This window comes from Mesomycoplasma ovipneumoniae (assembly GCF_038095975.1).
In the GTDB taxonomy this organism is placed as follows: domain Bacteria; phylum Bacillota_I; class Bacilli_A; order Mycoplasmatales; family Metamycoplasmataceae; genus Mesomycoplasma; species Mesomycoplasma ovipneumoniae_C.
The window spans coordinates 634386-692056 of sequence record NZ_CP146003.1 but is presented as its reverse complement, the minus strand read 5'-3'; the positions used below and the strand labels follow the sequence as shown (position 1 = coordinate 692056).

Annotated in this window: 29 protein-coding genes, 2 tRNA genes and 2 pseudogenes (2 of these 33 cut by a window edge); 18 read left to right on the top strand and 15 right to left on the bottom strand. The window is 30.3% G+C overall.

Going from position 1 to position 57671, the window contains the following annotated elements; genetic code table 4:
• From V3255_RS02425 to V3255_RS02400, 6 genes are all read left to right on the top strand, one after another.
• Nucleotides 1–447, top strand: the 3' end of a protein-coding gene (locus tag V3255_RS02425) for a hypothetical protein (RefSeq protein WP_337905388.1). It extends 1182 nt beyond the left edge of the window; 447 of the gene's 1629 nt are visible here — the last part of the coding sequence; its start codon lies beyond the left edge, outside the window; its stop codon occupies nucleotides 445–447.
• Nucleotides 398–2167, top strand: a complete 1770-nt coding sequence (locus V3255_RS02420) for a hypothetical protein (RefSeq protein ID WP_333503500.1) — start codon at nucleotides 398–400, stop codon at nucleotides 2165–2167. Before V3255_RS02425 ends, V3255_RS02420 begins: the two co-directional genes overlap by 50 nt.
• A 251-nt stretch (nucleotides 2168–2418) precedes the next feature.
• Nucleotides 2419–3372, top strand: a complete 954-nt coding sequence (locus V3255_RS02415; RefSeq protein ID WP_010321441.1) for a phosphate acetyltransferase — start codon at nucleotides 2419–2421, stop codon at nucleotides 3370–3372.
• A complete protein-coding gene (locus tag V3255_RS02410) occupies nucleotides 3372–4577 on the top strand; it encodes an acetate/propionate family kinase (RefSeq protein WP_333503499.1) in 1206 nt (401 codons plus the stop codon). The genes V3255_RS02415 and V3255_RS02410 overlap by 1 nt, the downstream gene beginning before the upstream one ends.
• A gap of 1046 nt (nucleotides 4578–5623) precedes the next feature.
• The gene (locus V3255_RS02405) at nucleotides 5624–17644 is read left to right on the top strand and encodes a hypothetical protein (protein WP_341516224.1); all 12021 of its coding nucleotides are present in this window, start codon (nucleotides 5624–5626) and stop codon (nucleotides 17642–17644) included.
• A gap of 55 nt (nucleotides 17645–17699) precedes the next feature.
• Entirely contained in the window at nucleotides 17700–29357 is an 11658-nt protein-coding gene (locus tag V3255_RS02400; protein ID WP_341516223.1) for a DUF1410 domain-containing protein, read from the top strand.
• A 169-nt stretch (nucleotides 29358–29526) separates the two neighbouring features.
• Here V3255_RS02400 and V3255_RS02395 read toward each other — a convergent pair.
• From V3255_RS02395 to V3255_RS02380, 5 genes and pseudogenes are all read right to left on the bottom strand, one after another.
• Nucleotides 29527–29715, bottom strand: a pseudogene (locus tag V3255_RS02395) (IS1634 family transposase); the annotation flags it as partial.
• Entirely contained in the window at nucleotides 29688–29810 is a 123-nt protein-coding gene (locus V3255_RS03990; RefSeq protein WP_425355556.1) for a hypothetical protein, read from the bottom strand. The gene V3255_RS03990 and the pseudogene V3255_RS02395, both read right to left, overlap by 28 nt.
• A 124-nt stretch (nucleotides 29811–29934) precedes the next feature.
• Nucleotides 29935–31113 carry an IS3 family transposase gene (locus V3255_RS02390; protein ID WP_341516222.1) on the bottom strand — a complete coding sequence of 393 codons (1179 nt, stop codon included), beginning with the start codon at nucleotides 31111–31113 and terminating at the stop codon, nucleotides 29935–29937.
• Between the two features lie 244 nt (nucleotides 31114–31357).
• The gene (locus V3255_RS02385; RefSeq protein ID WP_341516221.1) at nucleotides 31358–31990 is read right to left on the bottom strand and encodes a restriction endonuclease subunit S; all 633 of its coding nucleotides are present in this window, start codon (nucleotides 31988–31990) and stop codon (nucleotides 31358–31360) included.
• Nucleotides 31991–32060: 70 nt separating this feature from the next.
• Entirely contained in the window at nucleotides 32061–32852 is a 792-nt protein-coding gene (locus tag V3255_RS02380) for a hypothetical protein (protein WP_341516220.1), read from the bottom strand.
• 34 nt (nucleotides 32853–32886) lie between these two features.
• On the opposite strand from V3255_RS02380, the pseudogene V3255_RS03985 reads away from it, so the two are divergent.
• The 6 genes and pseudogenes from V3255_RS03985 to V3255_RS02355 all read left to right on the top strand — a co-directional run.
• Nucleotides 32887–33145, top strand: a pseudogene (locus V3255_RS03985) (transposase); the annotation flags it as partial.
• Between the two features lie 341 nt (nucleotides 33146–33486).
• Nucleotides 33487–34200 (top strand): site-specific DNA-methyltransferase, encoded by a 714-nt coding sequence (locus V3255_RS02375; RefSeq protein ID WP_337896002.1) that lies wholly within the window; start codon nucleotides 33487–33489, stop codon nucleotides 34198–34200.
• A complete protein-coding gene (locus V3255_RS02370) occupies nucleotides 34193–35068 on the top strand; it encodes a Dam family site-specific DNA-(adenine-N6)-methyltransferase (RefSeq protein ID WP_341516219.1) in 876 nt (291 codons plus the stop codon). Before V3255_RS02375 ends, V3255_RS02370 begins: the two co-directional genes overlap by 8 nt.
• Complete coding sequence (locus tag V3255_RS02365; RefSeq protein WP_341516218.1) at nucleotides 35061–36899, top strand: hypothetical protein; 1839 nt, start codon at nucleotides 35061–35063, stop codon at nucleotides 36897–36899. Before V3255_RS02370 ends, V3255_RS02365 begins: the two co-directional genes overlap by 8 nt.
• 441 nt (nucleotides 36900–37340) lie before the next feature.
• Nucleotides 37341–37433: transfer RNA gene (locus tag V3255_RS02360), tRNA-Ser, on the top strand.
• A gap of 5 nt (nucleotides 37434–37438) precedes the next feature.
• Nucleotides 37439–37523, top strand: a tRNA-Leu gene (locus V3255_RS02355).
• Nucleotides 37524–37639: 116 nt separating this feature from the next.
• Here the strand turns inward: V3255_RS02355 and V3255_RS02350 are convergent.
• The 8 genes from V3255_RS02350 to V3255_RS02315 all read right to left on the bottom strand — a co-directional run bounded on the left by V3255_RS02350 (nucleotide 37640) and on the right by V3255_RS02315 (nucleotide 43729).
• Nucleotides 37640–38230, bottom strand: coding sequence for a hypothetical protein (locus V3255_RS02350; RefSeq protein ID WP_341516217.1), 591 nt, complete (start codon nucleotides 38228–38230; stop codon nucleotides 37640–37642).
• Nucleotides 38231–38421: 191 nt separating this feature from the next.
• The gene (locus V3255_RS02345) at nucleotides 38422–38655 is read right to left on the bottom strand and encodes a hypothetical protein (protein WP_341516216.1); all 234 of its coding nucleotides are present in this window, start codon (nucleotides 38653–38655) and stop codon (nucleotides 38422–38424) included.
• 204 nt (nucleotides 38656–38859) lie between these two features.
• Nucleotides 38860–40038: an IS3 family transposase gene (locus V3255_RS02340; RefSeq protein ID WP_341516215.1), complete on the bottom strand. Its 1179-nt coding sequence runs from the start codon at nucleotides 40036–40038 to the stop codon at nucleotides 38860–38862.
• An 851-nt stretch (nucleotides 40039–40889) separates the two neighbouring features.
• Nucleotides 40890–41804 carry an RluA family pseudouridine synthase gene (locus V3255_RS02335; RefSeq protein ID WP_332977193.1) on the bottom strand — a complete coding sequence of 305 codons (915 nt, stop codon included), beginning with the start codon at nucleotides 41802–41804 and terminating at the stop codon, nucleotides 40890–40892.
• Nucleotides 41782–42219, bottom strand: coding sequence for a Dps family protein (locus V3255_RS02330; RefSeq protein WP_044283876.1), 438 nt, complete (start codon nucleotides 42217–42219; stop codon nucleotides 41782–41784). The genes V3255_RS02335 and V3255_RS02330 overlap by 23 nt, the downstream gene beginning before the upstream one ends.
• Before the next feature lie 15 nt (nucleotides 42220–42234).
• The gene (gene rpmE, locus V3255_RS02325) at nucleotides 42235–42459 is read right to left on the bottom strand and encodes a 50S ribosomal protein L31 (RefSeq protein ID WP_044283875.1); all 225 of its coding nucleotides are present in this window, start codon (nucleotides 42457–42459) and stop codon (nucleotides 42235–42237) included.
• Nucleotides 42460–42516: 57 nt separating this feature from the next.
• Nucleotides 42517–43122: an FMN-dependent NADH-azoreductase gene (locus V3255_RS02320; RefSeq protein ID WP_341516214.1), complete on the bottom strand. Its 606-nt coding sequence runs from the start codon at nucleotides 43120–43122 to the stop codon at nucleotides 42517–42519.
• Between the two features lie 22 nt (nucleotides 43123–43144).
• On the bottom strand, nucleotides 43145–43729 hold the full coding sequence (locus V3255_RS02315) for an FMN-dependent NADH-azoreductase (RefSeq protein WP_069099625.1): 585 nt from the start codon (nucleotides 43727–43729) through the stop codon (nucleotides 43145–43147).
• A 345-nt stretch (nucleotides 43730–44074) separates the two neighbouring features.
• Here V3255_RS02315 and V3255_RS02310 point away from each other — a divergent pair, with 345 nt between their 5' ends.
• The 3 genes from V3255_RS02310 to V3255_RS02300 all read left to right on the top strand — a co-directional run bounded on the left by V3255_RS02310 (nucleotide 44075) and on the right by V3255_RS02300 (nucleotide 48501).
• A complete protein-coding gene (locus tag V3255_RS02310; protein WP_258824962.1) occupies nucleotides 44075–44971 on the top strand; it encodes an ABC transporter ATP-binding protein in 897 nt (298 codons plus the stop codon).
• Between the two features lie 35 nt (nucleotides 44972–45006).
• Complete coding sequence (gene metK / locus V3255_RS02305; RefSeq protein ID WP_341516213.1) at nucleotides 45007–46158, top strand: methionine adenosyltransferase; 1152 nt, start codon at nucleotides 45007–45009, stop codon at nucleotides 46156–46158.
• A 126-nt stretch (nucleotides 46159–46284) separates the two neighbouring features.
• Nucleotides 46285–48501, top strand: a complete 2217-nt coding sequence (locus tag V3255_RS02300; RefSeq protein WP_341516212.1) for a putative immunoglobulin-blocking virulence protein — start codon at nucleotides 46285–46287, stop codon at nucleotides 48499–48501.
• A gap of 186 nt (nucleotides 48502–48687) precedes the next feature.
• Here the strand turns inward: V3255_RS02300 and V3255_RS02295 are convergent, their stop codons facing one another.
• Together V3255_RS02295 and V3255_RS02290 are read right to left on the bottom strand one after the other, a co-directional pair.
• Nucleotides 48688–49866: an IS3 family transposase gene (locus V3255_RS02295; protein ID WP_341516211.1), complete on the bottom strand. Its 1179-nt coding sequence runs from the start codon at nucleotides 49864–49866 to the stop codon at nucleotides 48688–48690.
• Between the two features lie 273 nt (nucleotides 49867–50139).
• Nucleotides 50140–52389 carry a putative immunoglobulin-blocking virulence protein gene (locus V3255_RS02290; protein WP_341516210.1) on the bottom strand — a complete coding sequence of 750 codons (2250 nt, stop codon included), beginning with the start codon at nucleotides 52387–52389 and terminating at the stop codon, nucleotides 50140–50142.
• 974 nt (nucleotides 52390–53363) lie between these two features.
• On the opposite strand from V3255_RS02290, the gene V3255_RS02285 reads away from it, so the two are divergent.
• From V3255_RS02285 to V3255_RS02275, 3 genes are all read left to right on the top strand, one after another.
• Nucleotides 53364–54368 (top strand): IS3 family transposase, encoded by a 1005-nt coding sequence (locus tag V3255_RS02285; RefSeq protein ID WP_341516209.1) that lies wholly within the window; start codon nucleotides 53364–53366, stop codon nucleotides 54366–54368.
• A gap of 600 nt (nucleotides 54369–54968) precedes the next feature.
• A complete protein-coding gene (locus V3255_RS02280; RefSeq protein ID WP_318090053.1) occupies nucleotides 54969–55106 on the top strand; it encodes a hypothetical protein in 138 nt (45 codons plus the stop codon).
• A gap of 73 nt (nucleotides 55107–55179) precedes the next feature.
• On the top strand, nucleotides 55180–57671 hold the 5' portion of the coding sequence (locus V3255_RS02275; protein WP_337898912.1) for a P97 family adhesin. It continues 418 nt past the right edge of the window; the window shows 2492 of its 2910 coding nt (coding positions 1–2492); its start codon is at nucleotides 55180–55182; its stop codon lies off the right edge, out of view.

Below are 57671 nucleotides of genomic sequence, written 5' to 3'. Positions count from 1 at the left end.
ATGGATAAGAAACTAAATTCACCTATTGATTTTTATTCATATAATAGATCAGTTATGGAAAATTTGGCGATAAAAACAAAATATACAGCAAATTTGCTAGTAGGAAATAAAGGACCAAGAAACCCAAATTATAATTTAAATAATGATATCGGTTTTACTAATGATCGTTTTGTTGTTGGAAAAGGCCTAGCTAGTGATGCTATTAATTGAACTGACCCTAAAAATGCGTTTGATATTGATACAAGCAAAAATAGAAATATACCATCATACATAAAAATATATTTTCCCAGTTATCATGTAAGGAGAGTAAGAATGATAGGGAAAAAGCAAAAGGGCATAGAGAAGGAATTTATACCAAGAAAAGAAATGTTAAATGTTGAAAAGGTGCATTTTTTATATGGAGAAGCAATTAGATTTAGTAACCAAGTCAAAAAAACAATTAATTAAACTAAAATATATAGAAATTAATATTAAAAGTCGTTGTTCAATTCGAAACATGATTGAGGACGATGTTGATTTATCGCATGGTTGTAATTATAAGAATTATCCATTTCCAGTTTTTTTATCCAATTACCTTTATGAATACTTCAATCCTAATCCAATTGAAAGAATTATTAGTTTAAATTATAAACAAGAAGATTATGTTTATAATTTAAAACTAGAAGATATCCCAAAAAGTGTGTTTTTTTCCAAAAAACTCAATAAATTTGATTTTTATAATGATATTAGGTGTTTAATTGGCGGTTGAGCAAACAGTGAATATTGTGATAAAAATGGAAAAGAAAATCTTGGTCTTATCTCTGAACTTTATCCTGCATACACTTTACACGATGGTAAAGGTTTTGAAGAGGTTGTTGTTGTCTTTGAAAACTTTGATAATATTGAAAAATGCGAATTTTCAATCTCTTATCCGGCTATTTTTTGAAAAATATTTAAATCAAAAACCGAATTAAGAGAAATTGAAGCTTTAATTATTAAGGAAATTCAGGAAAGTGTTCCTTATGCAAAACCAAAAAATTTAGCAAATTACCACGAAAAAATCTTTGATTTTTTATCAAATAGATTTGAATATGATTCAAAGTTTGTAGATATAAATAAACCATATTTAGGACAAAATGTAGAAAATATTTACAATTTGTTATTAAAAGAGAATTATAATTTTGGTGAAAAAACCCGAATTGAACCAATTCAAAATGTATTTACTTTTGAAACTTATGAAAATTTGCTTAAAAAATTTGAAAAATACGGGATTAAAAAACTTAATCTAAACATTGAAAATCGCGATAAATTTATTCTTAGTTGATTTGATAAATTTGGCCCAGAATATCGAAAATATTGTAGCGAACTTTTTGGTGAAGAAGGCGAATATTATTATGATCATGCGAATAATTGGACAAATAAAATCGAATTAATTTATTTGTTGCAAACTTTATTTGGTCCCAAATATTGAGTTGAAGAACTAGATTTTTATCCTGATAAACCTGATTTTTATATTCTACCAAGCTGAGCAAAATTAAAACTTGAAAATTTCGAAATTTTTTACTTTGGTGGGCAAGAATATGGATTTTTTGATGAGATAATTTCCCAATTTGACTCAAAAAAGCCAGTTTTTTGATTTAAACCATATTACTACTCCGCCTATGGAGCTGGTGATGCATGAATTTTGCCAATTGCATTAAAAAATTTCATTTTATTGAATGTTGACGGTCAAAAAATTTATTACTGATTTTGCCATTCAAATTTATATAATAATATTTATCAAGGTAAATACGAAATTTTAAAATATTATTTCAAACAAAAATTAGTTAAACTTGAACAAGATATTTTTCTACGTGATGGTAATGATCCGGCGTTCTTTGTTTCTAGATCACCAAGGCAAAATAATTTAATTAAAAATGTGATTGGACCATCTATGGAAGAGTTAATTTTATATCGGGATGCCTTGAATAAATTTCTAAAAGGAACAGACCATGAATTTGAGTATTTTAGACGCTTTCTAGAAAATACTAATTTATATAGCCAGCAAGAAAAAGAATTAATTTTACAACCACACCTTCTCTTTTCTTGAGATTCTGATGATTGGACTGAATATTATGATGAAATTGCAAGAGTAGATTTTCGCGGTTATAAAAGCAAAAAATTTATTGAGATAGAAGGAGAATCGTAGATCTTTTTGTTAATTAATAAATTTAAAGACAAAAGATTTAAGTTTATTTTTAAAATTCTTCACTTAGATTTTTTACATTCTTATTTATTTGAAATATATATATTCTTGAAATATATTTTTTTGCCAAACTAACAAAAAATTCAAATAACTAGTTATTTTCCACTAATTTATTGATCTTTTTTTTAGTAAAATAAAAAAAATTTTGTAAAATTAAATCTAGTTGATCAAAACTGACCTTTGAAAGGAAAAAAATGACATACCAAAATTATCTTGAATTACGACTAAAACAACAAAATGAAACTAAGAGTCTACGTTCAGTTTTAATTATTGACGGACATGATGAACGGGCAATTCAAGCCGCTCAGCAATTAAAAGCTAAAAATTTAGTTAGACCAATTTTACTTGTTGACGAATTATATGAGAATCTTGAAATCGACCAGTATTTAGTTGACGAAGAAGAAAAACAAACTTTTATACAACAATTTTTAAAAATCCGTAAAAACAAAGAAACATTAGAATCAGCTGTCGCCCAATTTGATTCTAATGCATTTTACGGGACAATGCTTCTTCGGAACAAAAAAGTTGACGCTGTAATAGGCGGACTTAATTATCCAACTGCAGAAATTCTTCGTGCTGCATTCAAAATTATCGGACCAAAACCAGATATTAAAACAATTTCTTCCGTAATGATAATGCATCGAGGTGATGAAAAATACTTATTTAGTGATATTTCGGTAAATATTTTACCAAACGAAACTCAATTAGCTGATATCGCTAAAAACGCACTTGACTTTGCAATTCAACTTGGATTTGACCCTAAACCAGCCTTTTTATCATTTTCAACAAAAGGATCAGCCAAATCACCTCAATCTGATGCCGTATCTAGAGCTGTAAAAATGTTCAATGCAACCTCACCAATTGAAGCTTATGGTGAAATTCAACTAGATGCAGCCCTTGACTATAAAGTGCGTCGCCAAAAATATGGTGAAAATGTTGCTACAAATGCGAATGTTTTAATTTTTCCAAATCTTGATGCTGGAAATATTGGCTACAAAATCGCTCAAAGACTTGGTGGCTTTGGGGCGATAGGCCCAATAATCACCGGAATTGCTGCTCCTATTAATGACTTATCACGTGGAGCAACGGTTGAAGATGTTTTTTACACCGCACTAATTAGCGCACTTCAAGTTGAAAAGGACAAATAATGAAGAGTAAAATTTTAGTTATAAACGCTGGTTCATCCTCAATTAAATGACAAATTTTTGAAAAAGATACATTAGATTTGCTCGGAGCTGGACTAATCGAAAGAATTGGACTTCAAGAAGGCAAAATCAAAATGACATTTGACGAAAAAAGCTACAACTTGAGCAAAGATTTTCCAACTCATTCTGATGCCTTAGAGAGTCAAATTCAACTTTGAAAAGACAATAATTTAGTCCAAAACCTAGAAGAATTTGAGCTTGTTGGATTTCGAATTGTTCACGGGGGCGCAAGTTTTAATGCTCCAGCTCGCCTTGATGATTCAGCAATAGAAAAAATTGAAGAAGCAGCAAAATTTGCGCCTTTGCACAATCCAGGGGCGCTTGCAACTATTAGCGCTATCAAAAAATTACTTCCTTGAGCAAAATTATCAGCAAGTTTTGACACTGCTTTTCATGCAAGTATCCCTAAAGTTAATTACACATATCCAATTAATACCCAAATAGCAAACAAGTACGGAATAAGAAAATACGGATTTCACGGCATTTCTCACAAATATATAACAACACAAGTTGAAAAAATCTATAATTCTGATTCAGTTAATTTTGTAAACATGCACATTGGGAATGGGATTTCTTTGTGCGCTGTTAAAGATTCGGCTTCAGTTGATACTTCAATGGGAATGACGCCACTTGCAGGTGTTACCATGGGAACCCGAAGCGGTGATGTAGACCCCTCAATTTTAACCTACCTAGGCACAACAGCTCATTTTTCCTTCACTGATTTAGACGCACTTTTAAACAAACAATCAGGACTTTTAGGACTTTCAAACGTTTCTTCTGACCTTCGGGATGTCATTTCTGCCGCAGACAACGGTAATCAAGATGCAAGTTTTGCCCTTGAAGTTTATGTGCAAAAAATTGTCGACTATCTAATTAATTACATTAATAAGGTTGGTAAAAACATTAAAGCTTTAGTTTTTACCGGTGGAGTAGGCGAAAATTCAGCACTAATTCGCGCTTCGGTAATTGCAAAAATCCAATTACCGAAGTTGAATTTAGTTCTTAATCAAGAACTAAATTCAAGACCAATTCCAGAATTTGGTGCTATTGAAAAAATTTCAGCACCAGAATCAGATCTTGACATTTTCGTAATCAAAACAAACGAAGAACTGTTAATAGCAAAAAACGCGCTCAAAGTTTGAAACTAACCTTTATTAAGTTTTGAAAGAACCCATAATAAAACCAAAGTATTGACATCATACAATATTTTTATTTTGCTCCAAGCATTTTTTAAAAATTTTTGTGGGCATTAATTTTGGCTAGTTTCCCAGTTTGATGAGATAATCTTAAAAAGTGTCCGTTTTTTGGGCACTTTTTAACTTTTTTGGCAAACTCAGAAAAATAACTATCAAGGCAAAAACACTAAATTTTAAAACTATACACTCACGAATGCAAAATCTACTTATTAATAAAATAAAGCAAACTAAAAAAGCTAAAATTTTAACTTAAAAAGCAAAATTTGAAATTTTTAAACTACTTTTTTAGTTTAAAATACTGCAAAAAATCAATTTATGGATAAAATAACAAAACCATAAAAAAAATACAACTACTGTTTAAACTCAATGTAAATAGAAAACTCGTTTTTATCTAAATTGAGCCTAAAAAAATATATGAAGTTTTGAAAGAGCCATAATTAAAAGCCATAAATTTGTAGATTTCTAAACGGGTAAATTTATGGCATAGCATCATATTTAAAAATATGATGGAAAATTCGCGCTATCAAAGCACATTAGACAAAAAACATAACTCATTCCTCCCTAATTCAATATTAAAATTTATTAATTATTCTTAGTGAGGTTTATTATAACATAATTTTATTTTAGACCAAGCATTTTTTTAAAATTTTTTTTGCCTAGTAATTTTTGCCTAAAATCTTTGATTACTAAAAATATTTTTTTATTTACTTTTGATCTTAAAGTATTTTGCTACAATTAGGTCATACTTATCGAGATATTACTAAAATGTTTGATTGCTAAAAATATTTTAATATTTTCTTTGGATTTTAAAATATTTTAGTATAATTAAGGCATACTATTGAAATATCTAGTAAAGTCTAAAATTTATTTTACCTATCTATTTTTTATTTAAAGAAACAAAGTTGAAATAATTTCAAGCTTTGTTTTTTGTCATAAATAGACAAAAAAAATGGTAAAATTAAAACAAAATCTATATTATTATAAAAAGAGGAGTAATTATGGCTGAAAATCTAACGAAAAAAGAGAAAAAATTAATGAAAGCAACTAAAAAACGTGCAATCATACTTTCACTGCTTGCCTTTGGTGGTCTTAGTATTGGTTCACTTAGTTTTCTTCCTTTCCTTTTAAAGTCTTGAAATACACTTCAATATAATATTGTTGATTTTAAACATATTAATCGTGATAATATTGGTTATGAACTTGAATTTGCCCTAAGTGATTTAGATTCATACAAACTAAATTATCAAGATTTAAATGTTGACTTTACAGCTGATGAGCAAGGAAAAGACGTAATTGCTTCACACAAAGCTAGTTATGATGAATTTAGTCGAACTTGACGGCTATCTTCAAATTATAACGGTCTTAGTTTTGGAAAAAGATACTATCTAAAAGTTTATCTTGATGATAAAAAGCAAAAAAGATTTTCTGCCAAAAAAGTAATTGCCTTTGGTCAAAATGTTACCAATTTTGTCGATACTCCGCCAGCAGTTTCAACAATTAACTTTCAAACCAAAACTCCTTCTAGTGCTTCAGTTTCACTAAAATTTGCTGACGAGGCTGCTAATCTTGAGGGCAAAAAAGTTGCCCTAGAGTATTATTATGTCCTAAAAAATCAATCAGCACCCACTGATGTGCTCAGCAATTCCCAGGAAATTCACACTTCTTATGTTGATTCAGCGACCGTTAAAAACGGAGTAGCTGAATTTAGCCTCGAAAATCTTCACCCGGGAATGGATTATAAAATTAGTGCAATTCGTTATGTTGATAGTTCTGCCCCAGCTAGTGACATTCCGCTTGTGCCAATGCAAAAAATTGCCCTAGCTCCAGAGATTAACTACGAACAAGATGCCCAAAAAGAAAAACTCTTTGAAGCAACAACAGCTAAATATAATTATCGTGCTGAGTCTTTAGTCGACCAAAATTTAACTTTTGACTCAAAAAGACTTACAGTTAATTTTTCAACTCTGGACTCAAGCCCTAATTTGGAAAACAAGCCAATAAAACTAAACTATACAAATATTTTAACAGGCCAAAAATTCAGTGTCAGTTCATTTTTTGCCGCTAATTTAGCGAGCTTTGACCTAAACAATTTAGCTCCAGGTTCTTCTTACCAAATCGAGAGTTTTGAACTCGAGTCTTCAAAAGTTGAATTTGGCCAAACTTTCATTAAAAACTTTCATACCCCTGCGGCAATTGTTGAGTCAAAAATTGCAACCGGGGCAACTTTTTCCAAAGTTGACTTATCTGTTGTCTCAGTTGATAATTTAGAAGGAACAAAAGCGCATTTATATTTAGATGACAGTTCAATTCTGCCGGTTAGTGGTGTTTTTAGAAAAACTGGCGAGACAAATTCTTACCAAATTAGCTTTGAGCCAAAAGGGCTGACAAATAAAACAAAATACGGTCTTAGCAGAGTTGTGTTTGACGCTCTGAATCCAAATTCTGTTTTTGCCAAAAACAGAGATGGCTATGATTATTTAAATTTAGCTTGAGATAACAGCCTCGAGACTGGTTCTCAGAAGCGTAATTTTATTACTTCAATTTCAGATCTTAAGACTTTTATTAAATTAGAGCCAAAAATTCTTGCCTCAAAAGTTGAATACACTTTTGGCTTTGGTCTTGATTCATCTTTTTTAAACGACAAAGAGCTTTATTTATACTATCACAAAAAAGACGAACCACAAAAAGTTTATAAATCAAAAGGCAGCATTCCTCAGGGTTCAGAAATTAAATTTGAACTTGAAAACTTTGAGAGCTCAACAACATATAAACTTGAAAAAATTGTAATTTCTGACTATCCCGAGGTTGCGGTAGCAATCAATTTTGATCCTAACAAAAAAACACAGCAAAACTTACCTTTTGACGAGTTTTTTGTCAAATATTATGTTTCAGACATTAGTTTTGAAAACGTTGACCAGACAAGTGCACGTGCTAAGGTAACAATTGCTGGAGACTTTAAAAATATCCAAGAGGCAAATCTAGACTTAAATGCCAAAATAGTCTTTGGTCAGCCCGGCTTTACTAATTTAACAGAAACAATTAATTTAAATCTTGCAGATTTGGCAAAGCAAGTTCCTGTTAGCCAGGCAGGATCTGCTGGCGTTAGCCCGACTCGGCACGAGTTACAAGACGACAAGCTTGTGTTGTATTTTGATCTTAAAAATCTTGATCCTAAGACTCAATACCAAGTTGCTGATGTTGAAATACTCGGAAAAACTGATTTTTTCAGCTCAGAAGGAATTCTTGACTTAAATGCAAGATTTACAACTACCTTCCAAAAAGTTAAAATAATCGGGGCAAACTTTGAGTCAATCGATCTAAAAAGTGCTAAGGCTTCAATTTATATTGATCCAAATTTCAACCGTTATTTAAACGGCAAAAGATTTAATGCAATTTTTAAATCTGAAGACGGCCAAGAAATTAAATCTCAACCATTAGATACAAATTCAAGCTCTAATTATTCAGTCCTTACAAACAATATTCTTTCAGTTAAATTAGAAAATCTTAGTCCTGGGAAAAAATATACTTTTTTCAAATTAGATCCAGCCCCAAACCAAGATGAGGCTTTTAATAATTTAGAGTATAAATTTATTGACCTAAACCAACAAGAAACTGATAATTTACCTTATTTTTATACTCTTAGTGATATAGCTTCAATTTCAGCCCAGCCTACTCAAGATAGTGCAAAATTGACTGTTAATTTTACCACAAAAGATCCAGACTATAATAAAAGAGCAAATTCTTCACTAAAAAAAGCTGTTATTTTCCTTAAAAATAACGCAACCGGAACGGTTGCCTCAGCTCAGGCTGAAGAGATAAAATATGAAGACGGCCTTAACAAAGTTGAATTTAATGTTCAAAATCTTGACAAATTAAGCCACTATACAGTTAGTGAGATTTTGCTTGACGGTCAAAAAATTGAATTTAGTGAGTCACTAAAAGAAGAATCTGCCGCACAGCGTAATTTTGCTACCGTGGCAAGTACAGCAAAAATTATCAAAGTAGTCCAAACTCAGCAGACTCATAAAAATATCGCAGTCGAATTATCATTTGACCCAGTTAGTGATACTTTTTTGAGCGGGGACACAATCAAAGTTGTTCTTCAAAATTCAAAAGATAATAAAACTGTTGAGGCAAGTGGGACTGTTGATTCAAATTTAGTACTAAAATTAAATTTCGACAAAGAAGTTGAGGCTGGTTCAGAATATTCAATTTTAAGTATTACTAACGAGACAAAAAATAAAAATATTCAGACTTCTGTTGGCTTTTTATTCCAAAAAAGTGTTGATAATTACAGCCTAGATCTTGAAAAAACAAGTATCCAGTCCGAAAAATTCTACTCATCTCCTGAGCTAAAAACTTTTAGCGTAACTTCAAATAAAGAAGAGACTGTTGAAGTAAAGCTAACTTTTGCTGATGCCCAAAAATTATTGTTACAAAAAGTTTCAGGTCAGTCAAAACAGCTAACCCTTTTAATAAAAAACACCGAAACTAACGCAATTGTAGCCTCAAGTGCAACAGCATCTGAAGCAGATCAAACCGGTCAAGTTGAAGCAGAATTTACTTTTTCAAATCTTGACCGAGCAGTAAAATACGAACTGGTTTCAGTAAATGACTATTCTCGTCCTGATTATTTAATTTACAAAGACAACAATAATTTTAAAGAAGATAGTACTAAAAGTTTTGTTGTAAATGTTGACAGCATTGAAGTTAAAAATCTTGTCTATTCAGATATTAAACAAAACTCTGTTAAGGCCGAAATTTATTTTGACCCAATTAGAGACTCTTATTTAGCAGATAAGCAAATTGAAGTGGAAATAACTCCAGACGGTGATCCTGTTGCCCAACTGGTTACCGTTGATGCTCTGGCTCAAAGTCAAACAACCACTAAAAAAACAGTTCAAATTAAAAGACTAGACGACGGACGGCTAAGAGCTGAAATTACTTTTGACAATCTTGCTGAAGGTAGAGACTTTAAAATTGCCACTTTAACTTTAGCCAACAAATCTGATGTAAAAACAAATGCCGAAAATACTCAAAGCGGTCCTAAATTTAAAATAGTTAATGATTTTCTAGAAAGTGATGCTAAAGCAAAATCAGCTGAAATTACAGCTGAGTCAAACCAAAAAACTCTAAAATTTGCAACTGACGTTGTTGTCTCAAGTATTGTATTTAATCCAGCAGATTCTACAAACAGAATTGACAAACAACAGTCAGCAAAAATTAAAGTTGAATTTTCTAACTCAAATAATGAAATACTAAAACTAAAAAATGACCAACTTGCAACATTAACATTAATTAACAAACTAACTGGAAAAATAGTACTGGCTTCAGCAAAAATTAAAGCCGAAAATTCAGTTGCTGGCCAAACTCCTAAGACTTCTGCTTCAGTTGAATTTCAATTTAATAATAATCTAGAAAAACTAACAAAATATGAAGTTAGTTCAATTTCTGTTGTTCGGCCAAATGGTATTTATTCAATTCCTTTTGCAGCAAAAATAGCTAGTGATCCTAAGACATTTGTAACTCAATTAACCACTGTTAGTGTTAAAAATATTTCTTATGTTGATGTCTCAGAAACAAGTGTTGAACTTACAGTCTTTTTTGACTCAGTTAATGATGATATTTTAAATGATCAATTTAAAGCTGAACTTGAATATGTTCTAAAAACTAAAGACACCGAAGTCAAAAAATCAAGCAAAGTTACTGTTTCAAATAATCAGGCTGTATTTACAATCGAAAATCTTGATGAGGCAAGTACTTATGAAGTTAAAGGCTTAAAATTATCTAAAAAAGTACTAACTCGCAGTACTCGTTCACTTGGTCGGCGTACTCGCCGTCAAGCTCCTGATGCAAGTCCAGTTGCAAACAATATTAATGTAGTATTTGACAAAACTGAAGTTGAAGACAAACAGAAAAAATTCTTTTCAACAAAGTCTTTAATTTCTGAAATTAAAATTGACAAGACTTTACTTGAGCAAAAACTAACAACAACTCAGCCTCAATTAACCCTAGAGCAAACTAATTTAACTGACACTCAAGCTGGTATTGAGCTTAAAATTAAAGATCCAAAACAATTTTTCAAAGATTATGTTGGTAGTGGATCTAAAGCTGCCAGTGCAGAATCAGACATAAAATTAGTTGTAAAGTCAAATCGTACAGGTGCAATTTCTCAGGCAGGTGCCCAAATTAGTTTTGATGAAGCGGCAAATGAAGCTACTGTTAAATTTTTATTAGAAGACTTAGAAAAATATACAGTTTATTCAATTGTTGATATTTTTGTCAACGGCGTTCGCCTTGGATTTTTAAATAGTCTAACTGAAGACCAAAAAGAATTTGCAACAACTGCCCGGGACGTTACTCCTAATTATATTGCCCAAACTGAATTTAAACGCCATGGTGCGGTTCTAAGAATGGTTTTTGATATTAATAAAAACTGATTTTTAGTTAACAATAAAGTTAGACTAACATTTAAAAAATTCCAAGCCGCAGGTGCCGACGATCCTGATCTTAGTGTTGAGACAACTGTTGACCAAGATGGTCTTGCTGTCTTTCGAATTAATAAAGATAATTTAGCGGCTAAGGTTCCTGTAGGAAGTCGTTTTGAAATTTCAAAACTTGAATTTATTCCTGATGTTGATTCAAACCAAAAAGTAGTTAAATATTTCCCGCTAAACACAATAACTTCAACTGATTCAACAAGAACACACTCAGCAAGTCAGTCTTCAAATCTTGTTCCTTTGGCTCGTTCTCGTCGTAGTCTTAGTGTTTTTGACAGTTCTTCTTCTGGTGCTAGCCAATTCCAAGATAGTTCTCGAGCCCCAGTCCCTGCGGGTGCCGCGGCTTCTCCGGCTGCTCCTGCTGATTCTCCAGCAACTCTTGCTAATACTAACTTTTTAAATGTAAATATCTCAACAAGTCCGCTTCAAGATCCAACAACACCTGCTTCTGTCCCAGCTCCTGCAGTTAAGACTACTTTTGATACAGCTTCATTTATTAGTGCAGTAGAAAAAGTTAATCTTTCAGGAGCTAATGCTGAATTAAGAATTACATTAAATTCAACTTTATTATTAGATGCTCAATCACCAACAATTAAATTACATTATATTGATATTACCGATGGTCAAGGACATAAGGCAGACTTAATTGGTCGTCCTGCAGCAGGCTCAAGTACTTCGCAATATACTTTTAGGGCAAATAATTTAAAAACACTAAATTATTACCAAATTGTTTCAGTTAATTATGCAGATAATAACAATGCTGAACAAGTAATTGCCTTTGATGATCAGTCAGTTAAATACGAAGACAAACTATTTCGAACAACCCCAACAAGCTTTAGTGTTAAAAAAATTGAATCAAATTACAATTCAAGCAAAAAAACAGCTAATGTTAATATTACCCTTGATGATCAAGTTGCCCAATATTTAGAAAATTATACCGTTAGAGTTTCTTACCAACGGATTGATAAGACAAGCCCAAACACAACAGTCGCAAGTGTTAATGGAATAATTAATTCTGACTCAACTGTTAGCGTTGAGCTTACAGATAATTATACTGACGCAGCCCAAAAAAAACTTATCATTCCTGAGGCTAAAACAACACTGAGAGTTGATAACCAAACAAATACGCTTAATGCTAAAGTTAATAATCCCGAAAGTAATAGTAATATTTCTACTGATTTTAGGAGAATTGATCAAAACAAGTTATTTGAAACTTATAATTATAAAATCACAAAAGTTGAACTAGTTCAAAAGCCAAGCTCAACTTCTGGTCGGGCAAAACGAAGTGTTGCAACTTCAACCCCAAATCTTGTTGATTTTAACTCAAATTATAATTCTTTAGCGACTTTTGATACTGATAGAACACAAAACAATAAAAGAATTAACGAAACTTCAATCATTCAAACAAGTCCAATTGCCTTGTATGATCAGCTAATTTATGTTGAAGAAAAAGATAAGTTTTCAGGAATTGATACAACAATTTATGCATACTTTATTTCTTCAGAAGATCTATCAGATCGTGGCATTGATAAAAATAATTTTAGAGTACAACTATATAATGAATCTCTTAAAAAATATGAACAAATAAGAAAAGCTAGTTCAATTAAAAAATTAACAGATTCAGGAAATGGAATAGGCAACTCACATTTTTATGTTGCTACCTTTGAAACTAATTTAAATAAAGCTTCACTTTATAATATTGAATTTTTTGCTTATAAAGACCAAAAAATTGAACTCTCTGAGTATAAAACTACAAGAGTTGACAAAACTCAGTTTACAACTCCAGGTAAAAAAGCTTGACTTACTAATTTTTCTCAAGTTGGAGCCTATCAAGATACTGCAGCAAATGTTATTTTCCAATTTGACGAAAAAGATGAATATCTTTGAAGAAACAAACACAAAGTTGAACTTGAAATTACCGAAAAACTTGACCAAACAGCTGGAGGGTCAAGTAGAGCTGCAACTCCTTCAGTAACTAAATTTAGTTTTATTCCTGATGGTCCAATTTCACGTGTAACAATTGATAATACTAGTTCAAAAGACACTAGAGCCCAAGCTAGTTTAGCCCCAAATAAAACTTACGAAATTACTAAATTTACAATTAAAGAACCTACCTCACCAGCTCCAGGGCCGGGTAGACTATCAACTTCAAATCGTAATTTAAGAATTAAAACAGTTGATACCCAAAACACAGTTAATCCAACAACTTTAGGTGCAGGCCAAATGGAAGTTGCCAAATTTGACTCAGTTGAGGTCGAAAATGCCCCTAGAGATCAAAAAATTCCATTTTTTGAAACTAAAGCTCAGTTTGAGTATGAAGAGAGAACTAATTTTTCTCAAGATGATAATACAGATGCTGACGGAAGATCAGCAACGCTAGAATTTAATTTTAATAAACATTTTTTACAAATTCCAAGAAGCTTTGCAACAATTACTATTATCCGTTCAGATGCTGCGCCAGCAGGTACTGCTCCTGGAACTTCAACAGATAATGAAATTAGTTTTATTTCCCAAAAACAATATGACCCAGCAGTTGGAAGAGTTACTTTTAAATTAAATAATCTCGATAGATTCCATACTTACGATATTAAAAATTTTGAAATTGGTGGAGTTAAAATTGATAATTTAGCTAGTTCAAGAACACTAAAATTTACTCCAACAGTTCAAAAAATTTTCCTTGCTGACTTAGAAGTTACTGACTTAAAAACTGGAACTACTGGAACTACTGGAACTACAACCCCGGGAAATACTGGAAGTGCAGCTTCTGCTCAAATTTCAGCGGGACTTAACCCTACAAAAGAGGATGGTTCAAAAGTTTTTGGAAATGTAAGTCTTTATTTTGATAATGATAATTCATTTTTAGACGGTGCAACATTTGAAGTTAAAATTAAAAACAAAAATGATAATACTGATGTAGCCACAATTCCTAGTCTACAAGTACAAAAAGATACGACAAAAACAGCAACACCTTATAAAGTTGATATTGACTTAGCTCAAAATGCTCCACAAATCCAACCAGGAACCAAAATTGGCTTTGAATTTACACTCAAAAGTGTTTCAAGAGATACTGATCTTAAAGGTAGAAGACCTGAGGATATTGTAGTTGCTGTTCCTGAAAGGCAATATAATTTAGATTATGCTCCTAAATTGGAATCAGAAGTTATTATTCCAACCGTTATTGAATCTCTGGTTGTTTCTGAACTTAAAGATACAAGTGCAAAATTAACAATTAGATTAAAAGGTGATCCAGCAAACTTTGAGCGAGTTGTTAATAATCTAATTGTTTTATCTATCCAACCTGATCCAAACCAACAAACAGCAAGTAAAATTCCAATTACTTTAATTACTCAATCACAAGTTACAAGATTTCAAGATAAATCAAGATTTGAAATCGAATATGATTTAGATAATTTAGTTCCAAATGTTGAGTACAAAATTTTAAAACTTCAAGGTCAAGATCTTGAAATTCCTTTTGGTGAGCAAAATTACAGACTTAAATTGGAGCAACCTGGATCAGCTCAACAAGATGCTAGTACAAGTGAAAAAATATTCAAAACTCCTTTTACCGAGCTTTCACCTGAAAGAATTATTTTAACCCAAGCCCCTAGAAATTATGGTACCATAGGTACTAGTCCTAAGCCTGAATATGCTCCTGAAAATTTAACTCTAAATTTAGATCCAGTTCAAATGTGATCACTAAATAATAAAAGAATTAAAGTTAAATTTAAAGCACTTGACCCTGCAGGTAAGCCATTAACATCAGGCGACAATGCAGCCGAAAAAGAATACGAATTTAATGTTACATACAATAGCAGCAAAAAAGCGCTTGTTGCAAATCTAAGTAATAAAGAAGTAACCGATGCTAATGACCAAAATCTTTATCCTTCAACAACTTATAAAATTAGTCAAATTAAAACAGTTGATGCTGATGTTTCAAGTCAAATTACTTTAAATCTTGATGATACCCAAACTACTACTCCTAACAAAAATAATCTTGAGTTTACAACTCAGTTAGCTCAACCTCCATTAGTAAAGGCCGGAATTACTAATTTCTACAATCATTCAGGAAAAGAAGACACTTTTGAACAAACCATTTACTTTGCCTTTGATGATCCTTATCGAGCAATTGATGAGGCATCAATGAAGGATTGAAAATTAATTCTTGAGGGGAGCGAGGATAAAGATCTACAGAATAATAATATTGACGCTAGTAGATGAGAACAAGTTGCAAGATACGAACCAAATAATACAGGTTCTTTAGTTGAATTATATAATCCACGTGAGCTAGCTGGTCCACCAACTGAATATGAAGAAGGGCCTGAGCTACAACGACTTTTAATTCAACAAGCTGAAACTGACAAACAAATTCAAATAATTGAAAACGATATAGCAAACTTTCAAAAACAAGATGAAATTCGGATTAAGTTGATCAAAGAACTTGCAACCGCCCAAAATAAATCGAATTATGAAGCTGAGCTTCGAAGTCAGGGTGCCGCGATAAGACAAGCTATTACTCAACGTTTAGAAAGCCTAGGAAATCACAGAGCACAACTCGACACAATTCAAGTTTTACAAAAATATAATTCAGACGTATTTAAAACATCCAACACAACCCCACCAGCTTATCGTCGTTATTTTGCTTTTACTCTTAAAGGTGATGCATCTTGGCTAAGATATTACAAAATGCGTATTGCTATTCAGTATAAATACTTCAAAGACAATGAAAGCCGAGAAGCATCAGAATTTTCTAAACTTATAACTAATATTAATACCAATCAAACAACCAATAGTAATAGAAATAGAGAAGCCTATTCTTCTTCTTCTTCTTTGCAAAACCAAGAAGTATCAAGAATTCAAACAATCGAACTTGATGATTTTGCCAAATATACAAACAGAATTTTGCTCAAAAAATCTGAAATTAAGCCACTAAATCAAATTGGTGCTTATGTTGAAATGGAATTTGAAGATCCAAAAAAACTTTTAGCACCATTAAAAGATCGATTTACTAGAGCTCAAATTAGAGGGGTAAGTGATTTAGATAAATGAGTCGAATTATCGGCTAATATTTTCTTTGAAACTCAAAAAACCTTAATTAGAGATTCAACAACGCCAACTCGACAAGCTTTATATAAAGTTGATGGATCGAATGATGCTGGAATAAGTCGTGCCACCAATTATAATAGTTTTAGGCAAGATTTAAGTGATATTTATAATCTTGATTTTGATGTAAAAGGTTATGACTATGATCTTTCCAATCCATTTGGCAATCTCTTAACTAATCCAAATAAAGAATATATTGAATTAACCCAGCAGATCCCTAAAACTTTAGAACCAAGACAACAACCAAAAGTCAACACGATTAATGATAAATTTTATGCCATTAGGCTAGCAAAAGTTGATGTTTCAGATACAAAAACAACAATTGGTTTAATAATCACTTATCACTGGACAGATCCTCAAGCCTTTGCTAAAAAAATTATTAGCATTTATCCAAAATTATTGAACCCAAATTCAACATGAAAATCAGAAAATCAACACAATGATTACGAACCATTAATACCTGTTTTTTCGGCCAATGTAAATCTTACATTTATGACCTCGCCAATAATTCAAAAAGAAGATCCATATTGAGGTAACTTTTGGGCAAATCCATCCGGAAATGTTTGGCATGGATCAGAAGTTAGACAATATAATAAAGACACTCAACGCGGATTAGTAATTGGTGCTTTTGAAAGATCACTTTTCCAAAAAATGTTTAATGATTTTCACGACAAAGCTGCTCACAAAGTAGACCATAGTAAAACTTTTTTTATCGGACCAACCGGACCTGTTAGAACTCTTATTCCTCGAAATCAAAATAATCCAGCTATAGCTCTTAATAATATAGCCGGTCAAATTTACAGTGTGCCTTATGCTAACAAGAATATAGATAATTGACTTGATGATCTTTTTAAAAAACAAACTCGCCACCCTTTTGGTATAAAATTCGCTGAATATGACCCAGCTGCAAAATGACTAAAAATTCAATTCAACAATCCAGAAAATAAAATTCAACGAGGTGTAAAACTCCAAGAAATCTTGCCAACTGTTTCTTATGCAGCTTTTGTTGATCAGGCAGGTAAAATCTATTTGTTTGGAAATAAAAATGGGGTTCCTATCAAATTACAAGATGATATTAACGTTAATGACCAAACTCTTTGAATAAATTTAGCTCCACCTAATTGATCCGAATGAGAACTTCCGAAGCCTGGTACAAATTTAAATTTTATGGGTCTACTAGTTTTCCCTTATTTACCGCCAAACTTTACCCAAAATCCCGCTTTAAGGAATGATGTTGGTGCTAATCATTATGTTGAAAATCAACAATATAAAGTCTTTAGACCTAATGGTGGAACTGAACCAGGCCACAAATACCTCTTCCCAGTAAAAGGCTATGATGGACTCCAAGTTGATGCAGAAAACCCTTATTTTGTCCCATGGGTATCACATGATAAAGCCTGACTTAGAATTACTTATTAATTATTATTTTTAACGTAAGTAAAAAGCTTATTTTAACCAATTAAAGGAGATAATTATGAAAAAAGCAAATCAAGAATACCAAAACAATAAAACAATTAACAACCATCTTAGTAAAAAATTACTTGCAAGCAGCGGTTTTTTAACCGGTGCTATTGTTTCGCTCTCGCCTTATCTTGCCAAAGTAATTACTCCAAAAACAATTTATGTCCAAAATTTTGTTGCTGACAATGTAAGTCCTAATTCAGGTGATTTTAGCTTTAAACTCCAAGGTAAAACAAAACAAGATACTGACTGGGCAAAAAAAGCTGATTTAGAACTTGTTTATATTAGTCAAAAATCGCGTTATAGTGTTAAAACTAAAGTCGAGTATGACCCAAAAACTGACACTTTCCATACTTATGCCGATAATTTGCTTGGTGGTTCAATTTATGAATTACAACTTGTAGCCCCAAATAATCCGCGTTATTATTTTAGTTTTTCAAAAACTTCGCAGTTTTTTTCAACAAAAAATCAAGTTGAAAAATTTAGTCATTATGATATTGAAAATGATACAATTTTAGATCTTGATTTATTTGACTCACAAAATTTACTTGATTCAGCTAATTTAATTTTGTACTATAAAGAAATTGGTTCAAATAAAATTCAAGAAGCAAAAGGACAACTTGTTGCCAAAAATGACCAAAAACAAGCTAGTTTTGTGCTCAGAAATTTAGATCGCAACCAAAAATACGAAATTGTTGGCACAAAATATTACTTTGATGATCCTGATCAGCTTTTTGATTTGGCAATTTCGCCTTTGGCTAATCGTTATTTTGCCCCAAGTCCAATTGCTGGTAAAATTTTAAATCTTAGCCAAAAAGCCTACGGTCTAAATTCAGCTTTGCTTGAGATTTCTTTGGCTTTTGAAAACAAAAATATTAAAATTAATCCAAATGAAAAAATTAATTTAGAATATTATTACAAAGACGAACTAGATAATTTCCAGTTTGGAGTTGCAAATGATGTTAGCTTAGTAGTCCAAAACAATAAAGTTTTTGCTAATTTAGATTTAAAACAAATTCCTGGGGGAACCAAATTCTGAATTTCACGAATTTGGAATAACTCTGGCTCTTTGGCAATTTCAACAAATAATAATCTTTCATTTATTTCAGCACCCGAAATTGCTCGAATTAGAACTTTTGTTGATGCAAATAATACCTCAAGTTTTGATATTAAATTTAATGACCAATCATTAATGTTAAACGGTAAAGAAGTAAAAATTAATTTCTTTGCTGATGACCAGCCAACAAAAATGCTGTCAAGTTCAGCCCATGTTGTTGGAAACAAACTATTTTCCTTGGCAAAAAATTTACCAAAAGAAAAACACTTTACAATTTCATCACTTGAAATTGTTGAAAATGCCACAAATTTTGACGAAAACGGTCAGCCCCAGACTAGTCAAATTTTCTTTGCTCAGAATTTTGACCAAAAACAGAAAAAATTCTTTACTAATGCAACAAGTGCAATGGTTGAATCAGTTGTTGTTGACCGAATTAGCGAAGATCAAAGTCGCATTAGCATGATTCTTGATTCAGTTGATGATTTTATTAAAGATAAAATTGCAACTCTATACTTTAAAGTGGCTGGATCAAGTAATTTAATTAAATCTCAGGCACAAGCTTTTAGTATTAATGGTAATAAATTGGTTCTTAGTTGGGATTTAATTAACCTTGAACCCGGAACTAATTATTTAATTGACTCAGTCGGAATTGCTGATTCAACAAACGAATTTGTTAATAAATTATTTTTGAATTTTGGTCCTAATATTAGTACAAATAAACTAACCTGAACTACTCGTCCGGCTGTTAGTTCAATTACCTATACAACCAAATCTGACACTGCAGTTGAACTTAATATTGCCTTTAAAAATATCCTAGAGTCACTAAAAAAAGCAAAAATAACTTATAAAGAACTAATACCTGGCGGGACTTCCAAAACTATTGATGCAATTATTGAAAATAATTCAATAATTGCTAATTTAGAGATAAATTCACTAGCAAAAGGACAAAACTATTTAATTGAAAAAATTGAAGTTGAAGACTATAAGTCATCAAAAGGTGATCCAGATATTCTAGCAGTTTCAAAAACAATAACTCCGGCTCAGAAAATATTTGGTGTTCATGCTCCTTTGGTTTTAACTAAAATTGAAAATACTACAGAAGAACAAACAACTGCCAAACTAAAAGTAACTTTTAGCCCTGAGACAATTAAGGCAATTGGAAATGACAAAGTAAAAATTTACTATTCTCTTGCAGGCTCATCAAAACTCTTGTCCGCTTTTGCAAATCAGACTAATACTAACGGCCAAAATAATGATAATTCTTTAACTTTTGAGCTAAAAAATCTTGAAATTGGTTCAAAATACAATATTAATTCGATTGTTCTTACAAAAGAAGTTGAACTAAATCAAGATACAAACAAAGTACTTACTGAAAGAAATATTTTATTTGGGGATGCTGACAACAAATTTGACTCAAGTCAGTCTTCATTTTTCACTCAGAGTGCAATTATTGAAGTTGGCTATGATAATTCTTACGAGCAACGTGTAATTGCTACTTTCATTTTAGCTGATGCAAAAGGTGTTTATAATGGTAAGACCGCAACACTTAAATACCGTCTAAAAGCAAAAAATGGTGACGTTACACAAGCTACAAATGCTAACTTTAAAGAAGGAAAAATTAGTGCTAAAGTAAATAGTGCCCGTATTTTATTTGATATTACCGACCTATACAAACAAGGTCTTTATGAAATAGATAAAAACTCGCTTGAAATTGAAGGTGCAACAAATTCTCAGGCTGTTGCTGTTCAGACAAGCACCCGTACAAAAAGATCAGTTTCACTATTTGATGCAAGTCAAACTACAAACACAATTCCATTTAAAGACAAGTTACTTGATTCACCAGAAAAATCACAATTTTCTACAATTCCAAAAACGGCTAATGTTACAAAAATTCAGCTAACAGATCGAACTAAAAACACTGCTAAATTTGAAGTTGAATTTGGTAAAGAATTTAACCATACCCAAAACCAACCTGACCAGCTTGAAAGACTTGATGATTTTCTTGATAATAAGAAACTCAAAGTTCGCTATAAAAAATATGGTGGCCAAGAAGAAGAACAAATCGTTGAAGCAAAAACTAATGTACATACCCAAAAAACATCTTTTGAACTCGAAAATCTAGAAAACGGTCAACAATATGTAATTCTTGGCTTTGAACAAGTCCAAGTTGAAAGTGATGACAACAAAACACCAAAAGTTGATATTTATTTAGATGATCTTGATTTTTATAAAGACCAAATAATAGCTACTGCAGCTGTAATTTCAAAAATCGAAATTGACACAGAAGTTGAAACTCAAGCTCGGCTCAGACTTGAACTCAAGGATGGTGGAAGATATACAGCAGGTAAAAAATTAATTGTTGAGCTAGAAAAGATTGATGGAACCGGTGGAGTTCAAGGTCAAACTCAAGGTAATAATTTAATCTTAAGTGGTACAAGTCTTAATGGAATTTACGACTTTACATTCCTAAACTTAGAAAAAGCAACAAAATATAAAATTAAATCAGTAAAATTTGAAAAAGAAGCTACTCCAACTGTTGCTTCTGCCCCAGGCGTTGCTACTTTATCTGCTCGACGTTCAAAACGAAGTTTAGATCCAGTTTTAGTTAATGTTGATGCTTCAAGTACAATTCAACAAGAAGAAATTGAACTTCTTGAAACTGATGCAACTCTTGAGTCTAAAACATCATTTGTTACAACAGCCAAAACTGCAAAAATTGTCAAAATTGAAACTGAGGGAGTCAAAACAACATCACTAAAAGTTAAACTTACTCTTGATAATATTGATGATTATTTAGATCAAAAACAAATTGAGCTTAGCTATAAAAATTTATCAACCCAAACTAGCCAAACTAAACAAGTTCAAGCATCTGTTGATAAGGGAACCAAAACAATTAGTTTTGATTTAACCGATTTGACTCCTGGAGACAAATACGAAATTGAAAGTGTTAAACTCGGAGAAGAAACTACCCAAGTTCGTAATCAACTTGATCTAAAAAAACAAGAATTTAAATTCGAATTTGACAGATCACCTGATACTAAGGCCGGTTTTGAAAAACAATTTTTCTCACCAAGACCAAGTTTAGCCCAAATTCTGCCAGTTTCAACTTCTGAGACTTCTGTTCAAATTAATGTCAAATTAAATGACAACGCCGCTAATTGAAATAATAAATTTTTACAAATTAAAATTAAATCAAAAACTGGCCAACCAGTTCAGCCTCAAATTCCAACTGTTTATAGTGCTGAAATAATCAACGGAAATGCTGTTTTTGACATTAGCGGTCTAGAAAAAGCTGGCCAATACGAAATTGAAGAGCTAAAAGTTCTTGATAGCTTGCCAGCCCAACCTCAGACTGACCAAATCCAAGGCGGGGATACTGTTGATGGCTTTGATGGTGCTGCTACTGGTCAACAAACTACCCAACCAGATCAAAAAGTAACTAAAGAATTTGTACTTGATGCTGAATCAGCAACAATTACTGATATTAGTTATAAATCTGATAATACAAGTGCTAATGTTAGAGTTAGTTTTGCCCAAAATGAGCAATTTTTATACCAAAGTAGTGCTAATACAAAAAGAAAACTTCAATTTACTTTCCAAGATGCCCAAAGCGGTCAGCAAGTAACTACTCAAAAAGAATTTGAAACCAATAATCAAGGTCAAGGCACAAAACCAACAATTGATCTTAGCCTTGATTCAGTTAGCCCTGGAAATTTATATGTTCTTACAAAAGTAGAAGATATTACTCCTGAAGTTGAAGGTGGACCAAAAAGACTAAAAACTTTCAAATTTAGTGATCCTCAGCAAGCCCAAGGAGCCCAACAAACTACAACTCCTGAAGTTTTATCAAAACTTTATTTTGCAACTAAACCTGAAGTAATTGCTTATTCAATTGATAAAATTTCTGAAACAAAATATCTTGCTAGCTTTACAATTAAAGACCCACTTGCCGGAAGAAATATCACAAATGGTGGATTTGAAGGTCGTGATGTTGAAGCAACTTTACAAAAAGTTGTTGATGCAAAAGGAGAAGACCTTCAACAGCAAACAATTTATAACGTTACAAAAAAAGGAAAAATTAAAAACTCTAAATTTAGTTTTGAATTTGAAGACTTAGAAAAAAATGCTATTTATAAACTCTTTAGTCTAACTTGAGCTGATACAGAAAAAACAGAACAACAAATTTCTGGTACTAAAGCAACTCTGGTCGAAGTTGACCCAACTACAAAAACTATTCCAGGCACAAATCAACAATTTTCAGATTTTGCAATTAAAGTTAGCGATCCCGGGACAGATTCAAAAATAGAAGGAAATGTTGCTGGAAATGGTCAAATTCAATTTGGTGATCAATTTACAATTAGACCTGAATCAGCAAAAGTTGTAAAAATTGAAATTGATGACAAAAAAGTTGATAGCGCAACAATTACTTTAACTTTTGATAAAACTGATGAGTATTTAAAACACGTTGACTATAAAGACAAATTAGAGCTAGTTTATTACCAAACAGGTTCAACTACTGAAAAAACTGCCAAATTGACTCTTGAAACTGCCGATCAAGCCAATGTCAAATTTAAAGCTGAACTAACAGACCTTGAAAAAGGTACCGGATTTCGTGTTTTAGGGATTAAACAAGCAGGGGGAACTGAATCTTCAAGACGTCGTCGTAGCACAACTTCAGCCAAAGCACTAAATTTTGTTTTTGATACAAGTCTAACTGAGGACACCAAAAAATTTGCTACCTTGCCAATTGTTAATTCAATTTTGCAGTTCCGTAATGATGCAAACCCTGAAAATTATGACTTTATTTTAAATCTTAAAGATACAGGGGATGTATTTAAACAACTTCAGGCCGGTCAAAGCAAATCAATAAAAGCAAAAATCCAGTTTAAAAAAGTTGCTGATGGTAATGAGGCAAAAGATACAATTGAGGAAGTTCAAGCTGAACTTACAAGAGCTAATCAAATTACCAGTGGCGTTAATGATGCTAAAAAATCAGACGATCAGCCAATTCAAGACAGTACAACATTTAAATTTACTCTTAGTGGTCTTGATCCTTTTGCTCAATATTACATAACAAAAATTGCTTATGATACAAATGGCGATACTGATAATGCTTTAAACACTAAGACTGAAAATAATGGTGATCAAAATTCAGGACTCTTTAATTTCTCACCTCAAGCTGAAGAAAAACGAGCATTTTTAACTTATCCTGCCAAAGTTGATGTAAAGTCAATTGAAATTCAACCTAATTTTAGTCAGAATAATGCAAAACTAACAATTAAATTTGATCCAAAATTCAAAGCCTTTCTTGAGACACACCAAAAAATCAAAGTCAACTATAAAAATCCAAAAGGTTTAGGCCAAAGTGTTGAAATTAACAAAGACGATTTTAAATCAACAGTAAATACAAGCGCTCCAGAGCCAACTGTTGAAGTGACAATTAATAATATTAATGAACCAGGAAAATATGTTGTTGAATCACTCGATTTTCTTGATGAAGAGCTAAAATCTTCTCCTTTGTTATCAAATTTAGAAGTTCCACCAATTGCAATTAAAGAATCAGTTACTATTGCAAAACGTAGTTTTTATACAAATACAAAAGTAATTGCAATCCGTAAAAAAGCAATTTCAGAAACAAGTGCAACAATTGAATTAGTAATTGAAGACCCAAATGGTTCATTTATTGGTAAAGCTGTAAAAGGAACTTTTACATATAATACAAACCAAACAAGAGAAGAAGAAGGCACAATTATTGCTGATGAAATTGAAAAAACTTCAAAAGTTGTCTTCCAATTAAAAGGTCTTGATAAAAATACTGACTATAGTATTACTTCATTAGTTTTTGATCAAGCCCAAAATCAAAATCCAGCAACCCTTGGCGGTGCTCAGACTCAATTCCAAAATCAGCAAAATATTGAATTTGACGACCAAAAAATCCAAGAAAATGCTCAGCAAGACTCAACAGGTCAGCCAACTGCCGGGCAGGAAAAACAATTTAAAACAACTTTCGAATCTGCAACCGCTCTTGGAATTACTTATCAATTAGATAATAAGCAAACTGGTAAGCCTTGGCAAAAAGCAAAAGTTAGAGTATTTTTCGCAAGTCAAGACAAACCACTTGAAGAAAAATCAACAAGACTAAAATTAGTTTATAAATCTTCAAAACAAGGGATTTCTAATACAACAACAACTTCTGTTGAGTCTAGGTTAGCACAAACTCAAGCTCAATCTACTCAGGGTTGACTAAATAACCAACCAGACCGTGCTCATTATTATTATGAATTTGATCTTGATAATTTAGATGCAGGAGCACAATATACAATAATTGGTCTTGAAGATGAAGCCCAACAAATTAAAATTATTGTTCCTGATCCTAATGCCCCAGTTGCCGTTAATTTCTCTTCTCAGCCAAGTATTCAGTCTTCATTTAGTTTTAATACTGCCCCACTGATTACAAAAATGACTTATGTTCCAAGTGAAACAAGTATTAAACTAAATTTAGCTGTTGAAAACTCACAAAAATTAGACTTTACTAATCATCGAGCTATTATTAAGTTCAAAAAACTTCGTAGAAAGAACAATGCCTATGGTTGGTGAGATCAATCGACCTATAATGATCGATCTACAAACGCGGATATTGATTCAGTCACAGTTAGAGTACCTCAAAGACAACCAGATCCAGCAGTTCAAGCCCAACAAGACAGTGAAGAAAATTTTGGAATTACCTTTTTAGAATTTGAACTAGGAGGGCTTGAAAAAGGTAATTGGTACTTAATCGAAGAAATTAGTCTTGCGGCTAGAGGACAAAATCCTACACCATTAAGTCTTTATATTGACAAAGAAAAATTGCAACCTCTTGACAAAAGAACAGCAACTTCTGAAGCGGAAAAATGACAAACAATTGTCAATACAACAGTTGAAACAACAACAATTAGAAGTGTAACAAGTTCAACGACAAGAAATTCAAATATAACAGTAAACCACCAAAGAAAAAATGCTCCCGAACTTACAAGTGGTTATTTCCAAATTGAGCTTGATAATGGAGATTGAACCTTTCTAAAAGATAAATATAATATTCAACTAGAGCTTGAATCAGTTGAAAGAAGAGTTTTTTATACTGAATCAAAACAAATAGAAGAATCAAGTGCACCTCAAACTGGTCCTAGACTTGGTAATAAAAGACAAATTGTTCTTGAGGCCAAAGGTCTTATTCCAGGAGATAAATATACAATTAGAAATTATATATTTAATCTAAAAGAAGGTGTTCAGAATAGTTACGCCGTTCGCTTACCACAAAAATTAAAAGTAACTCCGCCAGCTAATGCAACTATTGATTTAAAAACTAAAAATGCAATTAAGGCAATTAAATACGAGGCTATCTCTGAAGGTAGAACTAATGTTGATGTTGAGTTTTACAACAATAATGGTGAGCTAAATAATCAAAATTTAACACTACAAGCCGAAATTGACGAAGAATTTGGAAATAAATATATTCCAACTTTTTGACGTGACAATGATAAAACAGTAACTAGCACAAAACAATTAACTGCAACAGCCGGACAAATTACTTCAACATTACAATTTCAAATTAACTCTAACCTTAAAAAAGCAAAACAATATATTATTGAATCAATTAAAAAAGGTGGAACCCCTATCGCTTTTGACACCCCAATTAGTAACAAAAGCGCACTGCAACGTAAGTTTTACTCAACAGCTGAAAATACTAAATTAATTAAAACCGAAATTAAAGAGGTAACAACCGATTCAGCAACAATTACGCTAGAATTTGACCAAAATGATGCTTTCTTAAAAGACGATCTTGTTACCTTGTATTTAGAAAAAGGTGATGATCAGTCCCAATCAATTGGTGCTACAACTACTATTACTAATTCAAGTAACGGTGGACAAGATAAACTACAAGCTACCTTTAGATTCTTAAATATCCTCGAGCCTGGAAGAAAATACAAAATTAATGCCTTGACATCAAAAACTGTCAATCTTAAAGTTGATGAGAGTCAAAAAGTTCAAAGCCCTAATTTAACTCAAGGTTGAAAATTTACTAATACTGGAGGTTCAAGCTCTACTTCAAGTAACACAACTAACCAAGTCATCCTCGATTTTATTACTCAACCTTTAATAACAAATATTGTTAAAACAGAAATTAATGATAATGATGCTACAATCGAACTCGAAGGTTGAACTAAAGATCTCCAAGATGCTGGCTTTGAACCTAAATTCAGTGTTACTGATAAGAATCCTACTACTCAACAAATTCAACCCCCACAACAGCAAACCCAATCACCAAAAGAGGGAACTAAACAAAGTTCTGACGCATCTCAAAATAAAATTACCTTTAAAGTTTCTTCTCTAGAACAATTTACTGAGTATAATAATATAACTTTAACATTACCAGGAAAAAGTAGTGGCGGCGGTGGAGGCGCTGGAGGATCCGGAGGTACCGGACAATCTATCTCAACCCAAAACCCCCTTGCCCAAGATTTAACTGTTGCATTTGCTCCCGAAATTGCCTCAGGGGCAAAAAAAGATTTACGAGAGTTTCGAACAACAGCTAAAAAATTGAATTTAGCTGATTCAAATGCACTGACTCTTAAGCCAATTTCAACCACAACTGTAAATCTTAGTGTAAAACTAAAAAATCAAAAACAAGCTGATTCGATTGCTGATGTTCCTTTTATAGTATTATACAAAAAAGTCTTTCCCCCTATTGGTAATGATTTAACAATTGATCTAAATTCAAATCCAGTTTTAATTGATCCAAAAACGCAAACTTTAACTTTTAATATTTCAAATCTTGAACCAGGAGCAATTTATGAAGTAACCCAAATTGGCCCTACTGATCAAGTACATAAAAAAGATGATCATAAAATTGAAAGTCTTAGTTATATTGGTGATCAACTATTGCAATACCTTAAAACAGTTCAAGGTCTACCGGTTGAGCAGCATTCTAGAAGTGGAAGCGGATCAAAAACTGACAAAATTTATTTTGCCCCACTTAATGTGCCAGTTAGTCTTGAGTCAGCTTGATCTCACCCACTAAGATATGACTATTATGAAGGTGAGCAAATCTATGTTAGATTTAATAAAGAAGCTGGAACAGCGATAAATCTTGAATGATTAAAGCAAAATCTTAAAGTTAAATTAATTCCTAATACAACTCATAGCGGAAACCAAGGACAAAATCAACGGCCAGTTGAAAAAGAATTAACTAATTCAGGTAGTTACACACCAAAACCAGCAAGACAATTTAATGGTGATCTTACCTTATCTGACCTACAGTGAGACCCCCTAAAGACAACGGCAACATTTAAGTTGCAGCCAAAGTCTTTAAAATCAATTGTTGGCGCCCAAATTCAAATCACAATTAAGGATATAAATAAATATCATCTTGATCCTAGCAAGGATGGCAATGGTGCTCAAAGTACTCAGACTGGTCAGGGTGGTCAACCTAAATCCCAATCAATAACATTTAGACTTCAATCAAGTGCTGCTATTGTAACCCCAACTAATGTTGACTATATGAATCCAGGGCTAATTGGCTTTAGCTATGCAATTTATGATCCACTTGATTTAATCCAAAAAACTGGAAAAGACTACAATCCTTTTGGGGAATTCCCCCATTTAACGCCTTATGATGAGCAAGACTGACTAAAAGTTGTTATTAATAAAAAACCTAGCAATTTAAGGATCAATGATCGTCTTAATACGCCTAACAATAATATTTTTAACAACAGAAATTGAGGAACAACTCATCTTCGAGAACTTGATGTTCCCGAAGAGCCAGTTGCAATTAGAACAAAAACTGATGTCGGGTTTGGAATAAAATATGTGACTCTTTATTGAAGAATTAATTCTCATTTAGGAACTTTCCAACTGCCTGAAAAGTTTAGAAATGCTAAACCACTTTGATATCCAGCTGGGGAAGTTGTTCATTTACCAATATCATTACAATTCAAAAATCCAAATATATCTAGTTTATCCTCGACTTATTCATTTGTTTTAAATTCACCTTATGGACTCACAGGCCACGTAATGCCATATGCAAGTGTCCCTACACCTCATGATGCTGCATCGATAGTAAGAGAAGGTTCGAATTATTATGGGCAATGAAATTTAAGATGAGGTCAACCTTGAGATTCTGATAACTTAATTCCTCGAATTAATAAATTTCCAAAAAATATTTCAAAAGTATTTTGATCTGCGCCTTCATTTGAATGAACAACAAATGATAGCGTCCTTAACCATGTTTTCTATTTAAATAGAGCAATACCAAAACTAACAAATAATAACAATACCCAAAACCTTTCAATACAAACTGGACTTCCGGCTCCGGGAACTACATATAATAGTGATAGTTGAAACATCTTATATATAAAAAATAAACAAGGAGATGATTCATTTCCAAATTTATCGCGAGAGACTCTTAACTGAGATTGAGGTCAACAAAAATTTAATGCCCCAAACTTTGAAAATCAACAACACAGATCTTCGTGAATAATATCCATTACTAATCAACAAGGCTCCCCATTATTATACGACCCAATTAATTACTATGATATGTTAGGCCCGTTTAAACCTCCTGAATTACCTGAATAATTCTAATAATATAAAGACAAAAAAGAACAGCAGACATGCTGTTCTTTTAGTAATTTTAAATTATTTTTGTTTTTATCCTGAGTTTCCCAGTTTGATAAGGTAATTTCAAAAAAGCATCTGGTTTTAGGGACTTTTTTAAGTTTTTTGGTAAAAGTTAATTACAATTTTATTAGTAATTTATTAAGATATCAAAGTAGAAATCATATCTATTCCAAATATTTGGATCACTAGGGACACCATCGCGATTTTTAAATATCATTTGCTGATCTAAAGTGTTGAATTCAACCCTTTGTCTTAATTTTTGCAACATCGTTGCTAAACCAACTTCAGTTAATTGATTGTTTGTAAATAACTTGTTTCAAATTTCATGATTGAAATTTCCTTAAAATATTTAGGTTTTTTGCCAAACAATTTGTTTACTTCAATAAAACCATCTTTATTTTGTTTTTTCATAATTTATAATTATACCATAAAATTACTTAAAATGTAATTAAATGCCATTAATAAAAATTAAGGTTTTACGTTCAAAAAACACTGATTTTAAACTAGGGCAAAGAAAATTAACAGTTTAATATTATTATAACATCATAGCATATTGCTGTGGTGTTTTTCAATTTAAAATTGATTGAATTCTATAGTTGTTGTATCAAAATATATAATCTGCAATTATTTTTTTCAGATCTTCTAAAGTTATTTTACTGTAGTTTAACTCGTTTAAGCATTCACTTTTTATAATTGAAAATCAATATTCAACCTCCCTATTATCCAAAGAATTTCCTATGCGAGACAACGAAACAGTTCCTCCCATTTTATTTATTTTGTCAATATAGACTTTTGAAGTGTATTGAAATCCATGGTCCGAATGAATAACAAAATCTTTATCAATAGACCTAAATGTCTTTATATTATCCATAACTAAATTAAGATCATTGCTTAGTGATAATTTAAAATCTCTGATTTTTTTAGTTTTATGCTCAATTATTACAGACAAAAATACATGGTTTTCCTTAACATCTCTGGGAGCTTTTATATATGTAACATCAGTAGCAAAAATATTTCTATTTAATTTATCATTGTAGTCGCGTTTAACAATATCCGGCAGTGCGAATTTGGTGTTCTTAATTTCGCTCTTTCTTCTTCGTTTTCTAATTTTGCATACTAAATTCAATCTTTTTAAATGTCTTCCAAGAGTTCGAGGGTGAATGTCAATATTATATTTCATAGAAATATAAGCACTTAACCTTAGGCGGCCATATCTACCTTTGTTGTCAAGAAAGGATTTTTTAATTATTGCGTCATTTTTGTGCTGCTTTACTTTTATAACTCTAGTTTTAGATTTTGCCACTGATTGTCTACATACATTAAAAATTCTTGCAGATTTGCTGTAGGGAATATTTAGTGTTTTGGCTTCACTAAGTTTTCCTGATTTTGATTTATCTTTGTTGGTTTCGTAATATCTCTTAGCTATTTCTATTAATTCTTCTTTTGTAAATTCGTTTCAATCGGGTTCAATTTGTTTTTTAGGTTTGCCACTCCCTGGCTTTCTCCTTGCACCCTTTTTATCTAATAATTGGTCTTGCATACCATTATTATAATATCTAATAATTTTTTTGATTCTTCGAACTAGTTGATCTCTGGTTATAAAATTTGTATCTGGCGAAATATCATTTATATAATTTATTGTTTTTTTTAATCCAAATTCATTGTAAATTTTATAAATCATATCAAACTCGTCTTTTTTAAAGTGTCTTGACATTAGTATTCTCCTTTTTGTTGCATTTGAAAATTTAAAAAAGCTAACACTTTGGGTGTTAGCTTTCTCCTTAAACTTGGACAAAAAAGCCAACTCCTTAGTGTTAACTTTCTCTGTCCTAGTTTATTTACGGGTGTTTTTTCATATTTATATTCACTAAAAAGTGAATTTTTGCCTTAAAACTGGGAAACTCGGGATACTTTTCAATAAATTATCTTATCAAACTGGGAAACTCGGTATAATTTTTTTAATTGATATATGTTTGAACTATTTTATTTATTTCTTCATTTAAGTTTATCTGTTGTTCTTTTAAAATTTCAATTTCTCTTTCTATATTTTTAACCTTATTAACTATTTTTTCTTGGTATTCTAAAGTTGGAACATAAATTTTTAAGCCTTGTATCATAGGTACAGTTAATTGTGGAATTACCGAACCACTAGAAACTTTGTTTTTTATATCAATATTTTTCAATGTATAATTAAGAAAATCTATATTTACATTATTATTGGGTACTGCAACAATCAATCTAACAGCGGGATAAAAAGGGGCTTCTCTTTTTTCCGAAAATCCTATTGTTCCTCTTGCTGATATTGTAATTGCGGTTTCAATTGTTCTAGCTTTATTTGTGTATCCATATAATGCATTTTCATTAGTTCCATTTGTGAAAATAGGAACATTGTATTTTGGTGTCTTAATTTTTGAAAAATCTTCTTTAGGTATATCACCACCTACATAAATCTCTTTACAAACTTCAACTAGTGTTTTATACCCCCTTCAGATTTTAACACTTCAAGGTCTTCAAATATTTTTTGAATTTGTGCCTGATATTCTTCTATTTTCATACCAGTTGTTTCATATTGTTTTTCAAGTTCTTCGCACTCTTTTATTATTTTTTCTTGAATTTCAATAGGTGGTACTGGGATATCTAAATTTCTAAATCTTTCTATATCTAAGTTTTTTGTGCCGAACCTCGACCTAATGCAAAAATCTTATTTTGAATAAAATATAAATATAGATCCAAGTATTTTTGTTTAATTTCTTCAGTATTTTTGTTTACAGTTAACCCAGAATCATTTAGAAAAAACTTTCCTTTAACATATCTAACGCATTGTTGTGACATTCCAAATCTAGATATAATATATTGATTTTCTCTATTATAAGTTTGATATTTAAAAGTTTCACCCCCACCTCCATAAACAGGGAAAATTTCTTCTTCAATGTCAACTTTTCTAATTCTAACTCCATAATTAATATCACTAATCATTTGTAATTTCTTTATAGGATATTTAGTAATTATATTTATTACAGTTTTTTCAACCAAACTAATTACCCTATCAAATTTTTCCCTTGAAAAATCAAGCATATTTTTTGTTTCTATGATATTGGCATAGGTTTTTAATTCCTCATTTATTTCCACAGTTTTATCACTAAAAGATTTCTTGATAAGTGGCGCTATGTGTTTTTCGCTGTTTTTATCATTAGGATTATATAATAGTCCACCCTCATTTTTTATTTGAATACCCTCGTTTCCTTTCTGATTAGACCATTCATAACCTAAAAATTGAGTTTGTTCTTTATTTTCACTTGGTGCTTTTATAACTAGTGTTTTTTGTTCTCTAACTAAAGCAAAGTAAAAAAGCTTTTCTCTTTCTATCTCTTTTACTTTTGAATAAAAGGCTATGTTTTTCTTTTTATTTTTTTCGTCTTCACTTAAATTTTTAAATGTTTTTTTGGAAATCATATTTTTAAAATCTGTAGACTTAATAAACTCATCAACGTACATTTTTAAATATCCATATGAATTGAGACAAGCAATTTATACGACAAATTCAATTGAATCAGTAAATAGATTAATTAGGAAAATACAAAAACAGAAGCGGAATTCACAGTGTAAATTACCTTTCAAAAATAACTTATTTAACGCTCCAAAACGCATCTATAAACTGACAAATACAGGTAAGAAATTGAGACATAATTAAAAAAGAATTAGAAATTATTTTCCCTAATCGATTAAATAATGTAAAATTAAATTAGATTTCTATCAGAAAAAAATCCATAAAATTTAAAACACAAAATTATGAACACTCCCCAATTAGAATCGATTTCCTTACTTTGTATGTATACTAGTTATATATTGGTACAAACTTGATATATAATTTAATGATAAATAGTTTAGTCTTAATTTTAGCTAGCTTTTTGGTCTATTTAAAAAGCATTTTTTAAAATTTGTTATCATTAGAATATACTCGCAAATACAAAACATTTTGCATAAGAGTTTATATTTTTTATAAAAAGTAAAAATATTAGTTCTAGGTTGTTTATAAAATAGAATTTACATTTTTTATTTAATAAATTTTGTTTATTTTTGGAGGATTATGTCAGAAAAAATTGATTTTGTATTAAATGGTGACTATAAAATTCTTTTACAATATTTGCGAGATAATAAAATAAAAGTTGATGCAGTTATAACCGACCCTCCTTACAATATAAGCAGAAAAAATAATTTCAAATCTATTGGTAGAAGCGGAATCGATTTTGGAGAGTGAGACAAAAATTTTGACCAATCAGAATGAATAAATTTAACATCCCCATTTATTAAGAATGGCGGTTCAATAATTATTTTCAATGATTGAAAAAATTTAGGTGAAATCGCACGAACACTTGAGCTGAATGGTTTCCTTGTTAAGGACCTTATTAGATGGGTTAAAAAAAATCCAATGCCAAGAAATACAAAAAGACGATACGTTTCAGATTTTGAATTTGCTTTATGAGCTGTCAAACCAGGAAAAAAATGAACTTTTAACTTTGAGTTAAAAAAAGATAAGGCTTATATAAAACCAGAATATGTTTATTCAAGTGAACTTGGAAGTGCTAAGAGATTACACCCTACCCAAAAACCGCTTAATTTGATTATTGATTTAATCAAATTACATACCAACCCCAATGATTTAGTTTTGGATCTGTTTATGGGCAGCGGAACTACAGCAATAGCTGCTTTGAAAACAAAAAGAAGATTTATCGGGTCTGAAATAGATGAAGGTTATTATAAAAAAATAATGGAAAGGCTTAAAAATTTTAAAAATGAGTAATTTAGTTAGGTCACCTTTAAATCACATAGGCAATAAGTTTAGAATATTGCCCGAATTATTAGATATTATCCCAAGTCCAGAAGTATGCGATGATCATTTCTTTATCGATGTTTTTGGCGGAAGTTTTAATGTTGGAATTAACTCGGGTTTTAAAAATATTATTTTTAATGAAAAAGACAAACAATTATTCAACATAATAAATTTTTTTATAAAAAATGAATTTAATCATATAGATAATTTAATTAAAGAAAAAGTTAATAAATATTCCTTGATTACACAAAAAGACTATAAAAAAAATAATATTGGATATAAAAAACTTCGTGATGATTACAATCACTATAACAGAGACATTGTTTCCTTAATAGTATTAGTTTTCTTTAGCTTTAACTCTGAGATAAGATTTAATTCAAAAGGACAATTTAATGTTCCGATTGGTAAAAGTGGTTATTCGAACTATCGCCGAAAAAATTTGGAACTATTTAGTCAAATAGCTAAAGATAGAAATATAAAACTTTATAATGAGGATTTTGAGGATTTTGTTTTAAAAATAATAAAAAAACTTGACCCCGATAAAATTATTTTTTATTTTGACCCCCCTTACCTTGTATCTCAAGCACCATATAATTCAACATGATCAATAACTGACGAAAATAGACTTATTTCAATTTTCAAAATTTTAGATGATAAAGGAATTAAATTTGTTGCGTCTAATTTTTTAAAAAATGGAAATAATATAAATACCGTATTAAAGAAATTTATAGAAGACCGGTCAATTAATGTCAAAAAGTTAAACATTAGTTATAAAAATTCTAATTACCATAGAAAAAACAAAGAAGTAGAGGAAATTATTTTTTGGAATTATGAATAATAATAAAACAAATTGAAAACTTGGAGACACTGCCTGAAGAGTTAATAATCAATTAGCTCTTTACACTTTTGCTATGAAATTTATTGCAAATTATAATAGTGGTGAAATTAGTGAAAAGTCAGAAATAAGTGATTTTGAGTATTTTTGAGAAAAATGTGTCAAAGAAGGATATAAAAGAAACAAAAAACCAGGCAAGTACATTAAAAAAGACATAAATTTATTATTGAAAACATTAAAATGATTGGGATTAATTGAACATAAATCAACCAAATCATTTAAAGGTATTCTAACTGACGACGGATATTTTTTTAATCAACTAATCGATTCTGATAAATATGAAAAAATAGAAAAGATATTAAGAGAAAAATTTCAAACAACTATTTATGAAATTTTTTGATTGACTATCGTTCTTCGTTTTAATCTATCTAATACTGAGGTTAAAAGGGATATTCAACCATTTTTAGAGTTGATTAAAGCAATTTTGAATAATGGCTCAATGGACAAAAATGGTTGAAAAGAATGAAACATTCTTAATAATGGTATCAAGGGCGATAAAATTCAAAATCAATTATCTTCATTCAGAAAACCACCGAAAAATATAGAGATTTTAACTCAATTTGTTGATCTTTTTAAAAACTCAGATTACGAGGGAGTTAAAGAGTTTCTTCTTGCTTTTTCTTCTATTGTAAACGATCGTATGGCTGTTTCAAAAATCATTCTTAAATATTTATCGCAAGAGATAGAAAAATTTGACAAGGAAAAAATCACTACATATGTAGAAGAATTGTCATATTTAATAAAAACAACAAGAACTGATAAGTTTTTATCCTCAATTGAATTTATTAGAAAGTCGATAACCGCTGAGGATGAATATTCAAGCATAAATTTATATTGGTTACAGTCTTTAAATATCTTTAAAATTGATAAAAATTCTGAAACCTCATTTATTAAATTAAAGAATGAAAATATTGTCAATTTACTTGAAAAATTGCTAGAACAAGGGGATTTTTTCTCTCAAAAAACAAGTTTGAAGCAAACTATGGAAAATATTTTTAAATTAATTGAGTCATTTTCAACAAATGTTGACTCTATAAATGAAAATATTCCAATACCATTTACACTTGAAGAGGTAAACCTAATTTTAAGGAGCGATTGCAACCTTGATCTTGTTCTTAAAGAGCGCAATGTGATTAAAAATTTAGACAACATCAAATCATTAGAGGGTATACCAATATATCTATTATATGAGTACCTAATAAATTTACATGTTTGGTTATCTATTCAACATAAACAACCTTCTATTCACATAGATTCATTTATTAACATTTGCAAAACTAAACTAAACTCAAAACTAATGCCTACTTCACAAGCCCCGGGAGGCGGATCAGATGGTTTTATAGAGACAAACAACAAAAATATTCTGATTGAAACAACTACTTTAAAACATTTTTCTGCTTTAATCAAAAATGAAGTTGAGCCAATAAAAAGACATGCTTTTAGTGCGTGAGAAAAAAATAGCAAAGAAACAATTGTCTTATTTTTTACCAAATACCTGCACAAATCTTTATTGCAATATCTTTATTTTGCATTTGATAATTTAGAAGAATTTTCAAAAACGCAGAAAAAATGAATATCAACAGATGATTTAATTTTTTTGAATACAATATTAATCAAACCTTATATTAACAGTTGTGAATTTTTAGAAAGTTATAATCTAGATAAGAATTGAATAAATAAAAATAATGAAAAAATGAAAAAAAATATAATAAATGATGTTTTTTTCGATAGTAATATGTTTGATAATTTAGAAAAAATTGATGAATACTATTAAAACAATTGTATGCGGCAATATTAAGTATTTTGTGTTTTTAAGGTAAATCTGTTTTTATGAAATTTATCTAAACCAGGACAAAAAAAATTAACACTAAGGCGTTGGCTTTTTTGTCTTGGTTTATTTTTGGGATTTTTTAAGATTATCTCATCAAAGTGTCAAATTCGGGAAAATCAACACAAATCACAACTTTATTAGATTTCAAAAATTTTTTACTAAAAAATTTTTTTGTGTTATAATTATCTTGAATAACAAAAAATCATTAATGAATTTTTAGATATATTGTTCATTCAAAACTTAACCCTTTGCTAATCATTTATTCTTAGGAGCCATTCTTTTGAACTTTTATTTCCTTTAATTTAGAAGTTTAAAAATTTGAATCTAAATTAATAGCAATCCTTTTTTGTTGTATAATTATAGTGTTAAATCTTATGTTACTTTGGATCAGTACTCAAGAGGCTTAAGAGGATATGTTGGAAACGTATTAGGGGTTCAAAAAAACCCGCGCAGGTTCAAATCCTGTCTGATCCGCCATATAAGCTCTCGTGGTGAAATTGGTATACACGTTAGATTGAGGTTCTAATCCGGAAACGGGTGCAAGTTCAAGTCTTGTCGAGAGCACCATATAATTAACCCTGTATAAAAATTAAATTATTCAAACTTAAAAAAAGCCGCTTAAATAAGTGGCTTTTTTTAAGTTTATATAGATTTTTGACTTGCTATTTCCTAAAAATTTCAAATTAATTATCAATAATCACTAGACGGTCTATAAGTTCGCTAATGAGTCCTTGAGTTAGATCGATTAATGAAATAATAGCGCCAGCATTTGAAAGAACACTTGAAGCTAATAATGCTGGTCTAACAGTTGTTTGTATTTTTCTAACACTATTTGCAAGAGTTAAAACTCCTCGAAGTCATTTGTTAACGCTACCCGCAATACCAATTGCATTTGCATGGCTTGCCATTTGTCCTTTGATTTTATCGCTAATATCAAAAGGAGCTTTTTGTAGTTGATCATAAAGTTCTTTGTATTTTGCTGAAAGATAACTAAGCATTGAGCCTGCCGCACCGGCTGAAACAGCAGCGACAAAATTAAGAGCAAAACCATAAGCCACAGCAAGTCCAAAATTTATTGCTGCAAATGAAGCAGTTTTTACATGTGACCTTCATACTCCGGCCGAATATCTATTATAAGTATCATTGTTTTGTGGAACTCCGGAGGCTGGTACTCTGCGAAAGCTTATTTTTCTAGGATCTCAAGGGAATGGAACATTACCCATAGATCAACGGTTTTGTGGTTTGTATTTGTATGAAAATGTTACTGCTGGCATTTTGACTTTGTGTTGATATTGTTTTTTTAATTGGTCATAATTAATGCCTTTTGTAGCTAAAGTGTCTTTTGCAAGTTTTTCAAGATTTGCCCTTGGATTCGCTTTTACTTTATTAATAAAATTATTGAAATCTTTTTTAAATCTACCAAGATTGCCAATTTTTCGTGCTTCCTGGTCAACATCTTGAACATTTAAAAATTAACGCTAGAATTTTGCTCCAATTGGCTAATAACGTTATTAGCTTCTAAATCTAAAAAATTGTTAAATTCTTCATTATAAGCTAGACTTGTTGAATCTTTTTGATGCCAATTTTTCTGGGAAATAACAGTAATTAGTGGAACACTAATTAACAAGCTAGCAAATGTTAAATTGGTTAATGGACTTAGACCAATAATTTTTTTAATATTTTTGTTATTTATTTTCATAAATCACCCCATTTCTTTGAAATAAAAAAAATTTACTATATATCCTTATTATATAGTAAATTTTTGTTTTCAAATTTTTTTCTTTGTTTCTTTTTTTTCTGAGTTTGCCAGTTTGATGGCAAAAATTCACTTTTTAGTCAATACAAATATGAAAAAATACCGGTAAATTAAACTAGGGCAAAGAAAATTAACAGTTTAATATTATTATAACATCATAGCATATTGCTGTGGTGTTTTTCAATTTAAAATTGATTGAATTCTATAGTTGTTGTATCAAAATATATAATCTGCAATTATTTTTTTCAGATCTTCAAAAGTTATTTTACTGTAGTTTAACTCGTTTAAGCATTCACTTTTTATAATTGAAAATCAATATTCAGCCTCCCTATTATCCAAAGAATTTCCTATGCGAGACAACGAAACAGTTCCTCCCATTTTATTTATTTTGTCAATATAGACTTTTGAAGTGTATTGAAATCCATGGTCCGAATGAATAACAAAATCTTTATCTATAGACCTAAATGTCTTTATATTTTCCATAACTAAATTAAGATCATTGTTTACAGATAATTTAAAATCTCTGATTTTTTTAGTTTTATGCTCAATTATTACAGACAAAAATACATGGTTTTCCTTAACATCTCTGGGAGCTTTTATATATGTAACATCAGTAGCAAAAATATTTCTATTTAATTTATCATTGTAGTCGCGTTTAACAATATCCGGAAGTGCGAATTTGGTGTTCTTAATTTCGCTCTTTCTTCTTCGTTTTCTAATTTTGCATACTAAATTCAATCTTTTTAAATGTCTTCCAAGACTTCGAGGGTGAATGTCAATATTATATTTCATAGAAATATAAGCACTTAACCTTAGGCGGCCATATCTACCTTTGTTGTCAAGAAAGGATTTTTTAATTATTGCGTCATTTTTGTGCTGCTTTACTTTTATAACTCTAGTTTTAGATTTTGCCACTGATTGTCTACATACATTAAAAATTTTTGCAGATTTGCTGTAGGGAATATTTAGTGTTTTGGCTTCACTAAGTTTTCCTGATTTTGATTTATCTTTGTTGGTTTCGTAATATCTCTTAGCTATTTCTATTAATTCTTCTTTTGTAAATTCGTTTCAATCGGGTTCAATTTGTTTTTTAGGTTTGCCACTCCCTGGCTTTCTCCTTGCACCCTTTTTATCTAATAATTGGTCTTGCATACCATTATTATAATATCTAATAATTTTTTTGATTCTTCGAACTAGTTGATCTCTGGTTATAAAATTTGTATCTGGCGAAATATCATTTATATAATTTATTGTTTTTTTTAATCCAAATTCATTGTAAATTTTATAAATCATATCAAACTCGTCTTTTTTAAAGTGTCTTGACATTAGTATTCTCCTTTTTGTTGCATTTGAAAATTTAAAAAAGCTAACACTTTGGGTGTTAGCTTTCTCCTTAAACTTGGACAAAAAAGCCAACTCCTTAGTGTTAACTTTCTCTGTCCTAGTTTATAAATCCGTGTTTTTTGATCTAAAGTCTTAATTTTTATTATTTTAAAATTAACCTTTTGTAAAAAAAAAAAAAAAATGCTTGGTCTAAAATAAAATTATGTTATAATAAATCTCGCTTAAGAATAATTAATAAATCGATATTAGAATTAAGGGGGGATTAGTTATGTTTTTTGTCTAATGTGCTTTGATAGTGCGAATTTTCCATTATATTTTTAAATATGATGGTATGCCTTAAATTTCACCGTTTAGAAATCTAGAAATTTAGGGCTTTTGGTTATGGCTCTTTCAAAACTTCACATGTTTTTTAGGCTCGCTGCAAATAAAAACGAGTTTTCTTTTTGCATTGAGTTTAAATAGTAGTTGTATTTTTTTATTGTTTTTGTCAGCGTTTTAACTAAAAAAGGTAGTTTAAAAATTTCATAATTTTGCTTTTTAGCCTGCTTTTTTGGTTAATAAGTAGGTTTTTCTTTCGTGAGTGTTAGATTTAAAATTCAGTGTTTTTCGTTTGGTTGTTATTTGTCCTGAGTTTTCCAGTTATCTTAATAAATCGGTAAAAAATAGGTAATTAACTTTTGCCAAAAAAGTTAAAAAAGCGCCCAAAACCGGACACTCTTTTAAGATTATCTCATCAAACTGGGAAACTAGGGATATCCTTATTATATAGTAAATTTTTGCTTAAAATTTTTCTTTGTTTCTTTTTTAATGAAATACTCTAAGACACTAAAATTTTAGATTTTTTCATTAAAGGCGATCATAAATTCCTTTGGCAAATCAGTGCTAAATTCAAGTTCTTTTCCGTCAATATGTCTAAAAATTAATTTGTAAGCATGCAATCTTTGGCCTAAATTATCAACTTTGGTTCCATAAATTGGATCGCCATAAACTGGAAAACCTATATGAGCAAGATGTAAGCGAATTTGGTGAGTTCTACCAGTCTCAAGTTGGCATTTTATTAGGCTAAAATTTTGGTTTTTGTAAACAAAATGCTTAATTAATTCAACATTAGTTATTGCTTGTTTGGAATTAAAATAACTAACTGTCTTTTTTAAGGGATTTTTGGAATCACGAGCAATTGGCAAATTTATTTTAATAAATTTATGAGGTATTTTTCCAACTACTATTGCTTTATAAAATCTTTGAATTTCTCTTTTTGCCAATTGATCGGCAAAATATGAATGTGATTTTGCATTTTTAGCTACTAAAATAAGACCACTTGTATCTTTATCAAGTCGATGGATAATTCCTGGTCGAACTTTATCAAGATCACTGAGATTATTTTTTAAAAAATCAATGACTCCATTTACAAGTGTTCCGTCTCAATTGCCAACGCCAGGATGAACAACTAAATTTTTTGGTTTATTGATTAAAAGAATATCTTCATCTTCAAAAATAATTTCAAAATCAATTTTAGCAGCTTTTAATGATGGCTCTGGACTTGTATAATCATTTATGATCATAATACTTTGACCAGATTTTACAAGTAAATTTTTTTTAGAAGATAGAACATTATCAATCAAAACTTTTTTATTTAAAATTAAATTTTGAGCAATAGCCCGTGAAGAATTAGTTAATTTAGCAACCAAAATATCAATTCTTATCGGTTCTGAATCATAAATAAGATTAATTATTTGATTTTTGTGCATGAATTATTCAAAGTTCTTTATGATAGTAAAGAACAAGTTCATCAATTAATGGAAAAATTAAATGTTGAATTTCAAAATTTGACTCGTCTTGTTGGATATTTTTGCAAACTTCAAGAATTAGCTTGATTTGTTTGCCAATTTTTTCAAGAGCTACTTCAGAAGTTCAAATTTTTGAATTAAATATTTCTAAATCTGAATTTTGACTAATTTCATCAAAACTTGAAATTGCAACTTGTCCTAGTGAACGGATTTTTTCAGCGACTTCGTCAACAAATTCAATTGTTTTTTTTGCTAATTTGTCTGTATATTTATGAATAACTAAAAAATCTACATCTTGTAGGTTTCAATGAAAATTTTTCAAATTAGTATACAAAACAGTTAGATTTGCTTGTAATTTATTTAATTTTGTAATCATATTTAAAATTATTGACTATTTTTTTACAGGATTTTTTTGCGCTTTTGCTGCCATACGACGAAATCTTTCAATTCTTCCGGTAGTTCGACTAAGTGATCTATCACCAGTAAACTGAGGATGGCAACCAGAGCAAATATCAATTGTAAATTTATCAACTACTGTTTTGATAGTAAATTCTGAATTACAAGTTGAACAAGTTAGAGCTAAGTCGTGTTGAACAGGATGGATATTTTTTTTCATGTTAGTCCTTATAATTTTTTTAAATCAATTATAAAATTATACTTGTTTTTCGATATTTTAAAAATTTTGTGCTAATTTTTTAATTTCAGTCTGATGTTGCTCAACAAAATCGCTAATTGATAGCTGATTTGCTGGGGCTACTTTTGTTCCTGCAAGAACAAAAGGGCTTGAGACAATTTTAGCACCTAAAAATTCAAAAATTTGTTTAATTAAGGCAGTATGATTTCCAAATGGATATCAACCAATTGGAGCTCCTTGGGCTGTAAGAATTTGTACATTTTTTATGTTATCTAATAATCCGTGATACTTGCCAGTTTCTTTATTAAGACTAAAGGTTTGATTTGGGATTGTAATTGCATCAAAAAAGTTTTTAGTTGTGGCTGAATAATTAAAATTTGTCATTGAAGTTGAAAAAACAACCTTATCTACTTTTTTTAATTTATCAATTCAAAACTCTGCTTGTGCATTTTGGTAAAAACTACCATCTTGAAAATTTTTTTCTGTTAAATTAATGTTAGCAATCTCAAATTTATTTAGATCAAGAACTTCAATTTGATCCTCAGGATTAATCTCTCTATAAAATTTAACAAAAAGATCTGAAAGAGTTGAAGAATATGATCCTTTTTTCTCATTAACTGATGACTTTAAAACTAGAATATTCATAATTTTCCTATTTTTATTTTTTTTAAAAACTTTTGGCTGTCTCTTTGATTTGTTCTACAAGAGTCTCATCAAAGCCATTTTCTTTATATTTATAAGACTGTTCAATAATAAGCGGATTATTAATTTTTTTAGCACCAAGAAAATTAAAAGTACCAATGATTGTCTCAGCTGGATTTGGACTTGGTAGTTCTTCTTGTTTTGAATGTGAGCTTAATATAATTTGAACATTTTCAATATTATCAAGAAGACCAATTGCTCCACCTTTTTTTGAATATTTATAAGAAAATGTACGATCAGCAAGACAAACTGCATCAAAAAAATTTTTAATTTGGGCTGAATAGCCTCAATTTATTATCGGTGATGAAATAATTACTTTTTTGGCTTGTTTTAGCTTTTCAATTCAAAAATCAGCATCAACTTCTTTTCAAAAGCTTGAAAAATTTTCTGAATTTAGGGAAATTTGTCCGACTTTATAATCATTAAGATCAAATTCACTAATAATTGCATTAGGATTTTGCTCTTTATAATGTTCAATAAAAAGTTTTGCAACATTGTTAGAAGTTGAATTTTGGTTTAAATGTGACTTTATGTATAAAACCTCTGTCATTTTTACCTCCATTTGGTTTTTATTTGCTATTTAATTAATTAAATTTTACCTTAAAAAACAATTTAAAAAAATAAAAAAAAATTATTACCAAGTTTTAAATTTTCTGATATAATAAATATACTCAAAGAATAGAAAATTAAGAATTAAAATTAGTTTGTTTTATCCCTGACATGGCTTGTTTTTCACTCTTCTAAAATTCACTTTTTATTTTAGTTTAATAGCTTTTTTTGCATTAAATTTTAAAAAATATTTTAAAATTTAACTTTTGTATTATAATTTAGCCTTTAATGTAAAAGTTTAAATATATTATAAAAACTAGTTGAACTAGCAATTACAGGAGTAGATATGTCATTAAGTTTTTTTTCAAAGGCAAAAAAAGTTGAAAGACAAACACAAGCCTTAAAAATAATTAAAGAAACTGAGTCAGAAAATTTATCAGCAAAACAATTAAAATTAATTCGCTGAGCAAACGATACTCCACGAGTTAAAGTTGGTAAAATTCAAGACACTAACTTACCTGGTTCGATAATAGATTTTAAAAACGTGTCAAAATATTATCTTTTTGGGTCTGTCGTTACAAAAGTTTTTGCAGATATTAGTTTTAGTATCGCCGAGGGTGATTTTGCTATTTTAAATGGTAAATCCGGATCAGGAAAGTCAACAATATTGAATTTAATGTCAGGGCTTGATAGGGCAACTGAAGGTGATATTATTGTTGACTCGGTTAATTTAGCCTATCTTAAAAATTCAGAGCTTACAAAATTCCGTCGTCAAAAAGTTTCATTTATTTTTCAGTCATATAATCTTCTTGGAAATATAAATGGCTATGATAATGTTCAAGTTGGTGCTTATCTTCAAGGTGATAAAACAAAACTTTTAGATATCCAGGATTTATTTACTGAATTTGAACTAGATGATATAAAATTTAAATTCCCTTCACAAATGTCCGGTGGTCAACAACAGCGAATTTCAATACTAAGAGCTCTTGTTAAAAACGCAAAAATAATTTTTGCTGATGAGCCAACCGGTGCTCTTGATGAAAATAACACAAATATAGTTTTAAGAATTCTTAAATATATTAATAAAAAATATAAAACAACAATCGTCATGGTTTCTCATGATCCCCAAATGGAACCTCTCGCCGACTTAATTATCAAAATAAATAACGGAAAACTGACAACAAAACGCCAAAAATCACTCTCTTTTGAAGAATTTCTCCAAGCAAAACAAAAAACTGCCTAATTTTTAGCTATTAATTTTAGAACCAAAGGAAAAAAATGAAAATATCGAAAATTTCAGTCGCCGAATCTGTTGGAAAAGGTCATCCTGATAAAATTTGCGATCAGATTGCTGACTCAATTCTTGATAAACTTTTAGATCAAGATCGAAACTCAAGGGCGGCAATTGAAGTGATGGCTTCAAATCGACTTATTATTATCGGCGGTGAAATTTCGACTACTGGCTATGTTGATTTTATCAAAACTGCTTGGGAAATTTTGTTTGAAATTGGCTATACCGAAAATGATTTTACAATAATTTCGAATGTAAATAACCAGTCAAAAGAAATTTCTAGTCTTGTAAATCGTTCTCAAAATAGCCTTGGTGCTGGTGATCAGTCGATTGTTTATGGTTTTGCCACTAATGAGACTAAAAATTTTATGCCTCTTGCCCAAAGTCTGGCCCACTCTTTGGTTCAAAAAGCTGAATTTTACCGTAAAAATGGTCAGTTTTTAGAAGCCCTTGCTGACATGAAATCGCAAGTTGAAGTTGTCTATGATCAAAACAGCCAACCAAAAATAACTAAAATGTTAATGTCAATTCAGCATTTAAAAAATTATGACATAGCTCGCTTTCGCGACTTTGTACTAAATAAAATTATGATACCAACTGCCAAAGAATATGATCTAAATTCTGATTTTAAAACTTTCATTAATCAAGCTGGTGAATTTACAATCGGAGGGCCAATTGGTGATAGTGGTCTGACTGGGCGAAAAATAATTATGGATTCCTACGGAGATGCAGCTCATCATGGCGGTGGAGCTTTTAGTGGAAAGGACTATACAAAAGTTGATCGAAGTGGGGCTTATATTGCCCGTTATATTGCAAAAAATCTAGTTGCTGCTAATTTAGCAGATGAAATTGAAATTCAACTCTCATACCAAATTGGCTCTGAATTTCCTGATTTAGTTAATATTACTTATGTTAAAAACCCTAAATTCAGCACAGATCAAATTAGTCAAATTATTAGAGGTGTTTTTGATCTTCGACTTGCTAATTTAGTTAGTCAACTTGGACTATGAAAGCCAATTTATCAAAATCTTGCAGTTTATGGACATTTTGGCCGCGATGATCTTGATCTTAGCTTTGAAAAGACTGATTATGTTGAAAAAATTCACCAATATTTATCAAAGCAAAACTGAAAAAATTAGCCCAATTTTTTTAAGATTTTTTACTACAAATTTTTATAATTTATATTATAATTTAAGTGAATATGTAAAAACAAAGTAAAATAAGTTAAGCAAAGTTAAACAAAGTAATTTGCAAAAGGAGATATCATGGTACTGTATTTATCAAAAAGAAAAAAAATAATTGCCGTTTCATTGCTCGGACTTTCAGTTGCTAGTGCAGCTTATATTCCGAGTGTTTTTTCGGGTAGTATTTTTGATCCTTTAGAAGTTTCTTATTCAACATCAACTCCTTCAACAGTTTTAAAAAACACCCCAAATGATGTTAATTTTTCTCCTGTTGCAAATACAAATTTTATCAATCCACCTAAAAAACAAAATCTTCCTGAAGCACCAATTCCAAGTCCAGGCCCAAAAATAGTTGTCCCAAAACCAGTTGAAACTGTCGAGCCCCCAACTGTTAAGAAAATCGACAACCCAGTTCCCCAGTCAACACCAAAAGCAAAACCAAGACCAATCTCACCAATCGTTACCCCAATTCGAACTATTGCCCGCCCAACTCCACGCCCGGTTCAAAGAGTAAGAACAATTCAAACAGTTACTCCTCCAAGAACCCAAGCCCAACCGGTAACTCCTACTTTTACCCCGCCTGCTCCAACTCCCGCTGCTTCTTATCAGCAAGTTGATGCTGGTAAATATGGCCAAGCTCTCCAAAACCTTAGATTTCGGGCTTCAACTAATATAGGCACTACTAATTCAAATATTGCAAGAATAACTGCTGAAATTAGAGAATTAGAAAGACAGCAAAATCAAAAACATGAGTCAGTTTACTGGTCAGGGTCAAAAGTGGTAGGTACTGAAGAGTACAAGCACCGTCTTAAAGTTTGAAATGAAAGCTATAATTACCAAATTAACCAAAAAAAATATGAACTTGAACGTCAACAATATGACTTAAAGTACCACTCTGAACGTAAAGCTCGTTTTGAACAAGGACGTCTAACTAGAGAAGAAATTGGTCTGCTTGAAAAAGGTTATACCCCCGATAGAGAAACCGACGGATGAGAACCTAGAAATAATATCGTTAAAAAAGCAATTAAAGCTGATAATGCAAGAGGAATTGCGCCTTATGATAGCCCATGGCCAAACCAAGACTCAACAGTTTTAAGTAGCCTATCTCGTCCGGGTTGATCTGGTGGACTAAATAATCCTAGCTCACATGTAAATGATTCAAGCTTTACTTCAGCTCTACAAACAGCCGGAATTCCTAATGGTTCTAATTCAATTAGACTTATCCAATACAAGAAAGACGCCGGTAACACCGCTGGAAATAACGGTCTAACCCAATTCAAATCGCTCTATCTAGACTCTTCAGATCCAACTGCTCTGTCAAAATTTGATAGTATTCTTCAAAGTTTAGCCAAATCTCAAAGCGACCTAAAAGAAGTTGTCCTCCAAAATGTCAAAGGCGACTACACTTCAACAATTGAACAAATTATTTCTAAATTACCTAAATCAATTACTTCTTTGCGTCTTTTTGTTGAAGACAATAAAGGACTTGAAGCCCTTTCAAAATTAGAAAATCATAAACTTACTGAATTATCGCTTTATTCAAATGCCCAAAAAGAAACCGGAACTTGATCTATTAATCCTAACGGTCTTAAAAATGTTGACTTTATTAAATGAGACTTTGTTGATAAGGCAAGTATAAATCTTTATAATGATAAGGCAAAATTACCTGGTTCAATTCGTTTTGACACTTTAAGTTGAACAAAAGAACTAGGAAGTACCGACAAAATTAATGAAGGACTAAAAATTGCTTTTGGATCAAAAATTAATCAGCGAGTTTTCCAAGGAGTTTTTGGTGGCCGTGGGGGCTACCCACCTAACCTTGATTTTTCTAAAACCGAAATAAAAACTTTTAAAGATATTAATTTTGACGAGGCTAACAAACAATTCAACGACCAAATTTCAACATGAGAAACTGACACTGGTATTAAAGAACAAGCTAATTTTTACTTAAAGTTCCGTGACATTTCCTTTGGAATTGATTCTAATAGTTCTACTTCAGGACAAAAAACTTATACCGTTGAGCTAGATAAATTTGATGGTCAATTCCAAAAAAGACTTAATTTTGGACCTTTTGAGTTTTCAAATATTTTCATTAAAGACAAAGATGGAAAACAAGTTCAGGGTGCAACTTTAGTTCTTAAAGGAAATTTCTCTGCAAATGCCAAAACTGACTTAGAATACTTCCTAAAAGCGGCAAAGCGAACAGATTCTTTCAGTAAAATTCAAGTTGATTCTTCATTAGCTTCTCAACTTGGTAGTTCAGTTGAAGGAATACCTGTTGAAACTAAGACATCCTAAAAATCCTTAAAAATTTTAAAATATAAAAAAATCCAACTTTAAATAGTAAAAGTTGGATTTTTTATTATAATTTAGAATATTATTGAGTTTGCCAGTTTGATGCAAAAATTCACTTTTTAGTGAATCTAAATATGAAAAAATACCGGTAAATAAACTAGGGCAAAGAAAATTAACAGTTTAATATTATTATAACATCATAGCATATTGCTGTGGTGTTTTTCAATTTAAAATCGATTGAATTCTATAATTGTTGTATCAAAATATATAATCTGCAATTATTTTTTTCAGATCTTCAAAAGTTATTTTGCTGTAGTTTAACTCGTTTAAGCATTCACTTTTTATAATTGAAAATCAATATTCAGCCTCCCTATTATCCAAAGAATTTCCTATGCGAGACAACGAAACAGTTCCTCCCATTTTATTTATTTTGTCAATATAGACTTTTGAAGTGTATTGAAATCCATGGTCCGAATGAATAACAAAATCTTTATCAATAGACCTAAATGTCTTTATATTTTCCATAACTAAATTAAGATCATTGTTTACAGATAATTTAAAATCTCTGATTTTTTTAGTTTTATGCTCAATTATTACAGACAAAAATACATGGTTTTCCTTAACATCTCTGGGAGCTTTTATATATGTAACATCAGTAGCAAAAATATTTCTATTTAATTTATCATTGTAGTCGCGTTTAACAATATCCGGAAGTGCGAATTTGGTGTTCTTAATTTCGCTCTTTCTTCTTCGTTTTCTAATTTTGCATACTAAATTCAATCTTTTTAAATGTCTTCCAAGACTTCGAGGGTGAATGTCAATATTATATTTCATAGAAATATAAGCACTTAACCTTAGGCGGCCATATCTACCTTTGTTGTCAAGAAAGGATTTTTTAATTATTGCGTCATTTTTGTGCTGCTTTACTTTTATAACTCTAGTTTTAGATTTTGCCACTGATTGTCTACATACATTAAAAATTTTTGCAGATTTGCTGTAGGGAATATTTAGTGTTTTGGCTTCACTAAGTTTTCCTGATTTTGATTTATCTTTGTTGGTTTCGTAATATCTCTTAGCTATTTCTATTAATTCTTGTTTTGTAAATTCGTTTCAATCGGGTTCAATTTGTTTTTTAGGTTTGCCACTCCCTGGCTTTCTCCTTGCACCCTTTTTATCTAATAATTGGTCTTGCATACCATTATTATAATATCTAATAATTTTTTTGATTCTTCGAACTAGTTGATCTCTGGTTATAAAATTTGTATCTGGCGAAATATCATTTATATAATTTATTGTTTTTTTTAATCCAAATTCATTGTAAATTTTATAAATCATATCAAATTCGTCTTTTTTAAAGTGTCTTGACATTAGTATTTCCCTTTTTGTTGCATTTGAAAATTTAAAAAAACTAACACTTTTGGTGTTAGCTTTCTCCTTAAACTCGGACAAAAAAGCCAACACCTTAGTGTTAATTTTTTTTGTCCTAGTTTATTACCGGTATTTTTGCTATTTATATCCACTAAAAAGTGAATTTTTGCCATCAAACTGAAAACACAGGAATATTATAAGTCACAATAAAAAATCCACCTTTAAATAGTAAAAGTTGGATTTTTTTATATTTAAAATTTTTAGTAGTCTAAATTATGATGAAGAGGATTTAACACTTATTTCACGCAAGGCAAATTTACCTTTTGATGCTTCTTTTTGTCTTGGATCTTTAGTTTTTTCTTGATAGAACTTAATTAGATCTTGTTTAATTTGTTCTGAATCGACAACAATTTTACTAAAAGGATAAGCATTATTTACTGCTTCAACAAAAGCTTTAAGTTGTTCTTTGGCATTTTCGCTTGGAGTTCCACTTATATTAAATGTAACATTTTGCTGATTTTGGCCAGCTTCATTACGAAAATAAATTCGACCAGAAGGACTGTCATAACGCTCAGAAATTCCACTTAATTTGTCAGTATATTTTGAGCCTTCAAAGTCTGAAACACTAACTGAAAAAGTTGGACCTGAATTAGTACTAGTTCCAGAATTACTATCTGCAGCAAAATAAATGTCGGTAAATCTTAGCTTTTTAAAGCCTTCATAGTCTTGAGATGCATATTTATCTTCTTTTCAGTTTTTAATGTTATCATTAAAAATTTGATCCACTTCATCAAATTTAAGGTTTTTAATTGTTTTAATATTTGTTTCAGAAAAATCTAGTTTTGGAGGATAGCCGCCTTTACCACCATGGCGACCTTGAAATGGCCGTTGGTAAATTTTGGAACCAAAAGCTAATTTTAAACCTTCGGTGATTTTAGATTCACTGTCTCCTTTATCCCAACGGAGTGTGTCAAATAAAATTGATCCAGGAATTTGCTCATCAGGTGTGTTTTTGTGAAAATCAGCGGCATTATTATAATCAAAACTAATAAAATCAACATCAGCAACGGCATTTGGATTAATTGCTCAGTTGTCAGCTATTGCTTTTTCGTTAGAATAGAGTTCTAATTCTTTAAGTTTTTTACCTCGAAGTGCTAACAGGCCATTTATTGCTTTTTGGTCATCTAAAAATAAAGTTAGTTTTTGGACATTATTTGGTAAGGCTTGCAAAATTTTGTCAATATTTTGGTTTTTATTTTTTGTGCCGACATTTTTAAGAACAACAGCATCGATTTTGTTGCCAACATTTGATTTTAAAAATTCTTGGAATTTTTCAAAGGCATTTTTGTCATTAGCATCAATTGAAACAGCAATAATTTGGGACTTGAAAGCTTTATGTTTATTTTGGGCGTTTTGAGTATATTGGTAAACTTTTATTGAGCCAGAACCTGAACCGGCAACTTTGTCAATTTCAGTTTTTCATTCACTGTTAGAAGAAATATCGGCTTTGTCTCAACCTTCATAGTTTTGATTAGCAATTCCTTGTGGATTACGTTGAACTCAACCTTCATTACTTAAAAGACGATTTTGGTTTCGTTGGCGATAAAGTCCATTTTTACCTGTAATTGGATTGTCATCAGGATTTACAAAAACTCAACCGTGATGATCATTAGTATCAACAGTCATTCCGCGCTCAATTAATTTGTATTCAACATCAGTAAATTTCGGACCTTCTATTGCTTGTTGTTTTAAAAATTTTAAGTAATTATCTTCTCTAGTTTTGTAATTATTTGCTACTCAAATTTGGTATCTTAGACTTTCTTCAAATACTTTTTTTTGTTCGTCAGTACCATTAGGATAATAACGGTTAAATTCATGTTTTAACTGGCGCTCTAGTTCGGCAATTTCAGCTACTCGTGCGGCAATGTTTGCCTCAGTTCTTCGTGTTGAAGCAGCAAGACCTAAACGCCAATTAGCTTTTGCCTGCTCAACTGCTCCGGGCGAAACATTAACTGATTGGGATTGTCTTGGCGAAGTTTGGACTCTTTGGGTAGTGGTTGCAGTGCTATGAACTGGCGAGCTAGCGGTTCTTGAAACACTTGGAGCTGGAATTGGAACGGTTGATTCGACTCGACTAATTACTCTTCTTGTTATTTTTGGAGCAGGTTGAGGCTTAGGGGTGGCAATAGCAATTTTTTTAACTTGTTTTGGAATTTCAACTTTTGGTGGGATTTTTTCAACTTTTTGCGGTTGGACTACTGGGGTATCTGATTCAATTTTTTTAGGTTCTGGTTTTTGGACTGGTATAAATTTAGAATTTGTAACTGGCGAATTAAAAGCGGTGTCATTTGGTATATTTTTAAGAATTATTGATGGTGCTTCTGGTGAATAAGCAATCAAAGGAGATTCTCAATTAAAATTATTTACTACTTCATTTAATGCAAAGGAAAAGCCAACAGCAATAGCGCTTGCTGCCGCTCCTATTAGATATTTTTTGCGCTTTGAGACATAAAAAATTTGCATTTTAACCTCCTAAAAACAAAAAAACAAAATTAGACAAATTTTGAATTTAAATTTTAGCTAATTTTGTTTTTAAGATAGATTTAGAAATAATTATAAATGATTTTTTAAAAAAACAAAGTTTTTTGTGCAAAAAATTTTTAAGGATTTTTAGGACGTTTTAGCCTCAATCGGCAACCATTCCCGAATTTCCCAGTTTGATGAGATAATCTTAAAAAAGTTCCGGTTTTGGGCGGTTTTTTAGTTAAAAAAGCAAAATTATAAATATTTAAACTACCTTTTTAGTTAAAACACTAACAAAAACATAAAAAAAACAACTACTATTTAAACTCAATGCAAATAGAAAACTCATTTTTATTTGTATTGAGCCTAAAAAAATATATGAAGTTTTGAAAGAGCCATAATTAAAAGCCATAAATTTGTAGATTTCTAAACGGGTAAATTTATGGCATTCCATCATATTTAAAAATATAATGGATAATTCGCGCTGTCTCACTTTTTTAGACAAAAAACATAACTAATTCCTCCTTAATTCAATATCAAATTTATTAATTCATTCTTAGTGTTGATTATTATAACATAATTTTTTTCTTAGACCAAGCATTTTTTTTTTTTTTTTGAAAAAGGTTGAGTTTAAAATAATAAAGATTAAGGTTTTATCCTCAAAAAACACGGATTTTAAACTAGGGCAAAGAAAATTAACACTAAGGGTGTTGGGTTTTTTGTCCGATTTTTTAAGAGGAGGCTAACACCAAAAGTGTTAGTTTTTTTAAATTTTCAAATGTAACAAAAAGGAGAATACTAATGTCACGACACTTTAAAAAAGACGAATTTGATATGATTTATAAAATTTACAATGAATTTGGATTAAAAAAACAATAAATTATATAAATGATATTTCGCCAGATACAAATTTTATAACCAGAGATCAACTAGTTCGAAGAATCAAAAAAATTATTAGATATTATAATAATGGTATGCAAGACCAATTATTAGATAAAAAGGGTGCAAGGAGAAAGCCAGGGAGTGGCAAACCTAAAAAACAAATTGAACCCGATTGAAACGAATTTACAAAAGAAGAATTAATAGAAATAGCTAAGAGATATTACGAAACCAACAAAGATAAATCAAAATCAGGAAAACTTAGTGAAGCCAAAACACTAAATATTCCCTACAGCAAATCTGCAAAAATTTTTAATGTATGTAGACAATCAGTGGCAAAATCTAAAACTAGAGTTATAAAAGTAAAGCAGCACAAAAATGACGCAATAATTAAAAAATCCTTTCTTGACAACAAAGGTAGATATGGCCGCCTAAGGTTAAGTGCTTATATTTCTATGAAATATAATATTGACATTCACCCTCGAAGTCTTGGAAGACATTTAAAAAGATTGAATTTAGTATGCAAAATTAGAAAACGAAGAAGAAAGAGCGAAATTAAGAACACCAAATTCGCACTTCCGGATATTGTTAAACGCGACTACAATGATAAATTAAATAGAAATATTTTTGCTACTGATGTTACATATATAAAAGCTCCCAGAGATGTTAAGGAAAACCATGTATTTTTGTCTGTAATAATTGAGCATAAAACTAAAAAAATCAGAGATTTTAAATTATCTGTAAACAATGATCTTAATTTAGTTATGGAAAATATAAAGACATTTAGGTCTATAGATAAAGATTTTGTTATTCATTCGGACCATGGATTTCAATACACTTCAAAAGTCTATATTGACAAAATAAATAAAATGGGAGGAACTGTTTCATTGTCTCGTATAGGAAATTCTTTGGATAATAGGGAGGTTGAATATTGATTTTCAATTATAAAAAGTGAATGCTTAAACGAGTTAAACTACAGTAAAATAACTTTAGAAGATCTGAAAAAAATAATTGCAGATTATATATTTTGATACAACAACTATAGAATTCAATCAATTTTAAATTGAAAAACACCACAGCAATATGCTATGATGTTATAATAATATTAAACTGTTAATTTTCTTTGCCCTAGTTTAAAATCCGTGTTTTTTGCCTTAAATCTTAATTTCATTATTTTAAAATCAACCTTTTATAAAAAAAAAAAAAAATGCTTGGTCTAAAATAAAATTATGTTATAATAGACCTCGCTAAGAATGAATTAATAAATTTTGATATTAAATTAAGGGGGAATTAATAATGTTTTTGTCATAAAAAATCAGAAAATGCGAATTTTCCGTCATATTTTTAAATATGATCCAAAGCCTTAAATTTAACCGTTTAGAAATCTATAATTTAAGGCTTTTAATTATTGCTCTTTCAAAACTTCACATATTTTTTTAGGCTCAATGTAAATAAAAATGAGTTTTCTATTTGCATTGAGTTTAAATAGTAGTTGTATTTTTTCTTTTATTATGGTTAGATTTAAAATTCAGTGTTTTTCTTTGATAGTTATTTTTTCTGGGTTTGCCAAAAAAGTTAAAAAAGTCCCTAAAACCTAAACTCGAACAAAAAAGCCAACACCTTAGTGCTAATTTTTTTGTCCCGGTTTATCTGTTAGACATATTTTTCGCCTTAATGAAATTGAAAAATATTTTATAAAAGTGGTTGATACTGTTGAGCAAGAAAAAATTGCCAAGCTTTTTGAAACTTTTGACTCACTAATTGTTGCTTATGAACAAAAAGCAGAATATTTTAAGAATTTAAAAACAAGTTTTATCACAAAAATGTTTATTTATTAACTAATCTAAGGAATTTCTTTCCTTTTTTTTTTTTTTTTTGTTAAAATTTTTTACAGAAAACATAGGAGGAAAGGTGACGAAAAGTACAATCACTAAAAAACTACTAACTAAAAAAAATATTTTTCTTTTAGGGCTAAGCACTATTGCTGGTGGAGTAATTATTGCCACTCCGCTACTCGTTTTTGCAAATTTAGAACTAAAAAACCCCCGAATTGATGTGCAAAACCAAGCAAAATCAATTTCTTTTATTAGTATAAAGGATAAATATTTAAATGCTAATTCTGACTATTTAGATCTAAAAAAGAAACTTTTGAACGACGATAACACTAAAAAAACTGACATTGATTTAACAGATTTTTTTGATTTTTACCAGACCAATAACTCTAGCATTCCTGTTAATTTTTCAATCGATCATAATTGAAAACCTTTCAAACTAGAAATTTTTGATATCAAACCTGATGATAATGAGCAAACATTCGAGGTTTTTTGGCGAGTTTTACAAAAATTAGACGACAATAAAACAGCAACTTCTGACTTATTTAAACAAAAAGTTGCTTATAATTATGTTCCAGATTATTCACTTTCTAATTTTTCAACTTATTCAGAAGAACAGCTCAAAAAATTAAGACCTTACACAAATAGTGAGGTTAATTTTTCATTTAAAAAAGAATTGACCAGGTTAATTTCAGTCGAAGATTTTCAAAAAGAAGTCAATAGCGCAAAAAATGACACCGAAGCTAGAGAAATTATTAACAAATATTTCAACCTGGATGAGACAATTTCACAAATTTTTAGCAATAAAAGCTTTTACTTTGAGTCTGAAAGTGGTATTCAAAAACCTCGCTATGATATAAATTTGGTAAAAGATCAAATTATAACTGATCGATATTTAGTAAAAACAGCAACGCCTGGGGTTTATAAATTAACCTTTGTTGCCCAGTTTTCTGCTAATTTTTCAAAGGAAATTGCCGCTGATTTTAACAAGGATTCCAAATTTTTCCTTACTACTCAGCTCAATTTAAGTAATTCTTTCCTTGATAAGTCAATTAGTGATGATATTGTTTTAAGTGAATTTTCTGACAGTGATTATTTTGCAATAAATAATTTTAGTCAAAATAATTCAACTTTAATTACAGGATGAGATTTTCTAAATTATTATAATAACGAAATTTTTGCAACCAAAGAAAATCGCGCGAATTTTCTTAATTCACTTATTGAAAAAATTGTCAAAAAACCACTAACATCAAAAATTAGTTTCCAAAATAAACTAGCAAATTTAAATTTTAACCAAATTTCAAAATTTTTAGATGTTCAAATAAAATTAGATACTGAACAAGTTAATCTAGATTTTAAAGATAATAATGTTGTTGCCCAAATTAATGGTGATATTGTTATAAAAGATAAAAGAAATGATAAAATTGTTGCTACAAAAAAATTTTCTCAAAGTATTAAAAATTTTGAAATATTAGCTCAAAATGATCCTGATTTTGCAGCTTCAGTTAATAAAGGCAGTTTGACTATTGAGCCAAAAGCCCATGAAACTGTTGCAAAAGCTAATCAAAAAGGAATTCCAAAAGACGAATTATTAGCACTAATTCAAACAAATAATTTTGATAAATTAAAGAAAGCTCTTCAAAATTCCCGTTATTATGGTTTTAGATTTGACGAAAGTCAACTAAAATCAATGGTTGACAGTTATAATTTACCAACTGTTGAAGATTTAATTAAAAATTCAAACATTGATGATGCCGCCTCTAAAGGTATAACATCAATTTATTCTAATTATTTTAATAGCGATGAGAAAATTTCACAATTTTTATCATTTTTATCAAAACAAGACATTAGTTTTGTCGCAAAATATTGGTTTGATTATCTTAAACATTTTGGATTAATAAAATCTGAAACAAATTGACCAGAAAATTCTAATAGTAATGAATTATTTAAAAAATTAAGTGAAATTAAAATTAACCCTACAAAACAACCGCGTGGTCAAACAACTGAAGAAACTGGTGGTCCAACAGTTTGACTTTTTTCATTTAATTATGGTTTTTTAAATTCTAATAAACCTCTTGAAAATGGTTTTTATATTAATAATGAGCTTAAAAATACTCTTAATTTGATGAAAACAAATTCATTTTTTAGTCCTGAATATTTTATAAAACAGATCGAATTACATGCAAAACAAATCAGTAACGCTGATTTTGCACAGCCAGACAATAAAAATAATATTGAAAATCTTACCGATTTTCTTGCAGCTTTTTATTCATTAGCTTATTCAAAACAAAAGAGCCAAAAACTTTTTACTGGTAATTTTGGTAAAGATTTTAATTATAAAATTCAATTTAGTCTGGAGCCTAATTTAACAAATGTTGACGCTTTAGAAAAACCAAATGATGAAAAATTAAAAGTAAAATATTGATACAATATTGGCCCAGTTGATAAAAACGGCGATCTAGTTAGCGTTATTTATCAAACAAAAAAATCAGAAATTGAACTAAAAATCAACCCTGATAACAAACTTTTAAGCGATGAAGTTGATAAACTAGATGAAATTGTCTCAACCTT